The organism is Mesorhizobium sp. M0045, assembly GCF_040323385.1.
Lineage (GTDB): Bacteria > Pseudomonadota > Alphaproteobacteria > Rhizobiales > Rhizobiaceae > Mesorhizobium.
In genome coordinates, this window is the sequence record NZ_JAMYUY010000002.1 from 283,700 (window position 1) to 340,053 (window position 56,354).

Here is a 56,354-nt window from a genome sequence, read left to right on the forward strand (position 1 = left end):
GCCGAAACCTATATGCGCTCGGCCGCCCAGCAGCCGAATGCAGATAGCCGCGTTCGCCAGAACCTGGCGCTGGTCGTCGGTCTGCAAGGCCGTTTCGACGAGGCCGAGAAGATCGCCTCGCAAGAGCTGTCGCCGGATCAGGCGCAGGCTAACGTCGCTTACCTTCGCCAGATGCTGGCGCAGCAGAATGCCTGGAGCCAGCTCAAGGACCAGGACAAGGCAAAGCCTGGCACCAACTGACCGCTTCGACCGCCGAACCGGCGCGCGAATTCCGCAACATGTCTAACGCAAAGAGCCGCGCTGCACCGGCAGCGTGGCTGAATCGTATCAGCGTTTCTGGCAACGCCGCTGGTGCTACTCGCTGCTGGATTTCGGCTGGTCGCCGAAGATGCCGCGCTGGCTCACCTGGATGCCGGCGGGACCCAGAATGATGGCGAACAGTACCGGCAGGAAGAACAGGATCATCGGCACGGTGAGCTTCGGCGGCAGCGCGGCCGCCTTCTTCTCGGCGGCATTCATGCGCATGTCGCGGCTCTCACTGGCAAGCACCCGCAATGCATGCGCCACGGGCGTGCCGTAGCGCTCGGCCTGAACCAGCGCCTGGGACACCGACCTGACGGATTCCAGCCCAGTTCGGCTTGCAAGGTTCTCGTAGGCCTGCTTGCGCTCCTGCAGATAGGAAAGCTCGGCGTTGGTCAGGATGAATTCTTCCGCCAATGCCACCGATTGCGCGCCGATCTCATCGGCGACCTTGCGAAGCGCCGCTTCCACCGACATGCCGGACTCGACGCATATCAGCATCAGGTCGAGCGCGTCCGGCCACGCCATCTGAATCGACTGCTTGCGCTTGGTAGCGCGGTTGTTGACGTAGAGCACCGGCGCGTAGAACCCCGCATAGGCAACCACGATGCACACGAACAGCTTCACGAAAAACGGCTGCTCGGGCAATCCGCCGAGGACGAACAGATACATCGCCGCCAATGCAAAGCCGATGAAGGGCAGGACGAGACGGAAGAAAAGGAAGCGCGTCAGCGGATTTTGCCCGCGAAAACCCGCCACTTTCAATTTCTGCAAGGTACCTTCATCCGCCAGCGCACGCCTGAGATCCAGGCGATCGACAATATTGCGCATGCCGACCGACTGTTCTTCGCGCAGGCCCTTGCGGCGGCGGTCGGCTTCGATTGCCAGCCGCGCCCGCTGCTTGGCGCGCAGCTCATCGCGCTCCAGCGCCACGGATTTCATGCGCGCCTTGAGCTGGTTCCCGCCAAAGGCGGGCAGCAGCGTGAAGACGGTCGCAAACACCGCTATGCCGACCAGCAGTGCGATCAGCAGGGACGGATCGGTGAGAGTTCTGACGACGTGATCGGTCATACGCGAGTCCTAAACTTCGAAATTCATCATTTTGCGCATTACCAGGATGCCCATCGACATCCAGATGCCGGAACAACCGAGGATCAGATGGCCGGTGCTGGTGGTGAATAGGGGCATGATGTAGTTCGGGCTCGTCAAATAGACGAGACAGGCGACGACGAAAGGCAACGCGCCGATGATCACGGCGGATGCCTTGGCTTCCATGGACAACGCCTGGACCTTGGCTTTCATTTTCTTGCGATCGCGAAGCACGCGCGAAAGATTGCCCAGCGCTTCGGAAAGATTGCCGCCGGCCTGAGACTGGATCTGGATGACGATGCCGAAGAAGCTCGCCTCAGTGCACGGCATCGTTTCTGGCATGCGCATGGCCGCGTCGGGGATCGACAAACCCATTTGCTGCGAATCGACGATGCGGCGGAACTCGGTCTTGACCGGCTCGGGGGATTCGTTGGCGATCAGGCGCACGGCATCGTTCAGCGGCAGGCCGGATTTTACCGCACGCACAATGATATCGAGCGCGTTCGGAAATTCGTTGAGGAACGCCTTGACGCGGCGCGCGCGGCGAAACGAGACGAACCAGCGTGGCAGACCCAAGACGCCGACCAGCAGCGCAGCCGGCAAGACCAGCAGCGGTGCGCCGATGAAATAGATAAGAGCCGTCAAGACGACGCCGCAGACCGCCGAGTAGACATAAAAGCGCTCGAGCGAGATCTTCATGCCGGCCTGACGGATTTGGATCTTCAGCGGTGGTTTTTTGACCAGGCTCTGATTGGACTTTTGCTTTTGATCGAGATCCTTCAGCGAATCTTGGACGGACTTGCGACGCTTGGCCGCTTCCGCGACGCGATCGCGCGAAGCCTTGACGACGGAACGATCCGTCTCGGCGGTCTTGATCGATTCAAGCCGCTTGCCGACCTGCTTCTCGGTGCTGATCCGGTTGAACAGGAAAGCATAGGCCACAGCGCCGGCGCTGAAGCCGGCGAGCACGACGAATGCCAATACGGTGCCGTCAATTCCGAACATCGATCCTGGCCCCCACGTTTCCGGACGGATCAGTCAGCGCGCTTCTCCATTGCCTCTAGCGCAACGGCGAGGCGCTGCTCCTCACCGTAGTAGCGGGCGCGCTCCCAGAAATGCGGACGACCGATGCCGGTCGACACGTGCTCGCCCAGCAGCCTGCCGTTCGCGTCCTCGCCCTTGATGTTATAAAGAACGATGTCCTGGGTGATGATGACGTCGCCCTCCATGCCGATCACCTCGGTGATATGGGTGATGCGCCGCGATCCGTCGCGCAGGCGTGCAGCCTGTATGATCACGTCGACGGAGCCGACGATGATTTCGCGCACGGTTTTTTGCGGCAGCGTGTAGCCGCCCATGGCGATCATCGACTCTATACGGTTGAGGCATTCGCGCGGGCTGTTCGAGTGGATCGTTCCCATCGAGCCGTCATGGCCAGTGTTCATCGCCTGCAGCAGGTCGAACACTTCGGGTCCGCGCACTTCGCCGACGATAATGCGTTCGGGCCGCATGCGCAGACAGTTCTTGACCAGGTCGCGCATGGTCACTTCGCCCTCGCCTTCGAGGTTGGGCGGGCGGGTTTCGAGACGCACCACATGCGGCTGCTGCAATTGCAGCTCAGCCGAGTCCTCGCAGGTGATGACGCGTTCCTCGCGGTCGATATAGTTGGTCAGGCAATTGAGCAGCGTCGTCTTGCCCGAGCCGGTACCGCCCGAGATGACGATGTTGCAACGGACACGGCCGATAATCTTGAGAATCTCGGCCCCTTGTGGCGAAATCGAGCCGAACTTGACCAACTGGTCGAGCGTCAGCTTGTCCTTCTTGAACTTGCGGATGGTAAGTGCGGTGCCGTCAATAGCCAGGGGCGGTGCGATGACGTTGACACGCGAGCCATCAGGAAGACGGGCATCGCAGATCGGGCTTGATTCATCGACGCGGCGGCCGACCTGGCTGACGATACGCTGGCAGATGTTGAGGAGCTGCTGGTTGTCGCGGAACCGGATGCCGGTCTGCTCGACCTTGCCGTTGACTTCGATGTAAACGTTCTTGGAGCCATTGACCATGATGTCGGCAATATCGTCGCGCGCAAGCAGTGGCTCCAGCGGCCCGTAGCCCAAAACGTCGTTGCAGATGTCCTCGAGAAGCTCTTCCTGCTCGGCGATGGACATCGCGAAATTCTTGATCGCGATGATGTCGTTGACGATGTCGCGGATTTCCTCGCGCGCGCTTTCGGGATCGAGCTTGGCCAGCTGCGACAGGTCGATCGTGTCGATCAGTGCGGCGAAGACCTGGCTTTTGGTGTCGTAGTAGGTTTCGCTCTTTTGGCGCTGGATAGTTTTCGGCTCCGGCGCCAATGGCGGCGGCTCGACTGCACGGCGAACCTGCGCAGCAGGCGCGCCGGATGGCGGCAGCGTCGCGGGTCTGGCAGCTATAGCCGCTTCCATAGGGTTCGCGGCAGCCGGCGCAGCAGCTGCGGGTGCGGGCTGACGGAATTCCGGGATGGTCCGGTTGCCGTCGTCGCTGCCTCTTTTACCAAACATGATCGCTTACCAATTCCACCGCTGAGGCATCACTTCTTGTTGCGCGAAAGCTTGCCTATCAGGTTGCCGAGGCCAGCCTTTTTCTTCACCTTGATTTCGCTGCGCCCTGTCAGCACATGGGCGATCTCGTTGATCGTGGCGACGACCGGACTCTTGGCATCCATTTCACCGAGCATACGTCCGTTATTGGCAGCATTTCCGAACAAAAGCGGCTCGAAGGGGATGACCGACATCGGCGAAAGGCCGAGGGATTCGGAGAAATCGGACGGCGTAATCTCGGGACGTTTCGGCACACCGGCCTGGTTGATCACAAGCTTTGGCGCAGGATCGTTCGGACGAAGCCGCTTCAGCATGTCGACCAGGTTCTTCGTGTTGCGCAGATTGGCCAGTTCGGGCGTCGCCGTGATGACGATCTCATCGGCCTTGACCAGCGTGTTCTTGGTCCAGCCGGCCCACAAGTGGGGAACATCGAGCACGAGGAGCGGCGCGCTACGCTGGGCTATGTCGATAAGCTGGGTGAAAGCGTCGGGATCGAAATCGTAGACCCGCTCCAGGGTCGAAGGGGCCGCAAGCAGCGACAGGTGCTCGGCGCATTGGGCGAGCAGTCGGTCGAGATAGACCTCGTCGACGCGTTCCGGCGAGAAGACCGCCTCGGCAATGCCTTGGGCCGGGTCCTGGTCGAAGTTGATATTGGCCGTTCCGAAGGCGAGGTCGAGATCGGCGACAACCACTTCGGATTTGAAAAGGGACGACATGGCCCAGGCCACATTATGGGCTATGGTCGAGGAGCCGACGCCGCCCTTGGCACCGATGAAGGCAATCGAGCGGCCGATCGGCTCAGCTTCCGGATCAACGAAGATCGAAGACACCACGCTGACGATGTCGGCCATCGATACGGGCGCGATGACATATTCGGAGATGCCCGAACGGATGAGTTCGCGGTACAGGCCGACATCGTTGTAGTGGCCGACAACCACCACCTTGGAGGTCGGGTCACAATGCTCGGAGAGCTGGGCGAGTTGTTCCAGCAACAGCTTCGGCTCGCTGCGGGATTCAAGCAGGATCAGGTTCGGTGTCGGCGCCGACTGATAGAATTCGATAGCGGTGGGGATGCCCCCCATATGCACCTTCAGATGGGCCTTGGACATGCGGCGATCCTCGCCGGCGCGCTCGACCGGATTGGCTACGCCTTCGGTCTCGCAAAATGCCTGGATCGAAATGCGCGGGATCGGCCGCAACGCCTGCATTGCGGCAATATCCTGCTCCGAGGTTTCGCCGCCCGGTACCTCAGTGTCATAGGCAAGATTGCTCATTGTCATCACTTTCCGTGACTTGCGCGGCTTAGAGTTTTGTTGAGCCTCAACACTCGTTAATAATCGACTTCCGAATTGCCGAGGAATTCGTCCGAAATACCCCTGTCACGATAGACGTCGATCACCGCGCCGCGATTTTCCGCGTCGATCGGCGTCGGTTTGCGTGGCCCGATCAGATCGGACGGATTGGCCATCTGGGCAGCCAGATTGTTCTGATACGAACAGCCGAAATCGGCATAGTGCTTGTTTTCCGAAGTCTGCAGCAGGTCTTCGGGCCAGCGCCCGCATTTATCCGTCTGAGCCTTCACCGAGACGTAGGCAACGCGGACCGGTGCGGACGCTTCGGCTGAAACAGACTGATAGGACCGCATGGCGATCCGCTTCCGGCTGATGCCGCTGGCTATGGCGAGCCTGGCGAAATCGCGGCCGGCCGCGGCCGCTGCGATTTCGTTAGCTGAGCCGCTCGGAATCTCGATCGTCAGCACCGGAGCCGCGCTCCTGTCGTATCCGTTGAGAAAGCCCAGGAGCGTGTCACGCTGGGATCTGGTCATGCCACGGTCGCCGGCGCCGACCGGAAGGTCGATCTTCTGGACCTTCTCGGCGATGACGATAGGATGCGTGGTGCGATAGTCGTCCGGTATGGCACCGACCGTGACGCTGTCGCGATTGGCGCAGCCGGCCAGTGATGCCGCTACCGCGATCGCTATGATCGGAACGGCCGGCCGCCAGATCCGCGAATGAACGGACTGTATCGCGGTGACCGCCCTTGCCTTCGATACTGCCTGAGACATGTCGACTTCCCCGCTTACTTGTAGATAAAGCCGACAACGCCGTGATAGCGGCCGTTGGGCTTGTCGGTCTGCATGGTGCCGTAGACGCGGTTGACGCGGCCAAGGAACATGCCGGCGCCATCGCTGGCTGCGTTGAAATTGTCATCCGGCTTGGCAAGATCGTTGCGCGCCACCGGCTTCACCAGATAGGGCGTGATGATGATGACGAGTTCGGTCTCGTTGCGGACGAAATCCCTGCTGCGGAACAGCGTGCCTAGCACCGGTATTTTGGTCAGGCCGGGCAGCCCGGCAACCGCCTGCCTGATGTCGTCGCGGACAAGGCCCGCGATCATCATGGAACCGCCGGAGGGCAATTCCACCGTGGTGTCGGCCAGGCGTTTGCGGATCGACAGCAAAGTGGTGCCGGGTAAGTCGCCGGCTCCTTCCAGGACTGCGGCGCCTTCGGTCGTAGGTTCCGAAACCGACGTCCTCACTTTCAGGCTGATGCGGCCCGCCGAGAGCACGACCGGCTGGAATTCGAGCCCAATTCCATATTCAAGGCGTTCGTGCTCGTAGGTAATCTGGCCAGTTTGATTGTCGTTTGAAACGTTGCTTGTTCGGCCGGTGATGATATTGAATTCGCCGCCGACCTTGAAGGTCGCCTTCTCGCCGGAAACGGCGGTGAGAGTCGGCTCGGCCAGCGTCTTCATGACACCGCTTTGCTCCATGGCGTTTATGTACGCTTGAAGAGTTGAGCTGCCGATCGCCGCCCCCGAATATTGCGACAGTGGCTTTCCCAATCCGTATGCAGGCGTGGTGAGAGCGCTCCAACTGATGCCGTTGCTGCTGCCGTTGCCGACCATGTTGACGCCGAGCTGCTTCATCACCGTGCGGCTGACCTCGGCAACCGTCACCTTCAGCGTCACCTGGTCGTCGCCGATAATCTGCAGCAGGTTGACGATCTGGCTGACGCGGCGCTCGGCATCCGGGTTGTCGATGGCGACGCCGGCTTCGGCCGAACCGCCGGCAGCGGTCTGCGAATATTGACCCGTGGTAGCCTCGCCGCCGGACACGAAGATGTTTGCCAGATCAGCCGCGCGCTTGGCGTCAAGAGGAGTGTCGACGGTTCCGGTCAGAACGACGTTGTCGTTCAGCAACTCGACCTTGACCTCCGATGACGGGATGAAGCGCTTGATATAGTCCTCCAGCCCGGCAACATCGCGTTCGACCGCCAGGTCAAGGCTGACGATCTGCTCGCCATTCGGGCCAAAGACGAAGATGTTGGTCTCGCCGACCGCCTTTCCGAACAGATAGATGCGGCGGGCGGTGCGGGTCACTGCGTCGGCTACAGCGGGGTTGGCGACGAGAATATCATAGGCATCGCTCGGCAGGTCGATGACCACCGATTTATTGAGTCCGAGTTTGACCCGCTGGGTGGCGGTCGAAGCCGTGACCCTGGCATTGCCCGCCGCACTGGCATCGAGGATGCCATATGCATTCGTTCCAAGGAGAAACAGGCCGATCGCCACAGCCAGGGTGAGCGGCAGTTTGGTTTTTAGCCTCATTTCCTTGCCCCCACCTCGGAAACTTCGCCCGACTTGATCAACCGTACGGTGCCGCGCCGACCATTGCCGGAAACCAGGTAGTCGGCCTCGCCCACATTCTTGTCCTGGCTGTCCTTGATCGAGCGCAGCGCCAGTGTCAGGCGATCCGCCATCTGCTGTGCGACGGTGATGATCTCGGACTGCTGCGGCGTCAGCTCCAGGGTGGCGGTCTGGCCGACTCTGGTCTTCTTGCCTTCCTCATCCTCCTGAATGGTCTGGTCGATCGCCAGGACACGAATGTTCTTGAGGATAGTTTCGGTCGTGAAGCCCGGACCACCGCCATTGGCGGCATCGGTTCTGCGGGTCATGATGACGTCGACGAAATCGTTCGGAAGAATGAAGCCACCGGCCGAGGTGTCGGCCGAAATGCTTGTGGCGACAGCCCGCATGCCGGAGGGCAGGATCGACGACATGAAGCTTTGCCCTTCACCGATCAGCTTCGAGCGGCGCAGCGGCTCGCCGGCATAGAGCGCCACGCGGGCGACGGCGCCCTTCAGCTTGTCCAGCGCTTCAGGCTCGGCAGCGCGGGTGATGAAATTTGCGTTGATGCCGGCGGACGGCCATGACTCCCAGGAAATGTTGTTTTCAAGCGGACTGCCCATCGGAACGTCGCCGGAAAGAACAAGCACATCCTGCAGCGCGATCGCCGGCGCCTGAGGACCGGAATCGACAACTGGAGGCGGCGGAGCCACAACCATGTTCTTCGCGACATAGCCTGCACCGCCGGCCGCGGCTATCGCCACGCCTAGAATCATTAATCGGGATGCTGGCATCTGTCCGAACCTCGCCTTGGCAAACCACTAGCCAAGCCGGACTTTGCAGCGGCAATCGTCAAAACAAGGTTAATGTTATACTTACGATCGTGATTAATTTAAGGTTTACATAAATTAGAGCGACAACTCTGGCCCGAAGGAAAACGTGGCCAATTCGCCTGCTCGGCGCCAACGGCGGAAAGCGAAATTCAGCCCGCCAGCCTGGTAAGCGCCCAGGCCATCAACGGTGAGTCGGAATAGGTGAGCAGACCGCCAATGCCAAGCGCAATGCCGTACGGAACGCCGGTCGCCTCATCGGCGAAATGGCGCAGGAACCGATTGTGGCTTGTGACGGCGGCAAGCAGCGATTTTCGATAGGCGAGGATGGCAAGGGTCAGCAGACCGCCGATGAATGTCGAGGTGACAAGATACTCGACGAGATGGATGTTCAGTCCCATCCATACGGCAGTGGCGGCCAGGAGCTTGGCGTCGCCGCCGCCCATGCCGCCAAGCGCGAACAGGCCGAATGTCACTACAAGAACCAGGCCGCCGGCGGCGAAGTGCCCGCCATAGGTGGCCCAGTCCATGCCGGTCAAGGGCGCAACCAAGGCAAAGACAACGACGAGCAGCACAGGCACGCGATTGGCGATCGTCATCGACAGCATGTCGGAGATCGCGGCAAAAAGCATGCAGAATGGAAAGACGACGAAGATCACGGCTTCAAGCATGGGCGTGGCGCCTGTGGTCAAACTGTACCCGGTCCCAGCCTAGGTATGTTCGATTAACGATTGATGAGGTCTAAAGTTCAAAATCATGCGTAGGACTAAATAAGGGCCGCCAGTGCGGCGGCCCTTATTGGGAAGCAACGGAATGTTGTTGCTTACGAAGCGTTGACCTTGGTGGCAATCTTGTCAAACTTGGCGTTCAGCGCGGTGCCGAGCGAGGTGGCGCCGACCATGATGGCGAGCGCGATGAGAGCGGCGATCAGACCGTATTCGATAGCGGTCGCGCCGGATTCGTCCTTCACAAAACGTGCGATGAGGTTAGACATTTGAGCTCCTACTCCAATTGTTACAGCACTTCCGTCAACTTCTCTTGGTGGCTGATCGGATACTGCGAATCTAAGGAGAAGCTGTTTCAATCGGCTTAATAAACAGGCTTACCGATTCCTTTCCCGCTTCGATGGCATTGCGTGGTTAACCCAGAACTAAAATACCCGCCGCTAGGACCCCGGGCCGACAAAAGGCGCAAAAGGCGCAATTCGGCAAAGACGTTCCAGCCGTGCCGGCTAGGCCCAATGCCGGTTCCGGCTTGATCCTGGACTCCAGCCGCTTAACGGTTGGTTCACCAATCTCGTTCATGTTTCGTTGAACAGTTTGCCAAGGGGGCGCCTCAATGGCCGGGCCGAGATCATCATTTCCAGTTGCCGTGCTTTGTGCCGCAGCGGCTTTCGCCTTTCCAGCCAACGCCGGCGCCGGCATCGAGGTGACGATGAACCAGGCAAAGATCATCAAATTGTCGCGCGCCGCCGATACGATTGTCGTCGGCAATCCGGCGATCGCCGACGCCTCCGTGCAGGACGCATCGACGATCGTACTGACCGGCAAGGGATTTGGCGTCACCAATCTTGTCGTCCTCGATCAGGAGGGCAACCCGATCGTCGATGAGCAAATAACCGTCGTGCGCCAGGCGGCGGCGTCGGTGCGCATCTATCGACGCGCCGAAGTGCAGACGATGTCCTGCGCGCCATATTGCGAAAGCTCGTATAAGAGCGATGCCGAGAAGGCCTCTGAAGCCGAGATGAGCGCCGGGCATTAGCTAGCCGACGTCTCCGTCTTTGGCGAGAACGTGCTTCGGTTATGGCCGGGTTAAGGCCTTCCCGTTGAATTTAACGGTCATTCCAACCGGACTTCAATCGGTTCCGACTAAGGGTGGGACCGATACAGAAGCGGCATCGGCGGGCAGAGGACATGAGCAAGGCAGGACGAGCAGGTTCTCCAAGACGGTTTTTGGGCGACCGCCGCGGAAGCGCGGCAATCGAATTCGCCATGCTTGCAATTCCTTTCGCGCTTCTTGTCTTCGCCGTACTGGAGAGCTGCATTTCATTTGCCGCACAGGAAGTGATGGCAAACGCCACAGACGACATCGCGCGCCAGTTGCGTACCGGCCAGCTAAGACCGGCCGATGTGTCCGGCACCAAGCTGCGGGATATGATCTGCACCAAATTGGAGATCATGGTCGCCAAGACCTGTCCCGGATTGCTGGTGGACTTGCGCGAATATCCGACCTTCGCCGATGCGGCGCTGGCCGGTTTCAAGATCCAGGATGGCGACGTCGTGCTGACCAAGGGCACGAGCACACAGACCTTCACGGTCGCACCGGGCCTGGCGGAGTCGAGAAACATGCTGCGGGTTTTTTACAAATGGCCGGTGATGACCGACTTCATGGCCAAATCGATGGCCAATCTGAAGGACGGCAAAACGCTGCATTTCGCCTCGATCACTTGGCAAAACGAGCCTTTCGACAACTGAACCACCTAGTCGCTTGAAAAGGGCAAAAGCCATGATTCGTGCGGGGGCACAACTGGGCATCGCAGGGATTTGTACAAGAGCAGTCCGGCTTTGCTCGGACCGCCGCGGTATTGCGGCCGTCGAGTTTGCCCTCATCGTGCCTGTCCTGTTGATCATGTACTTTATGACAATGGAGGCCTCGCAAGCCATCGAGACCAGCAAGAAGGTCAGCCGCATCGGCAGCATGGTAGCGGACCTCGTCACACAGCAGCAGACCATCAAGGCGGCCGATGTCGATGCCATCATGGCGATCGGCAGTTCCACGCTCCAGCCCTACAACCGCTCGAAACCGAAGATCATTATCACGGCGATACAGGTGACGAACGAGACGACGCCGAAAGTCCTGGTCGTGTGGTCGCGCAAACTGGTGGATGGCGTCTCTAGCCTCGACGCCGTCAAGGATTCCACCACAACGGTCCCGAGCGCGCTCAAGATCAAAGGCACTTTCCTCATTCGGGTCGAAAGCGATCTCGCCTACAAGCCAATCATCACCTGGTCGGCGGACGGCCAAAGCCGGTTCGGGTTGAGCTCGGTCTTCAATTCGATATCAATGGCGGAAACTTATTATCTGCGGCCGCGCAGGAGCCCGACCATTCCGTGCAGCGATTGCTGACGCCTGAAGCCCGCTAACGGTCTGTTGCTATTGCTTGCACCCGCGGGCCGAGACTAGACGCACGATGGCTGCAGCCGGCACATCGTCCCTCGGACCGGCAACGGTTCGGCGACGATACCAATACGGAACGTTCCGAGCGCGCGCCAGGTTTGCGCAAGACCCCTCCAGCAGCAAAGCCAGTACGGCGGCGAATGCTGTCAGGGCAAGCCTCATGCGAGCTCCGCGCCGCGCATTTCCATCCGCCGATCGACCATGCCGCGATTCGTCTCTCCGGGACCAGCATGCCAACCGTGCTGTTTGGGTTTCCGAATTGCCAATGGCGGCGCGGAACCCTATGTCTGAGCCAACACACAGGCAATGATGAACCTTTCGATGGCACGCGCCTTCCTTTTTGTCCTCGACTCCTTCGGCATCGGCGGCGCGGCCGATGCCGAACGCTATGGCGACACCGGCTCCAACACGTTCGCACACATCGCGCGGGCCTGCGCGGAAGGCCGCGCCGATCGCGAAGGCCTGCGTGACGGGCCCCTTCTTGTACCAAACATGCTTGCGCTGGGCCTCGGCCAGGCCGCGGCAACGGCGACGGGTTTCAGGTTCGAGAATGCCGGCAGTGCGCCGCTTGCCGCCGCCTTTCACGGCGCGGCCCAAGAGGTTTCGAGCGGCAAGGACACGCCATCGGGCCATTGGGAAATAGCCGGCCTGCCGGTCCGTTTCGACTGGGGTTACTTCCCGGACGCGATTCCGGCCTTTCCGGCCGAGTTGACCGAAGCAATGGTGCGTGAAGGGAAGGTGCCTGGCATCCTCGGCGATTGCCATGCTCCGGGCACCGAGATTATCGAACGGTTCGGCGAAGACCATATCCGTACCGGCAAGCCGATCTGCTACACCTCGATCGACTCCGTCCTGCAGATCGCCGCGCATGAGGTTCATTTCGGCCTGGAACGGCTTTACGAGTTCTGCAAGGTGGTGCGCAGGCTCGTCGATCCGCTGAATATCGGCCGCGTCATAGCACGGCCGTTCATCGGTGAAACCGCCGCCACGTTCGAGCGAACGCATAATCGTCGCGACTATGCCGTACCGCCGCCGGAACCGACGCTGCTCGACCGGCTGACGGCGCGCGGCAGCCGGGTTATCGCAGTCGGCAAGATCGGCGACATTTTCGCCCATCGGGGCATCTCGGAAGTCCGCAAGGCTGCCGGCAACATGGCGATGTTCGACAAAGCGCTCGGCGCCATGGAAGACGCGCGCGACGGCGACCTCGTCTTCGCGAACTTTGTGGACTTCGACACCGAGTTCGGGCATCGGCGCGACGTTGCGGGGTATGCCGCCGCGCTCGAGGCTTTCGACCGGCGCCTGCCCGAGGCATTCGCACAGCTGAGGCCAGGCGATCTGCTCATTTTGACCGCCGATCACGGCAACGATCCGACGTGGCGCGGCACCGACCACACGCGCGAGCGGATTCCGGTTATCGGGACACGGCCGGGTTTCAAAGGCGCAGACATCGGACTGAGGATGACATTTGCCGACATCGGCGAAACCGTCGCCGAACATCTCGGGCTGGCGCGCGGCCGTCACGGCACCTCCTTCCATGCTAAGATAGGTGGCCATGCCTGAGCTGCCGGAGGTAGAGACGGTCAGGCGCGGTCTGCAGCCGGCCCTTGAAGGTGCCCGCATTGTCGGTGTCGAGGCACGCCGGCCGGATTTGCGGTTTCCGTTCCCCGCGAGATTTTCGGAGCGGCTGACCGGCAAGACGATTGCGGCGCTCGGCCGCCGTGCCAAATATCTGACAATGCACATGGCCAACGGCCCGGTTCTGATCTGCCATCTCGGCATGTCGGGTTCGTTTCGCATCGAAACGGCCGACGAGAGCGCAACGCCCGGCGCGTTCCACCACGAACGTTCGAAAAACACTGCTCACGATCACGTCGTCTTCGACATCGCATCCCCTGCCGGCGTCCGCTCTCGCGTGATCTTCAACGACCCGCGCCGCTTCGGGTTCATGCTGTTTTCGGAAGGCGAGCCCGACATGCATCCGATGCTGGCGGGATTAGGCGTCGAGCCTACAGGCAACGCACTGGACGGCACGCTGCTCGCTTCGTTGCTGAAAGGTCGCAAGTCACCGCTGAAAGCGGCACTTCTGGACCAGAGGCTAATTGCCGGGCTAGGCAATATCTACGTCTCGGAAGCACTTTGGCGGGCCGGCCTGTCGCCGCTGCGCGAAGCGGGCACCCTCGCGAGAGCCGGCAAGAAAGCCAAAGAGCAGAGCGAACGCCTGGCCGAAGCTATCCGCTCGGTCGTCGCCGATGCGATCGCCGCCGGCGGCTCGTCGTTGCGCGACTATATGCAGACCGATGGATCGCTGGGCTACTTCCAGCATTCCTTCGCGGTTTACGATCGCGAGGGCGAAGCCTGCTCCAAGCCTGGTTGTGGCGGCCACATCGAGCGTATCGTGCAAAGCGGTCGTTCGACTTTCCACTGCCGGGCCTGTCAGGCTTAAACCAGAAGCGAGGAGGAGCAAAGCATGGGCTATGAAACCATCATCGTCGAAACCCGCGGCAAGGTCGGGCTGATTACGCTGAACCGGCCGCAGGCGCTCAACGCACTGAATTCACAAGTGCTGGCGGAACTGGTCGCGTCGGTGAACAGCATGGGCGCCAATGCCGACATTGGCGCCATGGTCATCACTGGTTCGGAGAAGGCTTTCGCGGCAGGTGCCGATATCAAGGAAATGCAGTCGATCTCCTATGTGGATGCCTATGTGCAGGATTTCTTCGTCGGCTGGGAAGAATTTACGCGGGCACGAAAGCCGATCATCGCGGCGGTGGCGGGCTATGCGCTGGGGGGCGGCTGCGAACTGGCGATGATGTGCGACTTCATCATCGCCGCCGATACCGCCAAGTTTGGCCAACCCGAGATCACGCTGGGCGTCATGCCCGGCATGGGCGGATCGCAGCGCCTGACCCGTTTCGTCGGCAAGTCCAAGGCGATGGATATGTGCCTGACGGGGCGAATGATGGACGCAGCCGAGGCCGAGCGTTCCGGCCTTGTCTCGCGCGTCGTGCCAGCCGGCGAGTTGATCGAGGAAGCGCTTAAGGCAGCAGCGAAGATCGCCGATTTTTCCTTGCCGTCGGTGATGATGGCGAAGGAGGCCGTCAACCGCGCCTATGAGACGACGCTCACCGAGGGTCTGCGGTTCGAGCGCCGGCTGTTTCATTCGCTGTTTGCGCTGGATGACCAGAAGGAAGGCATGGCGGCCTTCACCGGCAAGCGGAAGCCGAATTTCACGAACCGATGAGATGACGAGGCACCGGTCAAAAAGAAAGCACTGCAGCGTTGACGTGCCGGAAAAGCTGAACTATAAGCCGCACCAGCCGAGGCGGCCCTGTGGCTGCCCGTTTGTTTTTTGCGCCCCGCGGTATCCCGCAAGCGCCCACCAGATCAGAAGAGAGGCACCATGGCCAATACCTCCTCGGCCAAAAAGGCAACGCGCAAGATCGCCCGTCGCGCAGCGATTAACAAGAACCGCCGCTCCCGCGTCCGAACCTACATCCGCCAGGTCGAAGAGGCGCTCGCGGCTGGCGACAAGGCGGCCGCACAGGCTGCCTTCAAGGTGGCCGAGCCGGAACTGATGCGCGCCGCGACCAAGGGCGTGGTGCACAAGAACACGGCATCGCGCAAGGTGTCGCGGTTGGCCCAACGGGTCAAGGTGCTGTCAGCCTGATATATCCATTCCTGAACTGCGCTACTTCAAACCCGGCCAATCGCGCCGGGTTTTTTCGTTTGCCGGCAAGTACTTAAAAGAAAGCCCGCAAAATGGCGCTCCGCGAGCATTTCAAAGTTCGAAATGCTTTGCCGGCATATACATGCCCGCTCATATTCGGAGCCTCCGAAACCGCCAATACGAAAATTTCCGAGCGTCACGGATTACCGTTTCCTTTCAGAAGCTTACCGATGGTGATCCACAGCTTGTTCACATCAGCTGCGGCCGATAGGCGACAATTGGCTGTCAAGTGAATTATTTCAGAAAATTTCGCGTTGTGTGGCCTTTTTCATATTCGCCGGAAAAGGGTTTGAATCACAATGGCTTTGTCAAAATCAACTATTGCAGCATGGCGTTCGAAACGTCCCTTGCTAGTCAGATTCCTTAAAAATCCGTTAGGGGTGGCCTTGCCCTATCCACAGCGATTTCGGTAAGGTCTGTCCATCGAAGGGATGGGCCCTTGGCCCTTGACCAGCCTGAAACCGGCCAGCTCAAATTGGCAGAGTTTACAGCGCGGATTCAACTCCGCGGACGGGGTTGGTTTGTCTTTTCGATACGGTAGGGGACTGGCGTAATTGTACATGGCAGGTCGACGGTGCGCCGGCGGTTTTTCGCCGGACGGCATTTTGTTGCCCTGACATGACCAAAGCGGATCGGCGCTTCGGCGCCGGACCGACAACGAGGCGATTCATCAGCCGGCGGCGGCGATGGTGTCGCAGCGAAGACACGGTCGCCGGAAACATGGATGCAGGAGGCGCATCCCCGGCGGAAAACAGGTACAAGAGACAAGGAACTCGATCATGCAGAGCGGCGGCATCGAAAGGGAGCTTACAGGCGACCTCCCATTTCCTGGAACGTTAGTCGGAAGGAACGACATGGCGGCTTCCAATGAAGCTGAACAGAAGTTCGATCGGGTCAAGGCCCAGTTGAAGGCGCGTCTGGGAACCGAGGTCTATTCGAGCTGGTTCGGGCGCATGAAGGTCGCTGAATCCTCTAAGGGCATTGTCCGCATCTCAGTGCCAACTGCATTCCTGCGTTCATGGATCAACGGCCACTATCTCGATCTCATCACCGAGTTGTGGAAGCACGAGGATCCGGAGATCCTCAAGATCGAGATCGTGGTTCGCACCGCCACACGGCAGGGCCGCAACAGCGTCGAGCCAGAAGTGGCGCCGGCGCGCAAGATGACCAGGCAGACGCAAACCGCGCTCTCTGCGGGCACGGCGAGCCCCAGCAGGGTCGAACGGGTCCCGGCACCCCGCCCGGGGATGCCGGCAGAAACCGAGTTCCGGCACAATGTTCTCGGTTCGCCGCTCGATCCACGCTACACTTTCACCTCCTTCATCGAAGGACCATCGAACCGAGTGGCTTTTGCCGCCGCCAAGGCGGTCGCGGAATCGCAGTCGAGCGCGGTGCGTTTCAATCCGCTCTTTCTTCACGCGACGGTCGGGCTGGGCAAAACGCATCTGTTGCAGGCGATCGCCGCAGAATCGCTGAAGCAGAATCCGAAATCGCGGGTCGTCTATCTTACGGCTGAGTATTTCATGTGGCGGTTCGCCACCGCGATCCGCGACAACAACGCACTGACGCTGAAAGAACAGCTGCGCGACATCGACCTCCTCATCATCGACGACATGCAGTTCCTGCAGGGCAAGTCGATCCAGCACGAATTCTGCCATTTGATCAACATGCTGCTCGACAGCGCCAAGCAGGTGGTGGTCGCTGCCGACCGGCCGCCGTCCGAATTGGAGTCGCTGGAGCCACGCGTCCGCTCGCGCCTCAACGGCGGCGTCGCGCTGGAAATGTCGGCCCCGGATTTCGCCATGCGTATCGGTATGCTCAAGCTCAGGCTTGCCACCGCCAAGCTCGACGATGCGTCGCTGGATATTTCCGAAGAGATACTCAACCACGTCGCCCGCACGGTGACCGGCAGCGGGCGCGAGCTCGAAGGTGCCTTCAACCAGCTTTTGTTTCGCCAATCCTTCGAACCGCAGATCACCATTGACCGCATCGACGAGATCCTCGGCCACATCTATCGTTCGGGTGAACCGAAGCGGGTGCGTATCGAGGACATCCAGCGCATCGTCGCGCGCCACTACAACGTGTCGAAGACCGAACTGCTGTCCAACCGGCGCACACGCACCATCGTCAAGCCGCGGCAGGTCGCTATGTATCTGTCGAAGGTGTTGACGCCGCGCTCGCTGCCGGAGATCGGGCGGCGGTTCGGCGGCCGCGACCATACGACCGTGCTGCATGCGGTGCGCAAAATCGAGGATCTTTCCGGTGCCGACAACACACTGGCGCAGGAACTCGAATTGCTGAGAAGGCTGATCAACGACCAGGCCTGATGGCCCGAAAAACGCCGGCTCGCGAACTTCGGCCTTTTTATCCCCAGAAAGCCCGCGCAGCCGGTCCGAACCGGTGGCGCGGGCTTGCGTTTGCCGGGTTTTTCCTGTCAGTTTACGCAGATTCTGAGCCTGTTCAGACCTTTCGCGGGGCGCCGCTTGCCGGAGACCCGTTCATTCATTCAAGCGAGCCTGTTTCGTCATGCGTGTTATCCTGGAACGGTCAAATCTCCTGAAGTCTCTCAACCATGTTCACCGCGTGGTCGAGCGGCGCAACACCATTCCGATCCTGTCGAACGTGCTGCTCAGCGCCGAGGGGGCCAGCCTTGAAATGAAGGCGACCGACCTCGACCTGGAGGTGACCGAAGCGACGCCGGCAAAGGTCGAACGCGGCGGGGCGACAACGGTCCCGGCGCATCTGCTCTACGACATCGTACGCAAGCTTGCCGACGGCGCGGAGGTGGCGCTGAAGACCGACGAAGACGGCAACGCCATGACGGTGACGTCGGGGCGCTCGAGCTTCCGCCTGCAGTGCCTGCCGCAGTCCGACTTTCCCGAACTTTCAGCCGGGTCGTTCTCGCATATCTTCCGGCTCGATTCCGTCGGACTAAAGGGCCTCATCGAAAAGACCCAGTTTGCCATCTCGACCGAGGAGACGCGCTATTATCTGAACGGCATATATCTGCACACGCACGAGACCGGCGGCAAGCTGAAGCTGCGCTCTGTCGCGACCGACGGCCACCGGCTGGCGCGCGCCGAGATCGATGCGCCGGCAGGCTCTGAGGGTATGCCTGGCGTCATCATCCCGCGAAAGACGGTCAGCGAACTGCAAAAGCTGGTCGACGATCCCGATGTTGCAGTCACCACCGAGTTGTCCGACACCAAGATCCGTTTCACCATCGGCAGCGTTATCTTGACCTCCAAGCTGATCGACGGCACTTTCCCGGACTACCAGCGCGTCATTCCGACCGGCAACGACAAGAAGCTGATTATCGATCGCCAGAGTTTCGCCGCTGCCGTCGATCGCGTTTCGACCATTTCGTCCGAACGCGGCCGGGCGGTGAAGCTTTCGATCGCCGAAGGACAGGTCACGCTTGCGGTCAACAACCCGGATTCGGGCAGTGCCACCGAGGAACTGGCGGCCGACTATTCGTCTGATCCGATCGAGATCGGCTTCAACGCCAAATACCTGCTCGACGTTGCCGCGCAACTGACCGGCACGGAGGCGAAGTTCATGCTGGCGGATGCCGGTTCCCCGACGCTGATCCACGATATGGCCGACGAGACCGCGCTCTACGTGCTGATGCCGATGCGGGTGTAGGGCCCGAACGGGGCCATCTTGCTGTCGTGACCAAATCTGCAAAACCGCAGCAGACCTACATAAGTAAGCTTACACTTACGAATTTCCGCAACTATGCGGCGTTGGCAATCGACCTTGATCCCGGCGCCGTGGTTTTTTCCGGCGACAATGGCGCCGGAAAAACCAATCTGCTTGAAGCGATCTCGCTGCTCACGCCTGGCCGCGGCTTGCGCCGCGCACCCTATGCCGAGGTGGCGCGCGAAGGCGGTGATGGTGGCTTTGCGCTGCATGCTCGGCTTGACGGGCCGGAAGGCCAGGTCGAGATCGGTACCGGAATAGCGGGCAGCGACGGCGAAGGCGGCCGGCGAGTGCGGATCAACGGCGCGGCGGCACGCTCAGCCGAAGACATGCTGGAATGGCTGCGCGTGGTCTGGTTGACACCGGCTATGGACGGCCTGTTCCCCGGGCCGGCGGCCGATCGTCGGCGCTTCCTCGACCGGCTGGTGCTTGCGATCGATCCCGGCCACGGCCAGCGCGCGCTTGACTACGAAAAGGCAATGCGCGGCCGCAACAGGCTGCTCGCCGACGGTTCGCGCGACAGTGCGTGGTTCGATGCAATCGAGATGCAAATGGCCGAGACCGGCGTGGCAATTGCCGCGGCGCGTGCCGAACTGGTGCGCCTGCTCGCCGCCATGATCGACCGGCTGCCCGGCGACGGACCGTTTCCGCAAGCCGACATCGGCATCTCGGGCGAACTGGAAGGCGAAATCGGTGTTTTACCGGCCGTCGACGTAGAGGAACGGTTCCGTCGCGCCCTTGCCCAGGGGCGCGACCGCGACCGCACCGCCGGGCGCACGCTCGACGGCCCGCACCGTACCGACCTCGTGGTGTGCCACCGGCCCAAAGCGATGCCAGCCGAGCTCTGTTCGACCGGCGAGCAGAAGGCGCTGCTGGTCGGCATCTTCTTATCGCATGCGCGGCTAACCGGCGAAATATCGGGCATGACGCCGATCCTGCTGCTCGACGAGATTGCCGCCCATCTCGACGGCGGTCGACGGGCGGCCTTGTTCTCGATCCTGGAGGAACTGAACTGCCAGGCCTTCATGACCGGGACCGATGCCGCGTTGTTTGACAGCCTCAAGGGACGAGCGCAGTTCCTGACCGTAGATCACGGTAAGGTCAGGCCGACCATTTGACCTTCGGCCATGGCGCATTTCCGAGCGGCACGTATTGATGCCTGACAAGTTTTTTCCTCCGTTATAAGGTCCGGGGATGATCGCAGCCGCCCTTACCGACGAAGAGCTCGAACGCTACGCCCGCCACATAGTGCTGCCCGAAATCGGCGGCGCCGGCCAGCAGCGGCTAAAGCGGGCGCGGGTGCTGGTCATCGGCGCCGGCGGATTGGGTGCGCCGGTGCTCGAATATCTCGCCGCTGCGGGCGTTGGCACGCTCGGTATCGTCGATGACGACCGTGTCTCCCTTTCCAACTTGCAACGACAAGTGATCCACGGCACGGACATGGTCGGCATGGCAAAGACCGACAGTGCCAAGGCTGCGATCACCCGCATCAATCCAAACGTCGTCGTGGAAGAGCATAATTTCAGGCTGACCGCAGACACAGCCCCTGCCCTCATCGCCCGTTATGACATCGTCGTTGACGGCTCCGACAATTTCGAGACACGATACGCAGTGGCCGATGCCTGCGCCGCCGAAAGCCGGCCGCTCGTGCATGCCGCCGTTGGCCGCTTCGACGGCTCGGTCACCGTATTGAAGCCTTTCGAGACCGGCCCGGACGGCAAGTCGAACCCAAGCTACCGCGATCTTTTTCCCGAAGCACCGCCGCCGGGACTGGTGCCGTCCTGCGCGGTGGCCGGCATTGTCGGCGCGCTGACCGGGGTCATCGGCACGCTGCAAGCAATGGAAGCGATCAAGCTGATCACCGGGATTGGCGAGCCGCTGGTCGGGCGACTGCTGCTCTACGATGCGCTGGCGGCACGCTTCGACACGATCCGCTACAAGCGAACCAGCCCGTGAGCCAGCCTGCCGAGGTCTCCATTGTGCAGCTTGCGGCCGATATTGACCGTTGGGACGAGGTCCTGGCTCTGATCATGCGCGCCTTCGCCTTCATGGACGGCGTCATTGACCCGCCGTCCTCGGCGCATCGACTTACCGTTGAAAATCTCAGGGCTAGAGCGCTGGAGGAGACAGCATTCCTGGCCCTGAAGGAAAACGAGATCGTCGGTTGCGTCTTCGTGCTTAAGCGCGCAGACGACCTCTATATTGGAAAGCTCGCGGTCGAGCCGACGCTTCAGGGACAAGGCGTCGGAAAACAGCTGATGCAGGCCGTCGAAGATCTTGCCCGCAGCCACAACAGGACCGCCATCGAGCTCCAGACCCGGATCGAGCTGACCGGAAATCACGCAGCCTTTGCCCGCCTCGGTTTTCGTGAAACCGAACGGACGGCGCACAAGGGCTACGACCGGCCGACCTCGATCACCATGCGCAAGATGCTTCCCGTAAGCAAACGCTATCCAAAGACGAACGCTCGATTGCCGCGGCAAGACCATGCCGGCGCGATGGCAGGTCACGCCCTCAGCGGCAGCACGCGGTCGGGCGGGCGATGACCGTCGAAGAAGGCGCGGATGTTGATGATTACCTTCTCGCCCATGTCGATACGGCCTTCGAGGGTCGCCGAGCCCATATGCGGCAACAGCACGACCTTGCCTTTGTGAGCAAGTTTCAGCAGCTTGCTGTTCAGCGCCGGCTCGTGCTCGTAGACGTCGAGGCCTGCGCCGGCGATCTTGCCGTCATGGATGAGCTTGACCAACGATTCCTCGTCAATGATATCGCCGCGCGCGGTGTTGACTATGTAAGCTGACGGTTGCAGAAGCGCCAGCCGCCGCGCCGAAAGCAGGTGGAAGGTTGCCGGTGTCGATGGGCAATTGACCGAGATAATGTCCATGCGGGCGAGCATCTGGTCGAGGCTTTCCCAATATGTCGCTTCCAACTCGTCCTCGATTGCCGGAAGCACGCGGTGGCGGTTGTGGTAGTGGATCGAGAGGCCAAAGGCCTTGGCGCGCCTGGCGACGGCGGTGCCGATGCGACCCATGCCGACAATGCCGAGCCGTTTGCCCCAGATGCGCCGGCCGAGCATCCAAGTCGGCGACCAGCCCGCCCATTTCTTGTCGCCGGTCAGCACGTTGGCGCCTTCGGCCAGCCGCCGCGGCACGGCCAGCATTAGCGCCATCGTCATGTCGGCCGTATCTTCGGTCAACACGTTCGGCGTGTTGGTGACGGTGATGCCTTTCTTGGCCGCTGCCGCAACATCGATCTTGTCAACGCCATTGCCAAAATTGGCGATCAGCTTGAGGTTGTCGCCAGCCTGGGCAATCAGCGCCGCATCGATATTGTCGGTCACGGTCGGCACCAGCACGTCGGCCTCCTTGACCGCCGCCACCAATTCCGGCTGCGTCATCGGCCTGTCCTCGACATTCAAGCGGGCGTCGAACAACTCGCGCATGCGGGTCTCGACCGGGTCGGGCAATTTGCGCGTGATGATGACGAGGGGCTTCTTTTTGCCTGCCATTGTTTCCTCGAACCCGATCTCGTTGAGACCTCTTTAACCAAGAACGGCGAAACTGAGAGCCGATCGCGGTACCGGTCATTCATGTAACAAGCGGTTCCGCCGAAGACAAAGAAAAAGGGGCGAAGGCCGATGGGCCGGCGCCGAAAGGAACGAAAGTGTCTGGTTTCGCGTCGCTCCGCCTGACCCTCCGTGCAGCATTCCTCGGCGCTCTCATCCATAGCCCACTGGTGATGGCGCAAAGTGCCGCGGCACCCGCCCAGAGCGTCACGCTCGGACCAAGCGGCTTGCCGCTGCCGCGCTTCGTCAGCCTGAAATCCGGCCGCGTCAACTCGCGCGTTGGGCCGGGCGTCAATTATTCCGTCGACTGGATGTATATGAAGCCAGGCCTGCCGATGGAGATCATCCAGGAGTTCGATACGTGGCGCCGTGTGCGCGATGCCGACGGCTCGGAAGGCTGGATCAATCAGTCGCTGCTTTCGGGCCGCCGCACGGCGATCGTCGCCCCCTGGCAGCGCGGCAAGGACGCTCGCGTCAACCTCCTGGACGACCCGGCAAAAGATGCTGGCGTCATCGCGATCCTCGAACCGGGGGTGATGGGCACGATCAAGTCCTGCGATGGCCAGTGGTGCGAAATGACCTTCGACGGTCATACCGGCTGGCTCGCGCAGTCGCTCGTCTGGGGTGCCTATCCCGGCGAAAAGGTCAAGAACTGACGTTTTCGGGACCGCAGGTCGGGCCAGCACGGCAAGCACCGGATCCGGCACTTGTTTCGCTGATCTTCGGTTCGGGGATGGTTTAGTGGCCGATGCGGCCGAGATGGGTATCCTGGAAGCTGCTCGACAGCTTCAAGCCATATCGCAGAGCGCGGTCAACGGCGATGTGGGCGATCCAGATCAGCGCAACAGCCATCGCCATTGCATTGTCAAAGACGTTGCCGACAAGCGCCAGCAGAACGGGCAAGATCATTATGTGCAAGGCGTTGTAGGCGACGGCCCCGACGCGCGGCCCGGCCATGTAGCCCAGCATCGACAGGTCGGGCGCCAGAATGAGCACGGCAAATAACCACCAGGAAACACCAGCGATCGCATAGAAAACAAGAGCCGCCACCGCGACTGCGACCCATTCGAGCCGGAGCGTCAAATCCAGGAATTCATAAGGCGCCGGTCAGTCGCAGCGTTTCGGACGCAGTCTCACCACGATATCGACATTGGCGATCTCCATGCCTTCCGGCGGTTCCGGCAGGTTGGAAACCGTCACCGGGCCGCTGTCGATATCGAAGATCCTGTTTTCGCCCTCGATATAGAAATGATGGTGATCGGAGGTGTTGGTGTCGAAATAAGTCTTCGATCCCTCGACGGCAAGGATGCGCAGAAGACCGGCCTGGGTAAACTGGTGCAGAGCATTGTAGACGGTGGCCAGAGACACCGGCACGCCGGCGGCAAGCGCCTCCTCGTGCAGTTCCTCGGCCGAAAGATGGCGGTCGCCCTTGGCGAAAAGCAGATCGGCCAGCGCGATGCGCTGGCGTGTCGGCCTCAGACCGGCCTCGCGAACCCGCTTGTCCACAGCGACATTATCCTTCCGGCAACCCAGATCCATCTATCCGTCGCGCTCACAGTTGCGCCTCAGACACGTCCAAAATGGCAGAAATTGAGCATCTGCCGAAACTGGACGTGTCCTGACATATATTCTGTCGGCCGAATGCGATCAATAGCGCGCATTGACCCGGGCAGACGGGCAGGTTAAGCGCAAACGCCGGTTTCCGGCCTGAAACAGATTGTGTTAGGAAACCACCGACAAGGGCGCCTTTCGCCCGGGACGATCACGGGGACGAGATTGATGGCGGGTTCGAAATCCAGCTACGGTTACGAGGAATTGCTTGCCTGCGCCCGCGGCGAGCTGTTCGGACCGGGAAATGCGCAGCTGCCCTATCCGCCGATGCTGATGTTCGACCGCATCACCGAGATCAGCGAAACTGGCGGTGCGTTCGACAAGGGTTTCATCCGCGCGGAGTTCGATATCAAGCCGGATTTGTGGTTTTTCGCCTGCCATTTCATCGGCAATCCGATCATGCCGGGATGCCTGGGCCTGGACGCCATGTGGCAGTTGACGGGGTTCTATCTCGGATGGCTCGGTGAACCCGGCAAGGGGATGGCACTGTCGACCGGTGAGGTGAGGTTCAAAGGGATGGTCACGCCAACGGTCAAGAAGGTGGAGTATGGCGTCGACTTCAAGCGGGTGATGCGCGGTCGGCTTGTGCTTGGTATCGCCGATGGCTGGCTGAAGGCAGATGGCGAGCCCATATATGCGGCAACGGATCTGAAGGTCGGTCTTTCCAAGCAATTGGCCGCCGTCTGAACGAAGACCCTACAGTGCCACGCCTTGGACGTCCAAAGGACGCTGTAGCACTTTAATTTTTGCGCATGGTTCCGTTCCGGAAATCGATTTCAGGTTTCGGAGGTCCGCGCTGGAAGGAGTTGCGAATGAGACGGGTCGTAGTCACAGGTCTCGGCATCGTATCGTCGATAGGCAATAATGCCAACGAGGTGCAGACCTCGCTGCACGATGCCAGATCCGGCATCAGCTTCTCCGACTCTTTCGCCGAGCATGGCTTCCGTTGCCGGGTGTGGGGTGCGCCGACGCTGGATCCGTCGGGCATGATCGACCGTCGCGCCATGCGCTTCCTGTCGCAGGGTGCTGCCTGGAACCATGTCGCGATGGACCAGGCGATCGCAGATGCCGGCCTCGACGAGACCGACATCACCAACGAGCGCACCGGCATCGTGATGGGCTCCGGCGGACCGTCGACCCGTGCAATCGTCGAGGCGGCCGAGACCACGATCAAAAACGGCAGCCCCAAGCGGATCGGCCCGTTCGCGGTGCCAAAAGCGATGTCGTCGACCGCGTCGGCGACGCTTGCCACCTGGTTCAAGATCCACGGCGTCAACTATTCCATCTCATCGGCCTGCTCGACGTCAGCGCATTGCATCGGCAATGGCTACGAGCTGATCCAGTGGGGCAAGCAGGACATCGTCTTCGCCGGCGGCCATGAGGATCTCGACTGGACGATGTCGGATCTCTTCGATGCCATGGGTGCCATGTCGTCCAAGTTCAACGACAGGGCATCGGTCGCCTCCCGCGCCTATGACGTCGATCGCGACGGATTCGTCATTGCCGGCGGCGCCGGCGTGCTGATTCTTGAAGAGCTCGAGCACGCAAAAGCGCGCGGCGCCAAGATCTATGCCGAGATCGTCGGCTATGGCGCCACATCGGACGGCTACGACATGGTGGCGCCATCGGGCGAAGGCGCGGCACGCTGCATGCGACAGGCAATGGCGACCGTCACTTCACCAGTCGACTACATCAATACGCACGGCACCTCGACGCCGGTCGGCGACTCCAAGGAAATGGGCGCCATCCGCGAGGTGTTCGGAGAGGAAATGCCTTTCATCACATCGACGAAATCGCTGACCGGCCATTCGCTAGGTGCGGCCGGCGTGCAGGAATCGATCTACTCGATCCTGATGATGCAAGGCGGCTTCATCGGCGAGAGCGCCCACATCGAGAACCTCGATCCGGAATTCGAAGGCATGCCGATCGTGCGCAAGCGCATCGACGACGCAAGGATCGACACTGTTTTGTCCAATTCGTTCGGTTTCGGTGGCACCAACGCTACGCTGATTTTCCAGCGCTATTCCGCATAAGGATTTGCCGACCATGGACGGATTGATGAACGGCAAGCGCGGGCTTGTCATGGGTGTCGCCAACGATCATTCCATTGCCTGGGGTATCGCCCGCAAACTGTCCGAACATGGCGCGGAACTCGCCTTCACCTATCAGGGCGACGCCTTCGGACGCCGGGTCAAGCCGCTCGCCGAGAAGCTGGGCGCATCGCTCGTGGTGCCTTGCGACGTCGAGGACAGCGCGTCGGTCGCCGCCACCTTCGAGACCTTGGGCAAGGCGTGGGGCGGGCTGGACTTCATCGTTCACGCCATCGGCTTTTCCGACAAGAACGAGCTGAAAGGCCTCTACGCCGACACCAGCCGCGACAATTTCATCCGCACCATGGTGATCTCCTGCTATTCCTTCACCGAGGTTGCCCGCCACGCCGCCACGTTGATGAAGGACGGCGGCTCGATGATCACGCTGACTTATGCGGGTTCGGTTCGCGTCATGCCGAACTACAACGTCATGGGTGTTGCCAAGGCCGGGCTGGAGGCCAGCGTCCGCTATCTAGCCAACGACTACGGCCCGCGCGGCATCAGGGTGAACGGCATATCGGCGGGACCAGTACGGACGCTTGCGGGCGCCGGGATTTCCGACGCACGCCACATGTTCTCCTACCAGCAGCGCAACTCGCCGCTACGCCGTACGGTGACGATCGACGAAGTCGGCGGCTCCGCGCTCTATTTGCTGTCCGACCTGTCCTCCGGCGTCACCGGCGAAATCCACTATGTCGATTCCGGCTATCACATCGTGTCCATGCCGACGCTTGACGAGTTGAAGCAGACTGACGCCGGACGGGAATAGCGCGAGCGACGTGTCGCCGGCTTGCGCCGCAGCGTTTCAGCGTCGCGCCGAGAAGACCTTAAACATGCCATCACGGGCGAGCTCCGCATGGCTGGAGAAGGCGGCCGCCAGCACCGGTTCGTAGGGAAGCTGACGGTTTGCCACCATGAACAGCCGGCCGCCCGGCTTCAGCGCTTTGCCTGCCGCGCGGATCATACCGGCACCGATTTCCGGCTCAGTCGCCCGGCTGCGGTGAAAGGGCGGGTTCATGACGACCACATCGTAGCGGCGCTCGACCGGTTCGCTCAAAAGATCTGTCCAGAAGAAACGTGGCTCCACGCCTGTGTTGCCGACATTGGTTTTGGCCGCCTCCAGCGCCTCGAAATCCGCTTCGTAAAGGTCAAGCGCCGATATGCCGGGTGAGCGGGCGGCGACCTCGGCAGCGACATAGCCCCAACCGGCACAGAAATCCGCAACGCTGCCACGCAGATCGTTGGGCAGATTTTCGACCAGCAGCTTCGATCCCGCATCGATCTTGTCGAAGGAAAACATGCCTGGGGCCGTGCGGAAGTGGTCCTCGACCACCAAGTCCGGATTGGCGGCGCGAAGCGTTGCCGCGGCAACGGTATCGGTCGGCCGGCGAAACCAGAAGGCAATGCCGTGATGCTTCGGCAGATGGCCTTCGAGCCGCACAAGGGCGCCGACATGCTTGCGCAGGCTGGCGATGCCATCGTCCTTGCCGCCGGCGACGACGATCAACCCGCCTGGTGCCACGCGTTTGACCGCTTCGGCGACGCGCAACTCGTTTTGGCCGCGATGGCGGCCGGCGAGCACAAATGCCGTGTCGAAAGCCTCGCCTTCGACCTGCGGCATGACAGTGAAGCCGGATGCCTGCAAGGCACGAAAATGCGGCCTGAAGCCTTGGACGAGATGAAGCTTGGCATGAAAGCCTTCGGGTAAGCGAAAGCCGGGCTCGGCACCGAGAAAGAGAATGCATTCATCCTTTCGTGGCAGGGACACAGCCCCCGCCTCGAATGGATGGAAAAGCGTCTTCAGCGGCTCGGCGGACATTCACCACTCTTGAACTGCAAGGCTGTTGTTGAATGCAAACGGGCGCGACCTTCCGGCGCGCCCGCTTCGATTGCATAGTTAGATCAGCTTAGGCGGCGTTTTCTTCGCCTTCGCTCTTTTTGTCGCGAGCGATTTCCTTGCCGGTGGCCTGGTCGACGACCTTCATCGACAGGCGGACCTTGCCGCGCTCGTCGAAGCCCATCAGCTTGACCCAGACCTTGTCGCCTTCCTTGACGACATCGGAGGTCTTGGCGACACGATCATTGGCGAGCTGCGAGATGTGGACGAGACCGTCACGCGGGCCGAAGAAGTTGACGAAAGCGCCGAAGTCGGCGGTCTTGACGACCGTGCCTTCGTAGATCTCCCCGACTTCCGGCTCAGCGACGATGGTGTGTATCCACTTCTTCGCCGCCTCGATCTCCTTGGCGTTGGCCGAAGCGATCTTGACCGTGCCGTCATCCTCAATGTTGATCTTGGCACCGGTCTTTTCGACGATTTCGCGGATGACCTTCCCGCCCGAGCCGATCACATCGCGGATCTTGTCGGTCGGAATGTGCATGACCTCGATGCGCGGTGCGAACTCGCCGAGCTCGGCACGCGCGCCGGACAGGGCATGGGCCATTTCGCCAAGAATGTGCTGACGGCCTTCCTTGGCCTGGTCGAGGGCGATCTTCATGATCTCCTCGGTGATGCCCTCGATCTTGATGTCCATCTGCAGCGAGGTGATGCCGTAGGCGGTGCCGGCAACCTTGAAGTCCATGTCGCCGAGGTGGTCCTCGTCGCCAAGAATGTCGGAGAGCACGGCGAAGCGCTCGCCTTCCTTGATCAGGCCCATTGCAATACCGGCGACCGGCTTGGCCAGCGGCACGCCGGCATCCATCAGCGCCAGCGAGGTGCCGCAGACGGTAGCCATCGATGACGAACCGTTGGACTCGGTGATCTCCGAAACGACGCGCAACGTATAGGGGAACTGGTCGGCGGTCGGCAGCATCGGCCGGATGGCGCGCCAGGCGAGCTTGCCATGACCGATTTCGCGACGGCCCGGCGAACCCATGCGGCCGGTTTCACCGACCGAATAGGGAGGGAAGTTGTAGTGCAGGAGGAACTTCTCCTTGTACATGCCGGTCAGCGAATCGACATACTGCTCGTCCTCGCCGGTGCCGAGCGTGGCGACGACCAGTGCCTGGGTCTCGCCACGGGTGAACAACGCCGAGCCGTGCGTGCGCGGCAGGACGCCGACTTCCGAGACGATCTTGCGGACCGTCTTCAGGTCGCGGCCGTCGATGCGCGAGCCGGTGTCGAGGATGTTCCAGCGCACGACCTTGGCCTGGAGCTCCTTGAACACGGTGCCGATCTGTTCGGACGTGTATTTGGCCTCTTCGCCTTCTGCCGGCGCGAACGCCGCCTTGACCTTCGCCTTGACGGCGTCGACGGCGGCATAGCGCTTCTGCTTGTCGGTGATCTTATAGGCGTCGCGAAGCTCGCCTTCGACGATCTTGAGCATCTCGGCTTCAAGTGCGGAATAGTCCGGGGCGGTGAAGTCGCGCGGGTCCTTGGCCGCGACTTCAGCCAGCTTGATGATCGCGTCGATCACCGGCTGGAAGCCCCTGTGGCCGAACATGACGGCGCCCAGCATAAGGTCCTCGCCGAGTTCCTTGGCTTCGGACTCGACCATCAGCACGGCGTCGGCGGTGCCGGCGACGACCAGGTCGAGCTTCGATTCTTGCATCTCGTCGACGTGCGGGTTGAGCACATATTCGCCGTTGATGTACCCGACGCGGGCGCCGCCGACCGGGCCCATGAACGGCACGCCGGACAAGGTCAGGGCGGCGGAGGTGGCGACGATCGACAGGATGTCCGGATCATTTTCGAGATCGTGCTGGACGACAGTGACAACGATCTGGGTGTCGTTCTTGTAGCCTTCGGCGAAGAGCGGCCGGATCGGGCGGTCGATCAGGCGGGAAACCAGCGTTTCTTTCTCGCTCGGACGGCCTTCCCGCTTGAAATAGCCACCCGGGATCTTGCCTGCGGCGTAGGTCTTTTCCTGGTAGTTGACCGTCAGCGGGAAGAAATCGAGGCCGGGTTTCGGCTCCTTCATCGAGACGACGGTGGCGAGAACCTTGGTTTCGCCGTAGGTGGCCAGCACCGCGCCATCAGCCTGACGCGCGATCTTGCCGGTTTCGAGAATGAGCGGGCGGCCGCCCCATTCGATTTCCACTTTGTGGTAATTGAACATGTCTTGTCCTTCGTATGCGGAAAGGGCCGCGCCGTTTCAGCGTGCGCGGATGCCCCTTTCCCTTGGCTTCCTTTCTCGGGCAGCCACGGGCAAGACAACGGGAAGCTCGGCTATTCGGCGCGGTGCCGCACGAGCGTCCTGCAATCCTGCCCCATGACCGTCCATGGGCGGTTTCGAGTGGCCCTCTGCTGTTTCGAAACCGGGTTGGCCAATCGATCCGACTGGCCTTGCGCGTGAACCCGAAAACCAGGTTTTCGGAAAGTATCCTGCGCAAATCTAGAACTTCAGAGCGTCCTTTGCGCAGCCAAACCGGTGCGCGGCGCTCTGCTTTCTTCATTGGAGCCTTGGATGATCCGATGCTCCAATGCGCGACCGGCGGGCTCTCGAAAGAACCCGCCGGTCAATTCGTCAACGGCGCAGACCGAGCTTCTCGATCAGCGTCTGATAGCGCGCGTCGTCCTTGCGCTTGAGATAATCAAGCAGGCTGCGGCGCTGGGAAACGAGAGCGAGCAGACCACGGCGGGAATGGTTATCCTTCTTGTGGTCCTTGAAATGATCGGTCAGGTTCTTGATGCGCTCGGAAAGGATGGCCACCTGGACTTCCGGAGACCCGGTATCGCCCTTGGCGGTTGCGAATTCGCCCATCAATTCCTTCTTGCGTTCGGCTGTAATCGACATCGTGTTTTTCCTTGTCTGTTTGAGGAAACGGGACGCCCTCAGCCGGGATGTCGTCCAGCAGGGGCCGGTGCAAGCAACGCGTCAAAGCGCGAAGCTGCGGCGCATATAGTGCAATTCCGACAAAAAGGCCAGCCTAATTCACAAGCCGGCTTTTCGCTGCATAAACGGGCACTTCCGCCTAGTCAGAGCCATTTCTTCCATTTGAAGTACGCAAAGAGCCCGACCGCAACAAACGCCATGAAGGCGAGCGACAGGGGATAGCCGTAATAGGCCTTCAGCTCCGGCATATTCCAGGGCGAGGTGTCGGGGTCGAAATTCATGCCCCATACGCCGACGAGAAAGGTAAGCGGCATGAAGATCACCGAGACGATCGTCAGATAGCTGATGACGTCGTTGGTGCGCGCCTGGCTGAGCGACAAGTGCATCTCGATCAGGCCTGTCAGCATATCGCGCTGGGTTTCGACCAGTTCGATCAATCGCAGCGAATGATCGAGCGTGTCGTTCAGGAATATCTTGGTTTCGGCCTTCACATAGGGCACGTCGTTGCGGATCATGGTCGCCAGCGCATCGCGCATCGGCCAAAGCACGCCCTTCAGCACATTGGCATCGCGCCGCAATTCGTGAAGCTGCCGCATCTGGTGCTTGTGCGCCTGGTGCAGCATCTGGTCCTCGATGCTGTCGACCAATTCGCCAGCAGCCTCGATCGGCGGGAAATAGCTGTCGACGATGGCGTCGATCAAAGCATAGGCGAGATAGTCGGCGCCGCGCGAGCGCAAGCGGTTGGGCACCGAGCTTGCGATCCGCTTGCGCACGGGATCGAACGGGTCGCCTTCGCGCTCCTGGAAGGTGACGACGAAGGTCTTGCCGAAGAAGACGGCGATCTGTTCGTAACGGTGCGCGGTGACGTCGTCGATCATCCTGACGACGACAAAGGCGTGGTCCTCGAAGAAATCCACCTTCGGCCGCTGACCGGTGTTGACGACGTCTTCCAGCGCCAGCGGATGCAGGTTGAAAATCCGGCCGATCTCCTCGATCAGCTGGATATTGGCGAGGCCTGTGCAGTCGAGCCAGATGACCGGCCAATTGTGGCAATGGGTGTTGACGTCGTCGATGCTGGCATTGTCGATCGTCTTGAACTTCTCGGGCGAGATCAACGTCAGCCTGAGCTCGGAGCGGCGCGCCGCCGGGTCGGCGATCAGCGTGCCCGGCGAAGCCCCGACCGGCGGCCTCCGTGTTTTGAGCGCCGCTCGTTTGTTGACCGTGTCAGCCTTTGCCATGTGCCCCCTCGAGTGCAGCGTCGAACGGCACTACAGCGCAGCGCATCCTTTCGGACGGCAAACGGCACCGTAGCCCCGTTGATTTAACGCATGATCGTTTCCCAAAATAGAATCCGGTTTGGAGATCATGCGCCGGGCGACAGCTGTTACCCGATAAAGACCCGCTTTGGCTTGAACATGCCTTGCTCGATAGCGCCGATGGCGACCAACTTGCCGCGCGCGGTGGCGCAGGCCTCCTCCGCTTCCACCGGCGCGTTACGGCCGCGAATGATGACCGGATTGCCGAGGCGGATTTTGGTTGCCGCATCATCGCTGATCGCGACCTGCGGCAGGCATTCGAGCGCGGCGGCGGTGTCGACCAGAAGTGCATCGATGGCACCGAAGTCGGTCGTGGCGTCCGCTGCTTGCGGCTCGCCCTGCTCGCCGAAGCGGGCGGCTTCCAGCTCGGCCAGGGTGACGAAATCTTCCTGCGTGAACGGCTCGACCTCGACCCGCCGCAGCTCGGCAATGTGGCCGAAGCAGCCGAGGTCGCGGCCCATGTCGCGGGCCAGCGAGCGGACATAGGTGCCCTTGCCGCATTCGACCTCGAAGATGGTGCGATCGGCCATGTGTTCGACCAGGTCGAGCCGGCCGATCTCGACCTCACGTGCCGGAATGTCGATCGTCTCGCCATCGCGGGCAAGGTCGTAGGCGCGCTCGCCGGCGATCTTGATCGCCGAAAATTGCGGCGGTGTCTGCATGATGACGCCGGTATATTTCGAAAGCAGCGCCCGTACGTCGGCTTCCGCCGGACGGCGGTCCGAGCTTTTGGTCGCCGGGCCTTCGAGGTCGTCTGTCGAACGCTCCTCGCCCCAGGCAACCGTGAAGCGGTAGACCTTGGCGCCGTCCTGGACGTAAGGCACGGTCTTGGTCGCTTCGCCGAGCGCGATCGGCAGCATGCCGGACGCGAGCGGGTCGAGCGTGCCGGCGTGGCCGGCCTTTTCCGCCTGGAACAGCCATTTGATCTTGGACACGGCTTCGGTCGAGCCCATGCCGACCGGCTTGTCCAGTACCAGCCAGCCCGAGATCGGCCGGCCCTTCTTCTTGCCGCGACGCGCCACTATTCGCTATCCTTCCGGTCGTCTTTGTCTTTGTCGTCGGCGCTGAGATCGCGCGCCACTTCGGGCGAGTGCAGCAATTCGTTGATCTTCTGGAAATTGTCGTAGCTGGTGTCGAGCCGGAAGCGGAATTCCGGCATGTACTTCATCTGCCGCAGCGCGCCGGAGACACGGCCGCGGACGAACTTCGCATGCTTGTTGAGCGCTTCGACCACCACGCCGGCATCCTTGGCGCCAAGCGGCGAGACGAAGGCGGTGGCGATCTTCAGATCGGGCGACATACGCACTTCGGAAACCGAGACCACGGCATTCTCGATCAGCGGATCGAGAATTTCGCCGCGCTGCAAGGTCTCGGACAGCGCATGGCGCACCTGCTCGCCGACGCGCAGCATGCGCTGGGATGGGCCAGCTGTTGATGGTCTTGGCATGAAAATCTCTTCTCTCAGTGCGGGTTCGAACCGCCTCAAACGGTTGACTTAGCGCCGTTGATCCGGCTTGGCTACCCCAAGGAACCCGCACCTCAGCTAATGTAAGGTGCGCGGCACTGAATGCTCTGTCTCCGGGCCGGCCTGTAATGAGACCATAAACGAAACGATCCTGTCGTATTCGGCTTTCAAATCGTTCTCGGACCCAAATGCACTCATCGGAATAAACCAGCCACCCTCTTGCGTCACAAAACCGATGCCGAATTCGGTCAGAGTAACTCGGCTTACGGATTTCCATCCGATGTGGATCTCTGTATCTGCGGCACGCTTTGAGATGCCGGCGACATCCACTCGGATCATGGTGGGTTCAGGCTCGAAATGAGCAACCTCGACTCGCCTCGCCAGAATGGGGCCGAGATTGATCATGATACCCGTGACAATGGTCATCATGCCCACAACTCCCGCGACTCCGGCCAAAGCACCGGAGCCGTCGAGATAGTTTGTGGCAAGCACAAGCGGAATGCCAACGAGAAAGCAGTAAAACAACCGTCTCAGGGCGCCGAGACGACTTTCGCTCCGCGCCCTTGAGTAGACCCCTGAAAAATCGGCAGGAGACAGAACAAAGCGGTACTCAAGGCTTCGTTCTTGCTCCATATGCCGACACTACAGCGTCCTGGTCACCATCTCGACGCGGAAGCACTCGATGACGTCGCCGGCGCGCATGTCCTCGTAGTTCTGGAAGGCCATGCCGCATTCCTGGCCGGCCGGAACTTCCGAAACCTCGTCCTTGAAGCGCTTCAGGGTCTTCAGCGTGCCTTCGTGGATGACGACATTGTCGCGGATCAGGCGCACGCCCGCACCACGCTCGACCTTGCCTTCGGTGACACGGCAGCCGGCGATCTTGCCGACCTTGGTGATGTCGAAGATCTCGAGGATCTCGGCATTGCCGATGAAGGTCTCGCGACGCTCCGGCGAGAGCAGGCCGGAAAGAGCCGCTTTCACATCATCGACCAGATTGTAGATGATCGAATAGTAGCGGATCTCGATGCCTGCCGCAGCCGCGGCTGCGCGGGCCTGCGCGTTGGCGCGAACGTTGAAGCCGATGATCGCAGCCCCGGAAGTTTCCGCCAGCGACACGTCGCTTTCGGTGATGCCGCCGGCCCCGGCATGGACGATGCGGGCGCGCACCTCGTCGGTGCCGAGATTGTCGAGCGCCGCATTGATCGCCTCGATCGAGCCCTGCACGTCGCCCTTGATGACCAGCGGGAATTCCTTCAATCCGCTTGTCTGCAATTGCGACATCATCTGTTCAAGCGAGCCGCGCTGGCCGGCATGCCTGGCCACCGCCTTCTCACGCGCCAGACGCTGGCGATATTCGGTGATCTCGCGGGCGCGGGCTTCGTTGTTGACAACGGCGAAACGGTCGCCGGCCAGCGGCGTACCTTGCAGACCGAGGACTTCCACCGGCATTGCCGGCGGCGCTTCCTTGACCTGCTCGCCGCGATCGTTGACGAGCGCGCGTACCCGGCCCCATTCGTTGCCGGCGACGAGAATGTCGCCCGGCATCAACGTGCCGGTCTGCACCAGCACGGTAGCGACCGGGCCCCGGCCCTTGTCGAGCTGGGCTTCGATGACCACGCCTTCGGCGGTGCGGTCCGGATTGGCCTTCAGGTCGAGGATTTCGGCCTGCAGCAGGATCGCTTCGAGCAACTTGTCGAGATTGATGCCCTTGGTAGCCGACACCTCGACATCCAGCACCTCGCCGCCCATGGATTCGACGAACACCTCGTGGCGCAGCAGTTCCGAGCGCACCTTCTGCGGGTCGGCGTCATGCTTGTCGATCTTGTTGATCGCCACAATGATCGGAACGCCGGCCGCCTTGGCGTGATTGATCGATTCGATCGTCTGCGGCATGACGCTGTCGTCAGCTGCCACCACGAGGATGGCGATATCGGTCGCCTGGGCACCGCGGGCACGCATCGCCGTGAAGGCGGCGTGGCCGGGCGTGTCTATGAACGTGATCTTGTGACCGTTCTTCTCGACCTGATAAGCGCCGATATGCTGGGTAATGCCGCCGGCTTCGCCGGAAACGACGTTGGCATTGCGGATGGCATCGAGCAACGAGGTCTTGCCGTGATCGACATGGCCCATGATCGTTACCACCGGCGGACGCGGCTGCAGGTCCTCCGGACGATCGGCGATGTTGAACAAGCCCTCTTCGATGTCGGACTCGGCGACGCGGCGGACCGTGTGGCCAAATTCGGTGGCGACCAGTTCGGCCGTGTCGGCGTCGATCACGTCACCAGGCTTCAGGATCTGGCCCTGCTTCATGAAGAACTTGACCACGTCGACAGCGCGCTCGGACATGCGCTGCGCCAACTCCTGGATGGTGATGGTTTCGGGCAGGATCACTTCACGCATGACTTTCTCGCGTGGCTCGTTATGCAACGCGCGCTTGAATTTCTCCTGACGGCGGCGCATCGACGACAGCGAGCGGGCGCGCGCATCCTCGTCGGAAAGAGCCGAATTCAGCGTCAGCTTGCCGCGGCGGCGGTCTTCCTCGCCCTTGGTCGGCTTGGCAGGACGTGCCACTTCGGGCGTGACCAGACGGCGCACCGGTGCACCGGCACCGGTCCGCTTCGGCTTGACCTCTTCCTCGTCATCGACCGTCGCCAGTTCGGCGGCGAGCGGCGCACGGCGGCGCGCCTCTTCCTCGGCACGGCGGCGGGATTCGGCCTCGGCTTGCAGCCGTGCCTCTTCCTCGGCCTGACGGCGAGCCGATTCCTCGCGCTCGCGGCGGCGGCGCTCTTCGTCCTCGCTGCGGCGCTTGGCCTCCTCGATGGCGCGCTGGCGATCCTCGACGTCGCGGACCTTCGAGCCCTCGAGAGCCCGGCGGCGTGCTTCCATTTCCTGGCGCGACAACTCGTTCAGCACCATGCCGCCGCGTTCGACCGGCGGGGGAGGCGGCGGCGCCTTGGGAGCTTCCTGCACGGCAGGCGCTGCCGCGACCGGCTTCGGCGTGAAAACGGACACAGGCGCTGCCGCCGGCTCCGGCTTGTCGCCAGGCAGCGAGAACTTGCGCTTCTTGGTCTCGACGACCACCGACTTGGTGCGGCCATGCGAGAAGTTCTGGCGCACCGTGCCCTGTTCCATACCGGGGCGCTTCAGCGTCAAGGTCTTCTTCGGCGTAACACTCAGCGTCTTGTCGTCGCCCGATTTCGTATCGCTCATTCCATATCCTCTGCGGCATCATCTTCGTCAGCAACGGCCGCAAGCATTGCCAGATCGTCCGGGGAACCGCCCCGATATCGGTCGAGCGCAACCATGCGCTTCTGGACCGCCCTGCCCGCGTCGCCCGCGAGAACGGCAGCATGTATCACATTTGTACCCCCCAATGCCAAGCTCAACTCGGCCTCGGAGAAAAGTTTGTAAGCGCGGATCGCAGGCCCGCCGAGGTGGACGGTTGCCCGTCGCGCCTGGCTTATCTTGCGGACGCCATCGTCGGAAGCCTCGGTCGCGTGGAGCACGAAAAGTGCAAGTCCGCCGCGCACGGCGCTCTCGACCTTGGTCGCTCCGAGCGCTATGGCGCCCGCCTTGCGGGCCAGGCCAAGCATACCCAGAGCGGACCTGGAAAGCAGCGCGTCGACCATACCGCCAAGATCGGCTGGCACGGTCACCTGCGCCTTAAAAGCACGGGCAAACAGGTTTTTGGCCGCTGCCTTGTCTATATGTAGGCGGTCGGCCGTCACCCAGCAACCGCGGCCGGGCAGGTTTCTCTTGATGTCCGGAACGACGGCCGAATCAGGGCCGACGACGAAACGGATCAGTTCATCCGGTTCGGCTTGCCTGCGGGTGACGATGCAGGTGCGATCGTTCATCTCGTCCAAGGGCGGGTTCGGTGCGATGCGGTTTCACCTCACGCACCGACGGTTTCGTCAGCCGGCACGCCCTCGGCGGCAAGCTCGTCTTCGGTGATCCAGCCAGCCTTCAGGCGAGCCGCCAGGACCATCTGCTCGGCATCGGCGCGTGATACGCCATGGTTGGCGAGCACACCCGGGAATACCTTCGTCTCGCCGTCCTTGCGTTCTTTCCAACCGGTCAGGTCGTCGGCGGCGTAGCCGGCGAAATCCTCGATCGTCTTCACGCCGTCCTCGCCGAGCGTCACCATCATGGCGGTGGTGATGCCGGGAATCTCGCGCAATTCGTCCTTGACGCCGAGGGCCTTGCGCTTCTCGTCGTGCTCGGCTTCGATCTTCTCCAGATATTCGCGGGCGCGGGTCTGGATTTCCGAAGCCGTGTCCTCGTCGAAGCCGTCGATCGACGCGATTTCGCCGGAATCGACATACGCGACTTCCTCGACGCTGGTGAAGCCTTCGGAAGCGAGCACCTGGCCGACCATCTCGTCGACGTCGAGGGCTTCCATGAACAGCGACGACCGTTCGACGAATTCCTTCTGGCGGCGTTCGCTCTCTTCCTGCTCGGTCAGGATGTCGATATCCCAGCCGGTGAGCTGCGAGGCAAGACGGACGTTCTGGCCGCGGCGGCCAATGGCCAGCGACAGCTGATCGTCGGGAACGACGACCTCGATGCGCTCGGCATCCTCGTCGAGCACGACCTTGGCGACTTCCGCCGGCTGCAATGCATTGACAATGAAGGACGCCGCCGAAGGTGACCACGGAATGATGTCGATCTTCTCGCCCTGCAATTCACCGACGACCGCCTGGACGCGGCTGCCGCGCATACCGACGCAGGCACCGACCGGATCGATGGAGCTGTCGCGCGAGATGACAGCGATCTTGGCGCGCGAACCCGGATCGCGGGCGACCGACTTGATCTCGATGATGCCGTCGTAGATTTCCGGCACTTCCATGGTGAACAGCTTCGCCATGAACTGCGGATGGGTGCGCGACAGGAAGATCTGCGGACCGCGCTGTTCGCGGCGCACGTCATAGACATAGGCACGGACGCGATCGCCATACTTGTAGTTTTCGCGCGGAATCAGCTCGTCGCGGCGGATGATCGCTTCGCCGCGGCCGAGATCGACGATGACGTTGCCGTATTCGACGCGCTTGACGGTGCCGTTGACGATCTCGCCGATACGGTCCTTGTATTCGTCATATTGCCGGTCGCGCTCGGCCTCGCGTACCTTCTGCACGATGACCTGCTTGGCCGACTGGGCGGCGATACGGCCGAAATCCATCGGCGGCAGCTGTTCGGCAATGAAATCGCCGAGCTGGGCGTCCGGATTTCGCTCGCGCGCCGAGGAAATGGCAATCTGGGTCGCGTAGTCGTCGACCTTCTCGACCACTTCCATCAGCCGCTGCAGCTTCATCTCGCCGGTATTCGGATTGATATCCGCCCGGATATTGGTTTCCTGGCCGTAGCGCGAGCGCGCGGCCTTCTGGATCGCATCGGCCATGGCGGCGATGACGATCGACTTGTCGATCGACTTTTCACGCGCGACCGCATCGGCGATCTGCAGCAGTTCAAGCCTGTTGGCGCTTACAACCATCTTCTTTCTCCCGAGCTTGTCGCCGACCTTACCGCCGGCAGCCCAATCACATTTCCTGTTCGGTTTCGTCTTCCGCACCCGCTGGTGCGTCTTCGGGTTCGCCGCGGCGTTTCCTGGCTTCCTTGCGCGCCCGGTTGTCCTTCGACAGTGCATCGCGGATAAGATCGTCGGTCAGAACCAGCCGCGCTTCGCCAATCGCATCGTAGGGAACACGCACCGTCGGCTCCTCGCCGTAAGCGGCCTTGTCGCGCTCGATCACCACACCGTCCGCGTCGCTTTCGGCGATCTTGCCCTTGAAGCGCTTGCGGTCGGCGACGAGAACCGACGTCTCCATCTTCACCAGATGGCCGGCCCAGGCTGCAAAGTCCGATTTGCGGACCAGCGGCCGGTCGATGCCCGGCGACGACACTTCGAGATGATAAGCCTTCTCGATCGGATCATCGACATCGAGCGCCGGCGACACCGCCCGGCTGACCTCTTCACAATCCTCGACCGTCATGGTGCCGTCCTCGCGCTCGGCCATGATCTGCAGCGTCAGCCCGTTCTGGCCCGACAGGTGCACACGTACCAAGCGGAAGCCAATGGCGCGCAGTACCGGCTGAACGATCAGCGCGATGCGCGCATCGATGCCGCTTTCGCGGATGATGCGGTCGTCGCCTTCGCTCGCCGTCATTGTCATTCGGTCTTCCGTCGCTCGATTCCTGTTTGGTCGGCAGGTAATAAAAAAGAGCGGGACCGGGTGGACCCACTCTTCGTCATACCGACCAAGAATTTGAAGCTGATATAGACGATCATGGTCCTCGTTTCAAGCCCGTCCTGCATGACGGCAAGGCACCGAGTCCGCAGCGCTGCGCCAAATGCATGGCGCCCATGCAGTGATCCCCCTTTGAGCACCGGCCACGCACGACTATCTATGTTGCATTGCACAATTGGAGCGATCACTGCGCTCGAAAGGGTACGATCATGAACAATCGTGGATTTTTTTCAGCCATAGGCGATGTCTTTAGCGTGTTCGGCAGCGCCGTAGCAGCGTCGCGGGCTGTGGAAAACGGTCGCAAGCCGCGTGCGCATGATCTGCGCAATCTCGGCATGGAGCCGGCAGCCTTCGACAAGATCCGTCGCTTCTGAGCCAAGTGAGCGCCGAGAGCCTTCGGCCGCTCGCCTTTGCTCAGCTCGGACTTTCTGCTTATTTCCGCACGAAGGTCAGATAGGCTGGCCGTCGGCCTTCGCGAATGGCCTTGGCCTCATAGCGCGTCCCCGGCCAGCCATCATAGGGCCGATGCCAGTCGGCTGCTTCGCTCGCCTGCCACGTGAAGGCGCCGTGCGCCCGGCAATGCAGGAGCGTCCAGTTCACATAGCTGTCGATGTCGGACGCAAAGTGGAACTTTCCGCCGTGCTTCAGGACGCGCGCGAAACGGTCGAGATTGACCGGGCTGACGAAGCGCCGCTTCCAGTGCCTCTTCTTCGGCCACGGATCCGGATAGAGAAGGTCAATGCCGTCAAGCGAAGCCTGCGGCAGCCAGTCCAGCAGGCGCGTGGCGTCGTCATCATAGACGCGCAGATTGGCAAGCGGCCGCTCCCGGACCGCCATCATCATCTTGGCCATGCCGTTGACGAAAGGCTCGACGCCGATAAAGCCGGTCGCCTGGCTGGCCGTAGCACGGTGCAGAAGATGTTCGCCGCCGCCAAAACCGATTTCGAGCTGGACAGCGGAAACTCCGGCTTCGAAAAGGCTGCGCAGATCGGCCGGCGGTTCAACCGTCAGATCGAGCTGGTAGGCGGCAAAGCCGCTCTCCAGCGCCGCTGCCTGCTGTGGTCGAATGGTCTTGCCGCGCCGGCGACCGAAAAACGCCTCGGTCGCACGACTTGGCCGGTCCTTCGGGTCCATAGGCGCCGCGGTTAGGCGGCGACTGCTTCGGCGACCGGTTCGGCGAGAGCGTCCTTGAGCGCCTTGGCGAGATCGGTCTTCTCCCAGGAGAAGGATCCGTCGCGGCCGGCCTTGCGGCCAAAATGGCCGTAAGACGACGTCTTGGCATAGATCGGCTTGTTGAGATCGAGGTGGCGGCGGATGCCGGACGGCGACAGGTCCATCACGGTGCGCAGTGCACGCTCGAGCTTTGCCTCGTCGACCTTGCCGGTGCCGTGGAGGTCGACGTAGATCGACAGCGGCTGGGCGACACCGATCGCATAGGAAAGCTGGATAGTGCAGCGATCGGCGAGCTTCGCGGCAACCACGTTCTTGGCGAGATAGCGCGCCGCATAGGCGGCCGAGCGGTCGACCTTGGTGGTGTCCTTGCCGGAGAAAGCGCCGCCGCCATGGGGCGCAGCCCCACCGTAGGTGTCGACGATGATCTTGCGGCCGGTCAGGCCGGCGTCGCCGTCGGGCCCGCCGATGACGAACTTGCCGGTCGGGTTGATGTACCAGTTGCAATTGTCGGCGATCTTCAGGTCGCCCAGTGCTTCGCGAATATAGGGCTCGACGACGTTGCGCACCTTCTTCGAATCCCACGTCTCATCGAGATGTTGGGTCGACAGCACGATCTGCGTCACTTCCGCCGCTTTGCCGTCGACATAGCGGACGGTGACCTGGCTCTTGGCATCCGGCCCGAGCCTGCCTGCATCACCGCTGCCTTCATGGCGCGCAGCGGCCAGCAGTTCGAGGATCTTGTGGCTGTAATAGATCGGCGCAGGCATCAGGTCCGGGGTTTCGCGGCAGGCATAGCCAAACATGATGCCCTGGTCGCCGGCTCCCTCCTCACCTTGCCGGTCGGAGGCGTTGTCTACGCCTTGGCCGATATCCGGCGACTGGCCGTGCAGCAGGACCTCGATCTTGGCCGTCTTCCAGTGGAAGCCGGCCTGCTCGTAGCCGATTTCGCGGATTGCCTTGCGGGCGACCGACTTGAACTTGGCCGGGTTGACAATCGGATGGCCTGCCGCATCCTTCAGGACATTGCCCTCCTTGTCCTTCTTGAGCAGCGTCTCGGGGACGCGCACCTCGCCGGCGATGACAACGCGATTGGTTGTCGCAAGCGTCTCGCAGGCAACGCGGACCTTCCACGGGTCCATGCCGGTCTTTCTGGCTTCGCGATAGACGAGATCGACAATCTCGTCGGAGATGCGGTCGCAGACCTTGTCGGGATGGCCCTCGGCAACGGATTCCGAGGTGAAGAAGTAATTGTGCCGCGTCACGGGTGTCCCCTCTTGAAAAAATATCGGCAGGCCGCCGATTTTGGCGCGCCAGTTGTTAACGGTGCCGGGCGCCGGTCGTCAAGCCATGCAGCCGTTCTGGCATGAATTTTGACGTTATTTATCTTTGCATCCCGAGACGGCGGCAGGGCGCACTGCGATCAGCCCTTGCGCCAACAGACTGAGGGAAAACGGCTTCGAGGAAGCGCGTCGAGCAAAATCGATCCGCGCTTTGGCGCATCTGCGGAATGCACATCCCTCGATGCGGGCAAGCGCGAGAAATTGCCTGCCCAGCCACGACGAACTCTACCTCTTTGAACTCTTCGCGAGCCAGTCAATCGACCTCGTCGGTGGAGAGCGACTTCACAAGCTCAATTATCTTACGGCGCACTTTCACGTCGGCGATCTTGACGAAGGCGCGATTCAGCTGGAGCCCTTCCGGGCTGCCGCAGAATTCGACGGCGGAGGTCATCGACGCATCCTCGGCAAATCCACGGTTGCCCACGGGCTCCTGACCGGGCGCATCCTCGAAAAAGAAGGCGACGGGCACGCCGAGTATGGAGGCGATTGCCTGCAAACGGCTGGCGCCGACGCGATTGGTGCCCTTTTCGTACTTTTGGATCTGCTGGAACGTTATGCCGAGGTTTTCGCCCAGTTTTTCCTGGCTCATTCCCAGCATATTGCGGCGAAGCCGGATGCGGCTTCCGACGTGGATGTCGATCGGATTCGGCTTTTTCTTGTTTTCTTCTGTCATTTTGTCCTCGCCGAATTTTTCCGGCTTTTTCTATTTTGCTGCCCAAACGACGCCGCGGCCCGTGCCCCAACAGAACGACCTTATCGACTTCGAAAATTTTCAGGCGCTTACAGTATGAGTTTCTAATGTGTCGGCTGTCAATTCGCCCGTAGCCTTTGCCTTACGTTCAAAATGCATGCCGCTACGGCGAGCAAAAACATGATCAGCATTCCGTTAATGCGTCGTTGGCCGGAGGAAACGATGGCTTGGTTGGAGATCGGCACACGCACATCGATGGCGCCGCGTGCATCGATTGCCAGCGCGTCGACGATGCGGCCGCGCGGGTCGACAACGGCCGAAATGCCGTTATTAGCCGCGCGCAACAGGGGTACCCCATTCTCCACCGCCCGGATCTGCGCCTGCCTGAAGTGCTGGTACGGCCCTGGCGTGTCGCCGAACCAGGCGTCATTGGTGACGTTCACAATAAGCTCGGCTGACGTTGCGTCAACCGCGACGAGATCGGAGAAGATGACCTCATAGCAAATAAATGGCAGCGCTCGGATACCGCCGGGCAGCGTGATCGGGTGCCGCTCATTGCCCGCCGCGAAGGTCATCGGACCGGCAACAAGCTGCTCAAGCCCGAAGCGGCCGAGCAGATCGGCGAAAGGCAGATATTCGCCGAAGGGCACCAGGTGGACCTTGTCCACGGCATCGACGATTTCGCCCCTGTCGTCGATCGCCACGACCGAGTTGTAGTAACGGCTGCGGGCCGCCGAGCCGCCTTCCTCGCGAACGACGCCGGCAACCAGCATCTGGCCGTCGCCAAGCATCTCTCCGATGGCAGGCAAGGCATCCGGACGTTCGGTGAACAGAAACGGCACGGAGGTCTCCGGCCACAGGATCAATTGCGGCCTGTTATGGCCGGGTTCCGGTGCCTTGGCCGAAAGCCCCATCATGGTGGCGAAGATGCGGTCACGCACCGAGGCATCCCATTTTTCCGTGAGATCGACGGCAGGTTGCACGATACGGACGTCGAGGCTATGGGCCGCCGCTTTTTCGGGGGCGGCGAGCCGGATATAGCCGAAGCCGGCATGGGCGGCGACGAGAACGACAAGCAACGCCGCGCCCAGGCGAAGATGCTGGCGCGCCGCAAGCAGCGCCGGCAGAGCGAAGACGAAGACCGCCAGCGCGTTCATGCCGACCATGCCAGTCACCGAGACGCTCTGCATCAGCAACGGCACCGGCATCGCCGCATAGCCGACGGCATTCCACGGAAAGCCGGTGAACAGGAAGCCGCGCAGCCATTCCGCCAGCGCAAAGCCGAAGGCGAGCGCGGCGATGCGGCCGATGTCGTTGCTCCACAACAGCCGGGCAACCACGGCAGCGAAACCGTAAAAGAAGGCCAGCGCGAGGGGGATGCCGACCACCGCGAACGGCAAGGCCCAGGCAAAGCTGTCGGCCTCGACCAGAAGCGCCGAGCCGACCCACCAGAGCCCGGCAAGAAAGTAGCCGAAACCGAACCACCAGCCGGTGGCGAAAGCCGGCAGCAAGCGTCGCAGAAAACCGTCCGAGGCTTCGCCGGTCGCGCCATCGAGAAGCCAGACCAGCAGCGGGAACGAAACGAAACCGACGGCGAAGAAATCGTAAGGCGCCTGGGCAAGAACCGCCAGCGCCCCGGCAAGAAACGCCACCAGCGCGCGCCGCCAGCCCCAAAGCAGAATTATCCGGCCGGCCTGGCGCTCCATCTATGCTTCCGAGTCGTGCGAATCAGGAAGCAAGATTTATCAGGCCGCGGGCTTGGCTCCAAACGAACCCTAAGCCTGCTCAGTGCGGACGGCGCGGCGCCGCCGCTCGCCCTTCAGGGTCTCGACGATGCGCACGCGCTTGACGCGGCGCGGATCGGCGTCGAGCACATGGAACTCGAAGCCGGGTATGGCCTGCACCACTTCGCCGCGCGCCGGCACCCGGCCAAGCGTGTTGAAGATCATGCCGCCGATCGTGTCGACATATTCGCCGTGCTCGCCGGCGGCGAAATCCTCGCCGATCATCTTGGCGACATCGTCGATCTCGGCCTTGCCGTCGACGATGAAGACGCCTTCGCCGGCCTGTGTAATCATCGGCTCGTCCTCGTCGTGCTCGTCCTCGATGTCGCCGACTACCATCTCGACGATGTCCTCGAGCGAGACGAGGCCGTCGGTGCCGCCATATTCGTCGATGACCAGCGCCATCTGGGTGCGCGTCGTCTGCATTCGCCCCATCAGGTCGGAGGCGAGCATCGACGGCGGCACGAACAGCACCGGTCGGATCAGGTTGAGATCGCCGATGGTGCGCGCCAGATCGACCTGGGCGAGATCGAGAACCGTCGCGACCGGGGTTTTCCTGGTCGTCCTGCCCTTTCTGACGCGGGCGACCTTGGTGATATGCGCCAGCACGTCGCGGATATGAACCATGCCGCGCGGGTCGTCGAGCGTCTCCGAATAAACTGGCATGCGGGAGTGGCCGGACTGTTCGAACAGCCCCAGAAGATCGCCGAGCTTCGTCGTGATCTCGACCGCCTCGATGTCGGCGCGCGGCACCATGACGTCCTCGACCCGCACTTCGCGCAGGCGCAGGATGTTGTTGAGCATGGCGCGTTCGCCGGGCGAGAAGGATTCTGCATCGCTCGCCGTTTCGGCAAGCGCACCGGCAATCTCCTCGCGCAGGCTGGTGCCGTTGCGGTGCCTGAAAAGCCCGAGCACGCGATCGAACAGGGAAGGACCGGCAGGCGATGCCTCGCTGGCGAAGCTGCCGGTCGTGGTACTCGGACTCGAGCCCTCTTCCGTCGTTTCGGAAGGCTTGATCGCACTGCCGGCGTCGGAGCGGGCGGCAGTCTCTGGTTTGTCGTTCATCATCGTCCGGTCAATTGGTCTTTTGTAATTACGTGTAGGGATCGGGAATGGCAAGCCTCGCAAGTGCTGCGCGCTCTGTCGCTTCCATCAGGTCCGCTTCGGCATCCGTTTCGTGATCATAGCCCAGCAAATGCAGCAGGCCATGGATGACGAGATGGGAGATATGGTCCTCGACGGGCTTGTCTTCCAGTGCCGCCTCGCGCGCGACAGTCTCGGCGGCCAGCACAATGTCGCCGAGCATCGGCGGCAGAGGCCCGCCCCTGGCAAAGGGAAAAGCCGGAAAAGACAGCACGTTGGTCGGCTTGTCCTTGCCGCGCCAGCCGGCATTGAGCGTACGGATATGGGCATCGTCGGAAAAGACGATGCTGAGCTCGGAACGACCGTCCGCACCGGTTTCGGCAAAGGCGGCCGATACGGCGTGGTCGACCAGCCGCGTCAGCGTCGTCTCGCCGGGCCAGTCGCCCGCCTCTATGGCGATATCGATCTCGACGGGAAGCGGCCCTCCCGCCTTTTGCTCCTCAGCCATGCGGCCGCATAATCATATCAGCTTTCGACACCCAAGCCCCTGGCCAGCTTGCCGTCACGGTCGTAGGCCTTGACGATCTCGGCGACCAGCGGATGTCTGACGACGTCGCCTTCATTGAAGCGGACCGTCACCATGCCGGTAACGCCGTCGAGAATTCTCAGCGCCTCGACCAGGCCGGACTTGGTGTTCGGCGGCAGATCGATCTGGGTCGGATCACCGGTGACGATCATGCGCGAGTTCTCGCCGAGCCGGGTCAGGAACATCTTCATCTGCATCGGCGTGGTGTTCTGCGCCTCGTCGAGGATGACGGCGGCATGCGCCAGCGTACGGCCGCGCATGAACGCCAGCGGCGCGATCTCGATGACCTCGGCGGCAATCGCCCGTTCGACCTTGTCGGCCGGCATCATGTCGTAGAGTGCATCATAGAGCGGCCGCAGATAGGGATCGACCTTCTCCTTCATGTCGCCCGGCAGAAAGCCAAGCCGTTCGCCGGCCTCGACCGCAGGGCGCGACAGCACAATGCGTTCGACCATGCCGCGTTCGAGCAGCATTGCCGCGTGCGCCACCGCCAGGTAGGTCTTTCCGGTGCCGGCCGGGCCGATGCCGAAGACGAGTTCCGACCGCTCCAGCGCGCGCATATAGGCGTCCTGGTTCAGCGAGCGGGCATAGATGGTCTTCTTGCGTGTCGATATCTGGGCGGCGGACACCTTGCCCTTGCGCTCCAGCGTCGGCAGCGTCAGCTGGTCGTCGGTGGCGATCGCCATGCGCACCGCGCCGTCGACATCGGACTGGCCGATATCAGTGCCTTTCTGCAGAATGCCGTAAAGATTGTCCAAGGCGCGGCGTGCCTGCTCGGCGGCTGAGGAAGAGCCCTTGATGGTCAATTGGTTGCCACGCGAGCGGATGTCGACGCCGAGCTTCTGCTCGAGCCTGGCCAGATTCTCGTCGAACTGGCCGTAAAGGGCGCTGGCAAGCTTGTTATTGTCGAAAGTCAGTACGATGTGCGCCATATCCGAGGCCCCAGAGGGTAGATTCTGGGGCAGGTTCTTGACTTCAGCAGCGCTCAACCGTCTCTCCTCATCTGCCGAGGCCATCAGGCCAATTCGGCGAACAGGCTGTTGTAGCCCGTCTTCGTGATTCGTACCGGGATAATGTCACCGATTTCGCCGGCCTTTTCATCAACAATAACCGGCTGCAGCCACGGCGAGCGGCCAACCTTCTGGCCGGCCTGGCGGCCCGGCTTTTCGATCAGCGTGTCGATGGTCCTGCCGACCAGGCTTGCGCCGAAATGCTGCTGCTGTTTCAGAAGCAGCGCTTGCAATCGCTGCAGGCGCTCGTCCTTGACGGCCTCCGGCACCTGATCGTTCATTTCGGCGCCCGGCGTGCCGGGCCGCGGAGAGTATTTGAACGAGAAGGCCGAGGCATAGTTGACGTCTTCCACCAACTGCATCGTCGCCTCGAAATCCGCTTCCGTCTCACCGGGGAAGCCGACGATAAAATCGCCGGACAGTGCGATGTCGTTCCGTGCGGCACGGATGCGGTCGATCAACGTCAGATAGTCCTTGGCCATATGCCTGCGGTTCATCGCCTTGAGTATGCGGTCGGAGCCGGATTGCACCGGTAAATGTAGATAGGGCATCAGCGCAGGCAAATCACGATGGGCGGCGATCAATTCATCGTCCATGTCGCGCGGATGGCTGGTCGTGTAGCGCAGCCGCGCCAGACCTGGAATCTCTGCGAGCCTGAACAGCAGCCGGCCAAGGCCCCATTCCTCGCTGTCTTCGCCTCTTCCATGCCAGGCGTTGACGTTCTGGCCGAGCAGTGTCACCTCGCGCACGCCGGCATCCGCCAGGCGCTCGGCCTCGGCGACGATCTGTGCCACCGGCCGCGAGACTTCCGAGCCGCGCGTATAGGGCACGACACAGAAGGTGCAGAATTTGTCGCAGCCTTCCTGAACGGTCAAGAACGCCGTCACGCCGCGCCTGATCAGTTCGGCGCGCTTGGGCTGCGGCAGATGCTCGAACTTGTCCTCGACGGCATAGTCGGTCTCGACGATCTTTTCTCCGGTCCGCGCCTTCGCCAGCACAGCGGGCAGCCGGTGGTAGGTCTGCGGGCCGATGACCAGATCGACCGCCGGCGAGCGACGGATGATCTCGGCGCCCTCGGCCTGCGCCACGCAGCCGGCGACGCCGACCAGCATTTCGCGCCCGGCCTTGGCACGTTCCGCCTTCAACTCCCGGATGCGCCCAAGTTCGGAATAGACCTTTTCGGCCGCTTTCTCGCGGATGTGGCAGGTGTTGAGCAGCACCAGATCGGCCTCGCCAATGGCGTCTGTCGCGGCATAGCCGTCGGTCGCCAGAGCATCGGTCATGCGCTGCGAATCGTAGACGTTCATCTGGCAGCCATAGGTCTTGACGAAGACCTTCCTGGTCGCGGCAGGCGGAACGACCAGGTCTTCGGCGGCAGCGCCGATGTCGTCGCGTTCTATCGTGTTCAATTCCATTTCGCGGCTTCTAGCGCCTTTCCCTGACAAAAAACAGACGAATCTGGCCGGTACCGCGCAGACTACCGGCTCGGGCGCGGTTCGGCGAGCGCCGCCTGCACCATCTCGCGCACCTGGCGTTCCATCTGCTTTGCCGTCTCCTTGCGGCTGGAGCCCTTGGAGAAAGCAATCGCTTCGCCAAAATGCACCTCGACGTCGAGAGCGCCCTCGGCCATCAGCACCTTGAGGTGCGGCATCAGTTCCTCATCGCCGATCCAGGCGGCAACCGGTCGATGCCGGCGGCCGAGTGGCACGCCATGCAGGCGCGTATAAACGATCGCCACCGGCTGGATGAAGACCTGTTCGGCCGCCCCTTCAGCAATCGCCATCGTAGCTGCGCCGAACAGTGTGCTCTTGAACGGCAGGATCATGTTGCCGTCGCCGGTCGAGCCTTCGGCGAACAGCACCATGGCGGCCCCTTTGGCCATCCGGCGGGCGATCTCGCTCGCCTGGTCGCCCGACGAACGTTTGCGCTCACGTTCGATGAAGACGGTGCGTTGCAGCTTCGACAGCATGCCGATCAGCGGCCAGCCTGCCATGTCGGCCCTGGCGATGAACGTCACGTCGACCATCGATCCCAGCACCATGATGTCGGTCCAGGAGATGTGGTTGGCGGCGACCAGCAATGGGCGTTGGCCGGATAGCGCCCCTTTGACATGGATGCGCAGCCCCAGCGCCCTGACGATCATCCTGTGCCAGATCTTCAGGATGAAGGTCTCGCGCCAGAGCCCGGTCTTCATCGACAAGACCTGCAGCGGCACAAGCACCAATGAGCCGACGACAACCAGCCCCAGCGCCAGGAAAATCCTGATTTTTCCTATCATCCGCACCACCCCGGCGTTTGGCTAGCGAAGATCGCGGCGCATGACAAGCGCGCCGGTCGGGCCGTGCTCCGGCGACTTGTAATAGTTGGCGCGCTTGCCGACCTCGCGGAAGCCGAGCCGCCGGTAGAGCGCGATCGCGGCGACGTTGGTCTCGTCGACCTCAAGGAAAAGCGCCTCGGCGCGCTGTGCGTGCAGTTCACGCAGCACCGCATCCATCAATTGCCAGCCGAGCCCCCGGCGCCGGTGCGAGCGTGCCACCGCGACCGTCAGGATCTCCCCCTCGCTGGCGGCCAGCCGCGCCAGGACGAAGCCCACCGGCGGCTTGGCGCCCTGTCCGGTCTCGCGCGCGGCATAACCGAACACCGTGTCCTGCTCGAGCAGCGCGGCGAATTCGTCGTCGGTCCACGGCCGCGCGAAATCCTCGCGATGCAGCACCGACATGGCCGCGCTGTCGGCAACCGTCAGCGGCTCGATCGCATAGTCCCTGCGACGCGGCTGGAGGAATGGAATGCGCATCAGTTTTTTTGCCTGGGTAGAACAAAGCCGGCCTGCGGCTTGGCGTCGGCGCCCCGCAGATAGAGCGGTTTCGGCTTTTCGCCCTCGCCGTGTTTACCGGCACCTTGGGCCGCGGCCAGCCGCGCATAGACAGCGATGTCGGCGGTGGCCGCCGTCTCACCGAGATCGAAGCTGCGTCCGGCCGCCGCGGCAATTTGGGTTGCCGCCGTGCCCGCCAGAACCGGAGAGATGTCGATCGCCATGGCTGCGGCTTGCGAGAGCGTGGTCACAGCCGGACCATAGATCAGAACCGACCTCTCATCGTAAAGTGCCGCATGGATCTCCTCGCGGCCTGCATCGAGCGCTGCGAGCACGGGGCGGCGGGGAAATATCGCTGCGGTCTCTGCCGCCAGTGCCTCCAGAGTCGTCACGCCGATCGCCGGGATTTTCAGCGCCAGCGCCAGGCCGCGCGCCGCCGAGACGCCGACACGCAGTCCGGTGAAGGAGCCCGGACCGGTTGAAACGGCAATGGCGCCGAGGCTGGCATAATCGCTTCCGGCCGCCTTCAACGCGCCTTCGATGACACCCATCAGATGCTCGGCATGACCCTTGCCGAGATCGAGCACCGAACGGCCGAGTTCTTTCCCGGCCGCCGCGTCGTAGACGCAGGCGGCGCAGAGATTGGCGGCACAGTCGATGGCAAGCAACTTCATGAAGCGGCCGGTTGAGACAGTTTCGAAAACAGCTTCCCTCTGCCCGCCAGGGCTGATCCCCGCAAGGGAATAATGGATAAATCGTCAGGCGACTTGGCTTCGGCGCGGGTCCAAGAATGTAAGTTCCAACGCACCCAATCCCCACAATAGGTATCGAGACTAGCCGACCTGTTCGATACGCAGCACGTGATTGTCCCAGACATAGTCCGGCTCTGAACGTATCGAGCCACCGGACTCGACGATATCGCCGGCGCCGGTCGTCGCCATGAAGCTTTCCCCATCGGGCGCAACGCCGCAAACCTCGACCAGCGCCTTGGTGGCGACGATGCGGCCGCTGGCCGTGTCGATCACGGCAAGCGAATTCCCCTCAGGCGAAGACACGGCGATGGTGCCGACGGCAGGGTTGGCCGCGACCGAGCCGATATAGTTCCTGAAGCCGGAGAGCACGTCCTGCGGCATATCGAGCAATTGCAACTCCTTGCCGCGCGGCGCGCGGCCGACCAGCGGGGGACGATTGGTACCCGGCCCCCTGTACTGACAGCCGAACCAGACGGTGCCGGACCGGTCGGCATCCATATGGCGGATCGACAGTTGGTGCAGCGCCGGCGGCAATCCGTGCTTTTCGGTGAGGTCGCCGGTAAGGCGGTCGACCAGAACATAGGAAGGCTTCATCGTTGCGATATTGAGCTCGGCGCGGCCATAATCCGGATGCGTCTCGATGCCGCCATTGGCGACAGCGATTGTCCTGCCGTCGGAGAGAAGCAGAAGTTCGTGCGGCCCCATGCCGTATGTCGGGAACTCGCCGATACGCTTGAATTTCGCATGCGCGTCATAGACGCCGACGACGCCGGCGGCATTGTCGAAATCGTTCTCGGTTGCGTAGAGCAGCGTGCCATCGGCCGAAAACACGCCATGGCCGAAGAAATGCCGGCCGGCAACGCTGGCAATGGTGTGCGGTTCATCGCGGCCGGTATGGTCGAAGACGACAGCAAAGGTGCCCGGCTGCCTGGCAAACACCACCGAACGCTTAGACACCGGGTCGAAGGTAACATCGTGGCCCCGATCGGGCAGATCGATCGTGTGCAACAACTTGCCGGCCTCGGACAGGACGGCCGCGCCATAGCTGCCGTCGCGCTTGACGAAAGCGGTGGCGAAGACCGCGTCGGCGTCGAGTGTATTTGCCCAGGCCGAAGGCGCCATCGCCGCCACGAAACCAGCGCCCGCGGCCCTCAGGAAATCGCGCCGATCGATCAGCGGCGGCCTCATGATCAGTCGCCATCCAGTGACGAGAACCCGGCGGTCAGGCCGAATTCGGCGGTCAGCCTGGCGCCGATCAGGGTCGTCAGGCTGGATGTCACCAGTGCGAAGTAGTCGAGCTTCTGGCGCAACGTCGGATCGGCTAGTGCCTTGTCGACCGGACCCCTGATCGCCTTGGCGGCCTCGATCCCGTTGGTGAATTGGATGTGGACCGATTCCGCAATCCAGCGTGCATCAGGCGGCAGCGCATCGCCAAGCTGGGAGGCCTGGAATAGCGCATCCATGCCCGCCAGATTGCCGGTCAGCGAGCGTGCGGTATTCTGCGAGCGCCAATAAATCGCCTGTTTCGGTTTGTCGGGCTCCGGCTTGGCGCCCAGGAAGCCTTTCAGGCGCACGTCGCGAACCATTTCCAACTCGTTGATGAAGACGCCGACCAGTTCGGTCACCGCTTCAGTGCCGTCGTGATAGAGCGCGTTCTGCGGACCGGGATTGGCCCAGAGCGCGGCAAAGCCGTTAGGCTTGTTCCAAGCCTCGCCGACCTCGCCGGCAATCGTCTCGACATTGCCGGCAATGGCTGCACCATAGGCGCAGCGATAGGCGTCGCCCTTGCCGGCCAATTGACCGGCGCCATCGCCGTAGAGCACGAACTCCAATGCGCCGAGCCCTTGCATGGCGACACTCTTTGTCGCCAGTTGGGCCGGATCGGCGGCCGCCGGATCCTTGCCGGCCAGTGCTGCCTGCACCTGCTTCAGGCCGATGCTCTTGCGGTCCGGCCAAAAAAGCATGCGCTCAAGCCGGTTGTTTTCGGCGATCGGCCCGAAACGGATGATTTCCACCACCGACCAGGCATCCACGACGCCTGAGAATTCGGCGCGTGCCGCATCGAGCGTATCTTGCGAAGAGGCCTGGCAAAGCGCGTGCATGGTCTTGGCCAAGCTGTCCGCATGGTCATGCAGCCTGGCATAGGCCGGGCGGACGAAGCCGTCGATCGCCCGCTGGATCACATCCGAAGCCTTCACCGCGGCGGATGCCGGCAGCGCATCGGCGAGGACCAGCATCAGCGCGAGTGCAAGACGCTTCCGCATCAGAGCGACTCCAGAAACTTGATCAGCGCGGCGCGTTCGGCCGCATTGGCAGCGGCAAAGCGGCCACGCGCCTTCTGGCCCTCGCCGCCATGCCACAGGATTGCCTCGGCCAGGCTGCGTGCGCGCCCGTCATGCAGGAAGAAGGTGTTGCCGCTGACGGTCTGGGTGAGCCCGATGCCCCACAGCGGCGGCGTGCGCCATTCGCTTCCCGTGGCCTCGCCCACCGCCTGTCCGTCGGCAAGGCCGGGTCCCATGTCATGCAGCAGGAAATCGGAATAAGGCCAGATCAGCTGAAAGGCCTGCGCCTTGTTCGGGGTGTCGCGACGGGTGACGAATTTCGGCGTATGGCAGGAGATGCAGCCCATCTCGTAGAACAGTTTTTTGCCGGCGAGCACGTCCGGTCTGTCGAGATCGCGCCGAGCCGGCACAGCAAGGTTTTGCGAATAGAAGGTCACGAGGTCCATGACCGGCGGCGGCGCTTCGACCGGACCGAGGCGCTCCTGAACACCGTTGGGTAGGGCAAGGCAGGTCTTTTCTGCGGCGCTGCAATCGCCCCAGTGCCTCGGCACCTCAGGCGTCGAAATGCCGATATCGCCGGCAAAAGCGTCCGCCGATTGCTGACGGATCGAAGCCGCCTGCGCCTTCCAGCCGAAACGGCCGAGCGTCAGTTCACCGCTGCTGCTGTCGCGTATTATGTTGGGCCTGCCGGAAATCCCGTCACCATCGCGGTCGGTCGCATCGGCACGCGCAAGGATGTCGGCGGGAGCGATCTGCTCCACCAGGCCAAGGCCGATCATAGGCGGTGTCATGCGCGGCGACAGCGTGGTGTGCGGATCGAGCCGCCCGTAGGAGAGACCCTCAACCGAGTAGCTCGGCTTGCGCAGCGACACGACGCTGCCGTCCGTCAGTTTTACTTTTTGCTCCTGATAGTCGACATGCATCCTGCCTTCGCCCTGCAGACCGGGAACGGCTAGCTCCTGAAGTTGCGTGCCATAGACCGGGTCGGGGAAGTTGAGCACCTTGTGATCTGCGAGCGCGGCTTTCTCCTCCTCGGTACTGGCTTCCCGTGCCAGGCGCAGGAACATCGAGGTGGTGCCACTGTCGCCTTCGGGCGGATGGCCGCGGCCGTCCTTCAGATGACAGTTCTGGCAGGCGCGCTCGTTGAACAGCGGACCGAGCCCATCCGAGGCTTGTGTCGAGGATGGCGACGACACCCAGTTCTTGCGGAAAATGGCATTGCCGAGCTTGAAGGTACCCTCTTCCTCAAAGCCGATGTTGGCGGAGGATTGCGAGAAGGCATCCTTGTTGACGTCCTTCTTCGAGGTGCCGGCGCCGCCCTGCATCACTTCGAATTGCTCGGGCTTGGAGAAATCGCTGGTCGGCCTGGTGATGGCGATGACGCGCGCCAGATCCTTCGGCGTCAGATCGGTGCGGCTGGTGGCAAGCCCCGCCGGTTGCGGCGCTCCGGCCAGCGCCGAGGCTGTGAGCGTCGCCACCACGGCAAGAAGAGGGCCGCGAAGGATACCGTATCGCGGCTTCTTCTGAGCCGGCAGGCCGCAACCTTCGGCCGGCAAGCGGCGCAAGAAATCTAGGGGGCGCCGCATTCCGGCATGTCCTTATTCCGCCTCGTCGGCCGACGCTGCGTTGAGTTGGCCGTACTTTTCCTCGCCGATGGAGGCGAGCAGGTCGAGTTGCGTCTCGAGGAAGTCGATGTGACCTTCCTCGTCAGCCAGCAATTCCTCGAACAGCTTCATCGTCACGTAGTCGCCTGCTTCGTTGCAAACCTCGCGCGAACGCTTGTAGGCGGTGCGTGCGTCATATTCGCCGGCAAGATCGGATTCGAGCACTTCCTTGACATTCTGCCCGATACGCAGCGGCGCCACGGACTGCAGGTTCGGATGGCCCTCAAGGAAGATGATGCGCGCCACGAGCCGGTCGGCATGGTGCATTTCTTCGATCGATTCAGCGCGTTCCTTCTTCGCCAGCTTGGCGTATCCCCAGTCTTCCAGCAGCCGGAAATGCACCCAATATTGATTGACCGCTCCAAGTTCCAGAAACAGAGCCTCGTTAAGCCGCTCTATGATCTGCTGTTCGCCTTTCATGGAATCTGCTCCCGTATTGGACGCGCAGGCCTCTGACGCGATCCAGGTGTGAAACGATGTCGACGCCGCTCGCCGCCGAGCGGGCGTGGTAATTTTCGGTGACCCGAATGATCGTTTCGACCACATTTGGGAAGCAGCCGCAACAGCGACCGCGCTTGTGCATGGCATGATAGACCTTCGCCGGCACGATCAGCTGCCAGGGGTCCTCATCCAGCAGTCCGACGATCGTCTGCTCTATCTCCTTTTCGGTGATGATGTTGCAATGGCAGATCAGCATTTGTCGCTCTGGCTAACGGCGCTCATTTGCGCCGCGTGGCTGTTGGTTTCGAAGTTTTACTGGAACACCTTGTCCGGTGAATCGAGGCTGTCCGAGCCCTCGAAGGCGATGGCATTGAGCTTCAGGGTGCCGACGGCGCGTTCGATCGACTTGGTCTGATCGACCAGCGCGTCGATCGCCGCCTGCACGGTGGCGTTGCCGTCAGCGTTACCCTCGGCGATCTGCTGGTCATAGGCCTCGCCGGCAAGCGCCCGCGCCTTGATGGCCTCCATCTTGGCGATGGTGACATCCAGTTTAGCAGACAATTCCTTGTCGATCGCCGGATCGGCCGCCTTGACCATGTCGGCCACCGACGGCCCCTCCACGACAGTGCCGTCAAGCC

Annotated in this window: 57 protein-coding genes and 1 pseudogene (2 of these 58 running past the window's edge); 18 read left to right on the forward strand and 40 right to left on the reverse strand. The window is 61.9% G+C overall.

What is annotated here, in order from left to right; translation table 11 throughout:
* Positions 1-240: the final stretch of a tetratricopeptide repeat protein gene (locus NKJ72_RS04060; RefSeq protein WP_352476076.1), read on the forward strand. Its footprint begins 582 nt before the window's first position; 240 of the gene's 822 nt are visible here — the last part of the coding sequence; its start codon lies beyond the left edge, outside the window; its stop codon occupies positions 238-240.
* 114 nt (positions 241-354) lie between these two features.
* Here NKJ72_RS04060 and NKJ72_RS04065 read toward each other — a convergent pair whose 3' ends face one another.
* From NKJ72_RS04065 to NKJ72_RS04105, 9 genes are all read right to left on the reverse strand, one after another.
* On the reverse strand, positions 355-1,371 hold the full coding sequence (locus NKJ72_RS04065; protein WP_254816298.1) for a type II secretion system F family protein: 1,017 nt from the start codon (positions 1,369-1,371) through the stop codon (positions 355-357).
* Positions 1,372-1,380: 9 nt separating this feature from the next.
* The gene (locus NKJ72_RS04070; protein WP_352475952.1) at positions 1,381-2,394 is read right to left on the reverse strand and encodes a type II secretion system F family protein; all 1,014 of its coding nucleotides are present in this window, start codon (positions 2,392-2,394) and stop codon (positions 1,381-1,383) included.
* Positions 2,395-2,423: 29 nt separating this feature from the next.
* A complete protein-coding gene (locus NKJ72_RS04075; RefSeq protein ID WP_352475953.1) occupies positions 2,424-3,929 on the reverse strand; it encodes a TadA family conjugal transfer-associated ATPase in 1,506 nt (501 codons plus the stop codon).
* A 29-nt stretch (positions 3,930-3,958) separates the two neighbouring features.
* Positions 3,959-5,242: a CpaE/TadZ family protein gene (locus tag NKJ72_RS04080; protein WP_352475954.1), complete on the reverse strand. Its 1,284-nt coding sequence runs from the start codon at positions 5,240-5,242 to the stop codon at positions 3,959-3,961.
* 56 nt (positions 5,243-5,298) lie between these two features.
* Positions 5,299-6,033, reverse strand: coding sequence for a CpaD family pilus assembly protein (locus tag NKJ72_RS04085; RefSeq protein WP_352475955.1), 735 nt, complete (start codon positions 6,031-6,033; stop codon positions 5,299-5,301).
* A gap of 14 nt (positions 6,034-6,047) precedes the next feature.
* Positions 6,048-7,577, reverse strand: a complete 1,530-nt coding sequence (locus NKJ72_RS04090) for a type II and III secretion system protein family protein (RefSeq protein ID WP_352475956.1) — start codon at positions 7,575-7,577, stop codon at positions 6,048-6,050.
* Positions 7,574-8,389 (reverse strand): Flp pilus assembly protein CpaB, encoded by an 816-nt coding sequence (cpaB, locus tag NKJ72_RS04095; RefSeq protein ID WP_352475957.1) that lies wholly within the window; start codon positions 8,387-8,389, stop codon positions 7,574-7,576. The genes NKJ72_RS04090 and cpaB overlap by 4 nt, the downstream gene beginning before the upstream one ends.
* A 188-nt stretch (positions 8,390-8,577) precedes the next feature.
* Positions 8,578-9,096, reverse strand: a complete 519-nt coding sequence (locus NKJ72_RS04100; protein ID WP_352475958.1) for an A24 family peptidase — start codon at positions 9,094-9,096, stop codon at positions 8,578-8,580.
* A 152-nt stretch (positions 9,097-9,248) separates the two neighbouring features.
* The gene (locus NKJ72_RS04105; RefSeq protein ID WP_254816290.1) at positions 9,249-9,419 is read right to left on the reverse strand and encodes a Flp family type IVb pilin; all 171 of its coding nucleotides are present in this window, start codon (positions 9,417-9,419) and stop codon (positions 9,249-9,251) included.
* Between the two features lie 344 nt (positions 9,420-9,763).
* Between NKJ72_RS04105 and NKJ72_RS04110 the strand changes: the two genes are divergently transcribed.
* The 12 genes and pseudogenes from NKJ72_RS04110 to NKJ72_RS04165 all read left to right on the forward strand — a co-directional run.
* Positions 9,764-10,186, forward strand: coding sequence for a pilus assembly protein N-terminal domain-containing protein (locus tag NKJ72_RS04110; protein ID WP_352475959.1), 423 nt, complete (start codon positions 9,764-9,766; stop codon positions 10,184-10,186).
* Positions 10,187-10,338: 152 nt separating this feature from the next.
* Positions 10,339-10,899 (forward strand): TadE/TadG family type IV pilus assembly protein, encoded by a 561-nt coding sequence (locus tag NKJ72_RS04115; protein WP_352475960.1) that lies wholly within the window; start codon positions 10,339-10,341, stop codon positions 10,897-10,899.
* 31 nt (positions 10,900-10,930) lie between these two features.
* On the forward strand, positions 10,931-11,551 hold the full coding sequence (locus tag NKJ72_RS04120) for a TadE/TadG family type IV pilus assembly protein (RefSeq protein ID WP_254816287.1): 621 nt from the start codon (positions 10,931-10,933) through the stop codon (positions 11,549-11,551).
* A 372-nt stretch (positions 11,552-11,923) separates the two neighbouring features.
* The gene (locus NKJ72_RS04125; RefSeq protein WP_352475961.1) at positions 11,924-13,165 is read left to right on the forward strand and encodes a phosphopentomutase; all 1,242 of its coding nucleotides are present in this window, start codon (positions 11,924-11,926) and stop codon (positions 13,163-13,165) included.
* Positions 13,158-14,048 (forward strand): bifunctional DNA-formamidopyrimidine glycosylase/DNA-(apurinic or apyrimidinic site) lyase, encoded by an 891-nt coding sequence (mutM, locus tag NKJ72_RS04130; RefSeq protein ID WP_352475962.1) that lies wholly within the window; start codon positions 13,158-13,160, stop codon positions 14,046-14,048. The genes NKJ72_RS04125 and mutM overlap by 8 nt, the downstream gene beginning before the upstream one ends.
* Positions 14,049-14,072: 24 nt before the next feature.
* Positions 14,073-14,846 (forward strand): enoyl-CoA hydratase, encoded by a 774-nt coding sequence (locus NKJ72_RS04135; protein WP_254816283.1) that lies wholly within the window; start codon positions 14,073-14,075, stop codon positions 14,844-14,846.
* A gap of 159 nt (positions 14,847-15,005) precedes the next feature.
* Complete coding sequence (gene rpsT / locus NKJ72_RS04140) at positions 15,006-15,272, forward strand: 30S ribosomal protein S20 (protein WP_023676922.1); 267 nt, start codon at positions 15,006-15,008, stop codon at positions 15,270-15,272.
* An 839-nt stretch (positions 15,273-16,111) separates the two neighbouring features.
* The gene (dnaA, locus tag NKJ72_RS04145) at positions 16,112-17,659 is read left to right on the forward strand and encodes a chromosomal replication initiator protein DnaA (RefSeq protein WP_502894179.1); all 1,548 of its coding nucleotides are present in this window, start codon (positions 16,112-16,114) and stop codon (positions 17,657-17,659) included.
* 199 nt (positions 17,660-17,858) lie between these two features.
* Positions 17,859-18,977 carry a DNA polymerase III subunit beta gene (gene dnaN, locus NKJ72_RS04150; RefSeq protein ID WP_352475963.1) on the forward strand — a complete coding sequence of 373 codons (1,119 nt, stop codon included), beginning with the start codon at positions 17,859-17,861 and terminating at the stop codon, positions 18,975-18,977.
* 26 nt (positions 18,978-19,003) lie between these two features.
* Positions 19,004-20,152 (forward strand): DNA replication/repair protein RecF, encoded by a 1,149-nt coding sequence (gene recF / locus NKJ72_RS04155; RefSeq protein ID WP_352475964.1) that lies wholly within the window; start codon positions 19,004-19,006, stop codon positions 20,150-20,152.
* Between the two features lie 76 nt (positions 20,153-20,228).
* The gene (locus tag NKJ72_RS04160) at positions 20,229-20,990 is read left to right on the forward strand and encodes a molybdopterin-synthase adenylyltransferase MoeB (RefSeq protein WP_352475965.1); all 762 of its coding nucleotides are present in this window, start codon (positions 20,229-20,231) and stop codon (positions 20,988-20,990) included.
* Positions 20,987-21,469 (forward strand): annotated as a pseudogene (locus NKJ72_RS04165) (GNAT family N-acetyltransferase); the annotation flags it as partial. The gene NKJ72_RS04160 and the pseudogene NKJ72_RS04165, both read left to right, overlap by 4 nt.
* Positions 21,470-21,540: 71 nt before the next feature.
* Here NKJ72_RS04165 and NKJ72_RS04170 read toward each other — a convergent pair.
* Positions 21,541-22,542, reverse strand: coding sequence for a 2-hydroxyacid dehydrogenase (locus NKJ72_RS04170; protein WP_254816279.1), 1,002 nt, complete (start codon positions 22,540-22,542; stop codon positions 21,541-21,543).
* Between the two features lie 155 nt (positions 22,543-22,697).
* On the opposite strand from NKJ72_RS04170, the gene NKJ72_RS04175 reads away from it, so the two are divergent.
* Complete coding sequence (locus NKJ72_RS04175) at positions 22,698-23,255, forward strand: SH3 domain-containing protein (RefSeq protein WP_352475966.1); 558 nt, start codon at positions 22,698-22,700, stop codon at positions 23,253-23,255.
* Positions 23,256-23,337: 82 nt separating this feature from the next.
* Here NKJ72_RS04175 and NKJ72_RS04180 read toward each other — a convergent pair whose 3' ends face one another.
* The gene (locus NKJ72_RS04180; RefSeq protein WP_352476077.1) at positions 23,338-23,688 is read right to left on the reverse strand and encodes a DUF4260 domain-containing protein; all 351 of its coding nucleotides are present in this window, start codon (positions 23,686-23,688) and stop codon (positions 23,338-23,340) included.
* A gap of 18 nt (positions 23,689-23,706) precedes the next feature.
* Positions 23,707-24,138: an iron response transcriptional regulator IrrA gene (gene irrA, locus NKJ72_RS04185; protein WP_023676913.1), complete on the reverse strand. Its 432-nt coding sequence runs from the start codon at positions 24,136-24,138 to the stop codon at positions 23,707-23,709.
* 240 nt (positions 24,139-24,378) lie between these two features.
* Here irrA and fabA point away from each other — a divergent pair, with 240 nt between their 5' ends.
* From fabA to fabI, 3 genes are all read left to right on the forward strand, one after another.
* The gene (fabA, locus tag NKJ72_RS04190) at positions 24,379-24,897 is read left to right on the forward strand and encodes a 3-hydroxyacyl-[acyl-carrier-protein] dehydratase FabA (protein WP_352475967.1); all 519 of its coding nucleotides are present in this window, start codon (positions 24,379-24,381) and stop codon (positions 24,895-24,897) included.
* Between the two features lie 125 nt (positions 24,898-25,022).
* Positions 25,023-26,243, forward strand: a complete 1,221-nt coding sequence (gene fabB / locus NKJ72_RS04195; RefSeq protein WP_352475968.1) for a beta-ketoacyl-ACP synthase I — start codon at positions 25,023-25,025, stop codon at positions 26,241-26,243.
* Positions 26,244-26,256: 13 nt separating this feature from the next.
* The gene (gene fabI / locus NKJ72_RS04200; protein WP_352475969.1) at positions 26,257-27,069 is read left to right on the forward strand and encodes an enoyl-ACP reductase FabI; all 813 of its coding nucleotides are present in this window, start codon (positions 26,257-26,259) and stop codon (positions 27,067-27,069) included.
* 36 nt (positions 27,070-27,105) lie between these two features.
* Here fabI and NKJ72_RS04205 read toward each other — a convergent pair whose 3' ends face one another.
* From NKJ72_RS04205 to rimP, 11 genes are all read right to left on the reverse strand, one after another.
* Positions 27,106-28,119, reverse strand: coding sequence for a class I SAM-dependent methyltransferase (locus tag NKJ72_RS04205; protein WP_352475970.1), 1,014 nt, complete (start codon positions 28,117-28,119; stop codon positions 27,106-27,108).
* Between the two features lie 88 nt (positions 28,120-28,207).
* Positions 28,208-30,355 (reverse strand): polyribonucleotide nucleotidyltransferase, encoded by a 2,148-nt coding sequence (pnp, locus tag NKJ72_RS04210; RefSeq protein WP_254816273.1) that lies wholly within the window; start codon positions 30,353-30,355, stop codon positions 28,208-28,210.
* 408 nt (positions 30,356-30,763) lie between these two features.
* Positions 30,764-31,075 (reverse strand): 30S ribosomal protein S15, encoded by a 312-nt coding sequence (rpsO, locus tag NKJ72_RS04215; protein WP_280940423.1) that lies wholly within the window; start codon positions 31,073-31,075, stop codon positions 30,764-30,766.
* A 140-nt stretch (positions 31,076-31,215) separates the two neighbouring features.
* Positions 31,216-32,310, reverse strand: coding sequence for a magnesium/cobalt transporter CorA (corA, locus tag NKJ72_RS04220; protein ID WP_352475971.1), 1,095 nt, complete (start codon positions 32,308-32,310; stop codon positions 31,216-31,218).
* Positions 32,311-32,456: 146 nt separating this feature from the next.
* Complete coding sequence (truB, locus tag NKJ72_RS04225) at positions 32,457-33,410, reverse strand: tRNA pseudouridine(55) synthase TruB (RefSeq protein ID WP_352475972.1); 954 nt, start codon at positions 33,408-33,410, stop codon at positions 32,457-32,459.
* A complete protein-coding gene (rbfA, locus tag NKJ72_RS04230) occupies positions 33,410-33,835 on the reverse strand; it encodes a 30S ribosome-binding factor RbfA (protein ID WP_352475973.1) in 426 nt (141 codons plus the stop codon). The genes truB and rbfA overlap by 1 nt, the downstream gene beginning before the upstream one ends.
* A gap of 96 nt (positions 33,836-33,931) precedes the next feature.
* A complete protein-coding gene (locus tag NKJ72_RS04235; protein WP_352475974.1) occupies positions 33,932-34,282 on the reverse strand; it encodes a hypothetical protein in 351 nt (116 codons plus the stop codon).
* 213 nt (positions 34,283-34,495) lie between these two features.
* Complete coding sequence (infB, locus tag NKJ72_RS04240; protein ID WP_352475975.1) at positions 34,496-37,063, reverse strand: translation initiation factor IF-2; 2,568 nt, start codon at positions 37,061-37,063, stop codon at positions 34,496-34,498.
* On the reverse strand, positions 37,060-37,710 hold the full coding sequence (locus tag NKJ72_RS04245) for an RNA-binding protein (RefSeq protein WP_023719562.1): 651 nt from the start codon (positions 37,708-37,710) through the stop codon (positions 37,060-37,062). The genes infB and NKJ72_RS04245 overlap by 4 nt, the downstream gene beginning before the upstream one ends.
* A 38-nt stretch (positions 37,711-37,748) precedes the next feature.
* A complete protein-coding gene (gene nusA, locus NKJ72_RS04250; protein WP_023719563.1) occupies positions 37,749-39,344 on the reverse strand; it encodes a transcription termination factor NusA in 1,596 nt (531 codons plus the stop codon).
* Positions 39,345-39,390: 46 nt separating this feature from the next.
* Positions 39,391-40,023, reverse strand: a complete 633-nt coding sequence (rimP, locus tag NKJ72_RS04255; RefSeq protein ID WP_352475976.1) for a ribosome maturation factor RimP — start codon at positions 40,021-40,023, stop codon at positions 39,391-39,393.
* Positions 40,024-40,307: 284 nt separating this feature from the next.
* On the opposite strand from rimP, the gene NKJ72_RS04260 reads away from it, so the two are divergent.
* The gene (locus tag NKJ72_RS04260) at positions 40,308-40,472 is read left to right on the forward strand and encodes a hypothetical protein (RefSeq protein ID WP_254816264.1); all 165 of its coding nucleotides are present in this window, start codon (positions 40,308-40,310) and stop codon (positions 40,470-40,472) included.
* Between the two features lie 58 nt (positions 40,473-40,530).
* Here the strand turns inward: NKJ72_RS04260 and trmB are convergent, their stop codons facing one another.
* From trmB to NKJ72_RS04345, 17 genes are all read right to left on the reverse strand, one after another.
* Complete coding sequence (gene trmB, locus NKJ72_RS04265; protein WP_352475977.1) at positions 40,531-41,232, reverse strand: tRNA (guanine(46)-N(7))-methyltransferase TrmB; 702 nt, start codon at positions 41,230-41,232, stop codon at positions 40,531-40,533.
* An 11-nt stretch (positions 41,233-41,243) separates the two neighbouring features.
* A complete protein-coding gene (gene metK / locus NKJ72_RS04270; protein ID WP_023719567.1) occupies positions 41,244-42,533 on the reverse strand; it encodes a methionine adenosyltransferase in 1,290 nt (429 codons plus the stop codon).
* Positions 42,534-42,864: 331 nt separating this feature from the next.
* Entirely contained in the window at positions 42,865-43,284 is a 420-nt protein-coding gene (locus tag NKJ72_RS04275) for a helix-turn-helix domain-containing protein (protein WP_023676895.1), read from the reverse strand.
* Positions 43,285-43,421: 137 nt separating this feature from the next.
* Positions 43,422-45,008, reverse strand: coding sequence for an apolipoprotein N-acyltransferase (gene lnt / locus NKJ72_RS04280; RefSeq protein ID WP_352475978.1), 1,587 nt, complete (start codon positions 45,006-45,008; stop codon positions 43,422-43,424).
* Between the two features lie 69 nt (positions 45,009-45,077).
* Entirely contained in the window at positions 45,078-46,151 is a 1,074-nt protein-coding gene (locus tag NKJ72_RS04285; protein ID WP_254816261.1) for a hemolysin family protein, read from the reverse strand.
* Positions 46,152-46,179: 28 nt separating this feature from the next.
* Positions 46,180-46,677, reverse strand: coding sequence for an rRNA maturation RNase YbeY (ybeY, locus tag NKJ72_RS04290; RefSeq protein ID WP_352475979.1), 498 nt, complete (start codon positions 46,675-46,677; stop codon positions 46,180-46,182).
* Positions 46,678-46,694: 17 nt separating this feature from the next.
* The gene (locus NKJ72_RS04295; protein ID WP_352464821.1) at positions 46,695-47,687 is read right to left on the reverse strand and encodes a PhoH family protein; all 993 of its coding nucleotides are present in this window, start codon (positions 47,685-47,687) and stop codon (positions 46,695-46,697) included.
* Positions 47,688-47,770: 83 nt separating this feature from the next.
* Complete coding sequence (gene miaB / locus NKJ72_RS04300; RefSeq protein ID WP_352475981.1) at positions 47,771-49,180, reverse strand: tRNA (N6-isopentenyl adenosine(37)-C2)-methylthiotransferase MiaB; 1,410 nt, start codon at positions 49,178-49,180, stop codon at positions 47,771-47,773.
* Positions 49,181-49,242: 62 nt separating this feature from the next.
* Positions 49,243-50,043 (reverse strand): lyso-ornithine lipid O-acyltransferase, encoded by an 801-nt coding sequence (olsA, locus tag NKJ72_RS04305; RefSeq protein WP_352475982.1) that lies wholly within the window; start codon positions 50,041-50,043, stop codon positions 49,243-49,245.
* A gap of 21 nt (positions 50,044-50,064) precedes the next feature.
* Positions 50,065-50,559, reverse strand: a complete 495-nt coding sequence (gene rimI / locus NKJ72_RS04310) for a ribosomal protein S18-alanine N-acetyltransferase (protein ID WP_352475983.1) — start codon at positions 50,557-50,559, stop codon at positions 50,065-50,067.
* Positions 50,559-51,251 (reverse strand): tRNA (adenosine(37)-N6)-threonylcarbamoyltransferase complex dimerization subunit type 1 TsaB, encoded by a 693-nt coding sequence (tsaB, locus tag NKJ72_RS04315; RefSeq protein WP_352475984.1) that lies wholly within the window; start codon positions 51,249-51,251, stop codon positions 50,559-50,561. Before tsaB ends, rimI begins: the two co-directional genes overlap by 1 nt.
* Positions 51,252-51,410: 159 nt before the next feature.
* Entirely contained in the window at positions 51,411-52,517 is a 1,107-nt protein-coding gene (locus NKJ72_RS04320; protein ID WP_352475985.1) for a DUF1513 domain-containing protein, read from the reverse strand.
* Between the two features lie 2 nt (positions 52,518-52,519).
* Complete coding sequence (locus NKJ72_RS04325; RefSeq protein WP_352475986.1) at positions 52,520-53,593, reverse strand: imelysin family protein; 1,074 nt, start codon at positions 53,591-53,593, stop codon at positions 52,520-52,522.
* Complete coding sequence (locus NKJ72_RS04330) at positions 53,593-55,197, reverse strand: di-heme oxidoreductase family protein (RefSeq protein WP_352475987.1); 1,605 nt, start codon at positions 55,195-55,197, stop codon at positions 53,593-53,595. Before NKJ72_RS04330 ends, NKJ72_RS04325 begins: the two co-directional genes overlap by 1 nt.
* 12 nt (positions 55,198-55,209) lie before the next feature.
* Positions 55,210-55,695 carry a bacterioferritin gene (gene bfr / locus NKJ72_RS04335; RefSeq protein ID WP_023676883.1) on the reverse strand — a complete coding sequence of 162 codons (486 nt, stop codon included), beginning with the start codon at positions 55,693-55,695 and terminating at the stop codon, positions 55,210-55,212.
* Positions 55,661-55,972, reverse strand: a complete 312-nt coding sequence (locus NKJ72_RS04340) for a (2Fe-2S)-binding protein (protein ID WP_352475988.1) — start codon at positions 55,970-55,972, stop codon at positions 55,661-55,663. Before NKJ72_RS04340 ends, bfr begins: the two co-directional genes overlap by 35 nt.
* A gap of 56 nt (positions 55,973-56,028) precedes the next feature.
* Positions 56,029-56,354, reverse strand: partial view of an imelysin family protein gene (locus NKJ72_RS04345; RefSeq protein ID WP_502901829.1) — the 3' portion only. It continues 967 nt past the right edge of the window; the window shows 326 of its 1,293 coding nt (coding positions 968-1,293); its start codon lies off the right edge, out of view; it ends in the stop codon at positions 56,029-56,031.

Coding starts and splice junctions, on each gene's coding strand:
- NKJ72_RS04065 (WP_254816298.1), bottom strand. CDS start 1,371: ATGACCGATCACGTCGTCAGAACTCTCACCGATCCGTCCCTGCTGATC.
- NKJ72_RS04070 (WP_352475952.1), bottom strand. CDS start 2,394: ATGTTCGGAATTGACGGCACCGTATTGGCATTCGTCGTGCTCGCCGGC.
- NKJ72_RS04075 (WP_352475953.1), bottom strand. CDS start 3,929: ATGTTTGGTAAAAGAGGCAGCGACGACGGCAACCGGACCATCCCGGAA.
- NKJ72_RS04080 (WP_352475954.1), bottom strand. CDS start 5,242: ATGAGCAATCTTGCCTATGACACTGAGGTACCGGGCGGCGAAACCTCG.
- NKJ72_RS04085 (WP_352475955.1), bottom strand. CDS start 6,033: ATGTCTCAGGCAGTATCGAAGGCAAGGGCGGTCACCGCGATACAGTCC.
- NKJ72_RS04090 (WP_352475956.1), bottom strand. CDS start 7,577: ATGAGGCTAAAAACCAAACTGCCGCTCACCCTGGCTGTGGCGATCGGC.
- cpaB (WP_352475957.1), bottom strand. CDS start 8,389: ATGCCAGCATCCCGATTAATGATTCTAGGCGTGGCGATAGCCGCGGCC.
- NKJ72_RS04100 (WP_352475958.1), bottom strand. CDS start 9,096: ATGCTTGAAGCCGTGATCTTCGTCGTCTTTCCATTCTGCATGCTTTTT.
- NKJ72_RS04105 (WP_254816290.1), bottom strand. CDS start 9,419: ATGTCTAACCTCATCGCACGTTTTGTGAAGGACGAATCCGGCGCGACC.
- NKJ72_RS04110 (WP_352475959.1), top strand. CDS start 9,764: ATGGCCGGGCCGAGATCATCATTTCCAGTTGCCGTGCTTTGTGCCGCA.
- NKJ72_RS04115 (WP_352475960.1), top strand. CDS start 10,339: ATGAGCAAGGCAGGACGAGCAGGTTCTCCAAGACGGTTTTTGGGCGAC.
- NKJ72_RS04120 (WP_254816287.1), top strand. CDS start 10,931: ATGATTCGTGCGGGGGCACAACTGGGCATCGCAGGGATTTGTACAAGA.
- NKJ72_RS04125 (WP_352475961.1), top strand. CDS start 11,924: ATGGCACGCGCCTTCCTTTTTGTCCTCGACTCCTTCGGCATCGGCGGC.
- mutM (WP_352475962.1), top strand. CDS start 13,158: ATGCCTGAGCTGCCGGAGGTAGAGACGGTCAGGCGCGGTCTGCAGCCG.
- NKJ72_RS04135 (WP_254816283.1), top strand. CDS start 14,073: ATGGGCTATGAAACCATCATCGTCGAAACCCGCGGCAAGGTCGGGCTG.
- rpsT (WP_023676922.1), top strand. CDS start 15,006: ATGGCCAATACCTCCTCGGCCAAAAAGGCAACGCGCAAGATCGCCCGT.
- dnaA (WP_502894179.1), top strand. CDS start 16,112: ATGCAGAGCGGCGGCATCGAAAGGGAGCTTACAGGCGACCTCCCATTT.
- dnaN (WP_352475963.1), top strand. CDS start 17,859: ATGCGTGTTATCCTGGAACGGTCAAATCTCCTGAAGTCTCTCAACCAT.
- NKJ72_RS04160 (WP_352475965.1), top strand. CDS start 20,229: ATGATCGCAGCCGCCCTTACCGACGAAGAGCTCGAACGCTACGCCCGC.
- NKJ72_RS04170 (WP_254816279.1), bottom strand. CDS start 22,542: ATGGCAGGCAAAAAGAAGCCCCTCGTCATCATCACGCGCAAATTGCCC.
- irrA (WP_023676913.1), bottom strand. CDS start 24,138: ATGGATCTGGGTTGCCGGAAGGATAATGTCGCTGTGGACAAGCGGGTT.
- fabA (WP_352475967.1), top strand. CDS start 24,379: ATGGCGGGTTCGAAATCCAGCTACGGTTACGAGGAATTGCTTGCCTGC.
- fabB (WP_352475968.1), top strand. CDS start 25,023: ATGAGACGGGTCGTAGTCACAGGTCTCGGCATCGTATCGTCGATAGGC.
- fabI (WP_352475969.1), top strand. CDS start 26,257: ATGGACGGATTGATGAACGGCAAGCGCGGGCTTGTCATGGGTGTCGCC.
- NKJ72_RS04205 (WP_352475970.1), bottom strand. CDS start 28,119: ATGTCCGCCGAGCCGCTGAAGACGCTTTTCCATCCATTCGAGGCGGGG.
- pnp (WP_254816273.1), bottom strand. CDS start 30,355: ATGTTCAATTACCACAAAGTGGAAATCGAATGGGGCGGCCGCCCGCTC.
- corA (WP_352475971.1), bottom strand. CDS start 32,310: ATGGCAAAGGCTGACACGGTCAACAAACGAGCGGCGCTCAAAACACGG.
- rbfA (WP_352475973.1), bottom strand. CDS start 33,835: ATGCCAAGACCATCAACAGCTGGCCCATCCCAGCGCATGCTGCGCGTC.
- NKJ72_RS04235 (WP_352475974.1), bottom strand. CDS start 34,282: ATGATGACCATTGTCACGGGTATCATGATCAATCTCGGCCCCATTCTG.
- infB (WP_352475975.1), bottom strand. CDS start 37,063: ATGAGCGATACGAAATCGGGCGACGACAAGACGCTGAGTGTTACGCCG.
- NKJ72_RS04245 (WP_023719562.1), bottom strand. CDS start 37,710: ATGAACGATCGCACCTGCATCGTCACCCGCAGGCAAGCCGAACCGGAT.
- nusA (WP_023719563.1), bottom strand. CDS start 39,344: ATGGTTGTAAGCGCCAACAGGCTTGAACTGCTGCAGATCGCCGATGCG.
- rimP (WP_352475976.1), bottom strand. CDS start 40,023: ATGACAATGACGGCGAGCGAAGGCGACGACCGCATCATCCGCGAAAGC.
- NKJ72_RS04260 (WP_254816264.1), top strand. CDS start 40,308: ATGAACAATCGTGGATTTTTTTCAGCCATAGGCGATGTCTTTAGCGTG.
- trmB (WP_352475977.1), bottom strand. CDS start 41,232: ATGGACCCGAAGGACCGGCCAAGTCGTGCGACCGAGGCGTTTTTCGGT.
- NKJ72_RS04275 (WP_023676895.1), bottom strand. CDS start 43,284: ATGACAGAAGAAAACAAGAAAAAGCCGAATCCGATCGACATCCACGTC.
- lnt (WP_352475978.1), bottom strand. CDS start 45,008: ATGGAGCGCCAGGCCGGCCGGATAATTCTGCTTTGGGGCTGGCGGCGC.
- NKJ72_RS04285 (WP_254816261.1), bottom strand. CDS start 46,151: ATGAACGACAAACCAGAGACTGCCGCCCGCTCCGACGCCGGCAGTGCG.
- ybeY (WP_352475979.1), bottom strand. CDS start 46,677: ATGGCTGAGGAGCAAAAGGCGGGAGGGCCGCTTCCCGTCGAGATCGAT.
- NKJ72_RS04295 (WP_352464821.1), bottom strand. CDS start 47,687: ATGGCGCACATCGTACTGACTTTCGACAATAACAAGCTTGCCAGCGCC.
- miaB (WP_352475981.1), bottom strand. CDS start 49,180: ATGGAATTGAACACGATAGAACGCGACGACATCGGCGCTGCCGCCGAA.
- olsA (WP_352475982.1), bottom strand. CDS start 50,043: ATGATAGGAAAAATCAGGATTTTCCTGGCGCTGGGGCTGGTTGTCGTC.
- rimI (WP_352475983.1), bottom strand. CDS start 50,559: ATGCGCATTCCATTCCTCCAGCCGCGTCGCAGGGACTATGCGATCGAG.
- tsaB (WP_352475984.1), bottom strand. CDS start 51,251: ATGAAGTTGCTTGCCATCGACTGTGCCGCCAATCTCTGCGCCGCCTGC.
- NKJ72_RS04320 (WP_352475985.1), bottom strand. CDS start 52,517: ATGAGGCCGCCGCTGATCGATCGGCGCGATTTCCTGAGGGCCGCGGGC.
- NKJ72_RS04325 (WP_352475986.1), bottom strand. CDS start 53,593: ATGCGGAAGCGTCTTGCACTCGCGCTGATGCTGGTCCTCGCCGATGCG.
- NKJ72_RS04330 (WP_352475987.1), bottom strand. CDS start 55,197: ATGCGGCGCCCCCTAGATTTCTTGCGCCGCTTGCCGGCCGAAGGTTGC.
- bfr (WP_023676883.1), bottom strand. CDS start 55,695: ATGAAAGGCGAACAGCAGATCATAGAGCGGCTTAACGAGGCTCTGTTT.
- NKJ72_RS04340 (WP_352475988.1), bottom strand. CDS start 55,972: ATGCTGATCTGCCATTGCAACATCATCACCGAAAAGGAGATAGAGCAG.